This window comes from Arsenophonus endosymbiont of Apis mellifera, assembly GCF_903968575.1.
GTDB lineage: Bacteria > Pseudomonadota > Gammaproteobacteria > Enterobacterales > Enterobacteriaceae > Arsenophonus > Arsenophonus apicola.
Genome location: NZ_CAJCFU010000029.1, coordinates 57,672 through 115,342 on the forward strand (window position 1 = coordinate 57,672; position 57,671 = coordinate 115,342).

At 35.0% G+C, this 57,671-nt stretch carries 43 protein-coding genes, 1 other RNA gene and 3 pseudogenes (2 of these 47 cut by a window edge); 31 read left to right on the plus strand and 16 right to left on the minus strand.

Features of this window, described 5'->3' with window-relative positions; translation table 11 throughout:
* From secM to mutT, 3 genes are all read left to right on the plus strand, one after another.
* A protein-coding gene (gene secM / locus H1X92_RS02735) for a secA translation cis-regulator SecM (protein WP_180558736.1) crosses the window boundary here: on the plus strand, positions 1–351 show its 3' portion. The gene continues 153 nt to the left of window position 1, outside the view; the window shows 351 of its 504 coding nt (coding positions 154–504); the start codon falls outside the window, past its left edge; the stop codon is at positions 349–351.
* Positions 352–484: 133 nt separating this feature from the next.
* Entirely contained in the window at positions 485–3,196 is a 2,712-nt protein-coding gene (gene secA, locus H1X92_RS02740; protein WP_180558737.1) for a preprotein translocase subunit SecA, read from the plus strand.
* 87 nt (positions 3,197–3,283) lie between these two features.
* Complete coding sequence (mutT, locus tag H1X92_RS02745) at positions 3,284–3,685, plus strand: 8-oxo-dGTP diphosphatase MutT (RefSeq protein WP_180558738.1); 402 nt, start codon at positions 3,284–3,286, stop codon at positions 3,683–3,685.
* Positions 3,686–3,791: 106 nt separating this feature from the next.
* On the opposite strand, the gene yacG is transcribed toward mutT, so the two are convergent.
* The 7 genes from yacG to ppdD all read right to left on the minus strand — a co-directional run bounded on the left by yacG (position 3,792) and on the right by ppdD (position 8,570).
* Positions 3,792–4,004, minus strand: coding sequence for a DNA gyrase inhibitor YacG (gene yacG, locus H1X92_RS02750; RefSeq protein ID WP_180558739.1), 213 nt, complete (start codon positions 4,002–4,004; stop codon positions 3,792–3,794).
* Between the two features lie 8 nt (positions 4,005–4,012).
* On the minus strand, positions 4,013–4,765 hold the full coding sequence (gene zapD, locus H1X92_RS02755) for a cell division protein ZapD (RefSeq protein WP_180558740.1): 753 nt from the start codon (positions 4,763–4,765) through the stop codon (positions 4,013–4,015).
* Positions 4,758–5,381, minus strand: coding sequence for a dephospho-CoA kinase (gene coaE, locus H1X92_RS02760; RefSeq protein WP_180558741.1), 624 nt, complete (start codon positions 5,379–5,381; stop codon positions 4,758–4,760). The genes zapD and coaE overlap by 8 nt, the downstream gene beginning before the upstream one ends.
* Before the next feature lie 120 nt (positions 5,382–5,501).
* On the minus strand, positions 5,502–5,945 hold the full coding sequence (locus H1X92_RS02765; RefSeq protein ID WP_180558742.1) for a type II secretion system F family protein: 444 nt from the start codon (positions 5,943–5,945) through the stop codon (positions 5,502–5,504).
* A 49-nt stretch (positions 5,946–5,994) separates the two neighbouring features.
* Positions 5,995–6,693: a type II secretion system F family protein gene (locus H1X92_RS02770; protein ID WP_180558743.1), complete on the minus strand. Its 699-nt coding sequence runs from the start codon at positions 6,691–6,693 to the stop codon at positions 5,995–5,997.
* Complete coding sequence (locus H1X92_RS02775) at positions 6,690–8,129, minus strand: ATPase, T2SS/T4P/T4SS family (RefSeq protein WP_180558744.1); 1,440 nt, start codon at positions 8,127–8,129, stop codon at positions 6,690–6,692. Before H1X92_RS02775 ends, H1X92_RS02770 begins: the two co-directional genes overlap by 4 nt.
* 15 nt (positions 8,130–8,144) lie before the next feature.
* A complete protein-coding gene (ppdD, locus tag H1X92_RS02780; protein ID WP_225505826.1) occupies positions 8,145–8,570 on the minus strand; it encodes a prepilin peptidase-dependent pilin in 426 nt (141 codons plus the stop codon).
* A gap of 491 nt (positions 8,571–9,061) precedes the next feature.
* Here ppdD and nadC point away from each other — a divergent pair.
* The 6 genes and pseudogenes from nadC (at position 9,062) to acnB (ending at position 20,446) form a co-directional block, all read left to right on the plus strand.
* A pseudogene (gene nadC / locus H1X92_RS02785) lies at positions 9,062–9,982 on the plus strand (carboxylating nicotinate-nucleotide diphosphorylase).
* Positions 9,983–10,533: 551 nt separating this feature from the next.
* Positions 10,534–11,307 (plus strand): annotated as a pseudogene (pdhR, locus tag H1X92_RS02790) (pyruvate dehydrogenase complex transcriptional repressor PdhR).
* A gap of 161 nt (positions 11,308–11,468) precedes the next feature.
* Positions 11,469–14,132 carry a pyruvate dehydrogenase (acetyl-transferring), homodimeric type gene (gene aceE, locus H1X92_RS02795; RefSeq protein ID WP_180558745.1) on the plus strand — a complete coding sequence of 888 codons (2,664 nt, stop codon included), beginning with the start codon at positions 11,469–11,471 and terminating at the stop codon, positions 14,130–14,132.
* A 12-nt stretch (positions 14,133–14,144) separates the two neighbouring features.
* Entirely contained in the window at positions 14,145–15,770 is a 1,626-nt protein-coding gene (aceF, locus tag H1X92_RS02800) for a pyruvate dehydrogenase complex dihydrolipoyllysine-residue acetyltransferase (RefSeq protein ID WP_180558746.1), read from the plus strand.
* A 203-nt stretch (positions 15,771–15,973) separates the two neighbouring features.
* Positions 15,974–17,398: a dihydrolipoyl dehydrogenase gene (lpdA, locus tag H1X92_RS02805; protein ID WP_180558840.1), complete on the plus strand. Its 1,425-nt coding sequence runs from the start codon at positions 15,974–15,976 to the stop codon at positions 17,396–17,398.
* Between the two features lie 450 nt (positions 17,399–17,848).
* Complete coding sequence (acnB, locus tag H1X92_RS02810) at positions 17,849–20,446, plus strand: bifunctional aconitate hydratase 2/2-methylisocitrate dehydratase (protein ID WP_180558747.1); 2,598 nt, start codon at positions 17,849–17,851, stop codon at positions 20,444–20,446.
* A 165-nt stretch (positions 20,447–20,611) separates the two neighbouring features.
* Here acnB and H1X92_RS02815 read toward each other — a convergent pair whose 3' ends face one another.
* Positions 20,612–20,962, minus strand: a complete 351-nt coding sequence (locus H1X92_RS02815) for a hypothetical protein (RefSeq protein WP_180558748.1) — start codon at positions 20,960–20,962, stop codon at positions 20,612–20,614.
* Between the two features lie 362 nt (positions 20,963–21,324).
* Between H1X92_RS02815 and H1X92_RS02820 the strand changes: the two are divergent.
* From H1X92_RS02820 to H1X92_RS02845, 6 genes and pseudogenes are all read left to right on the plus strand, one after another.
* Positions 21,325–21,696, plus strand: a pseudogene (locus tag H1X92_RS02820) (YacL family protein).
* 100 nt (positions 21,697–21,796) lie between these two features.
* Positions 21,797–22,648, plus strand: coding sequence for a small-conductance mechanosensitive channel MscS (mscS, locus tag H1X92_RS02825; protein WP_180558749.1), 852 nt, complete (start codon positions 21,797–21,799; stop codon positions 22,646–22,648).
* A 218-nt stretch (positions 22,649–22,866) separates the two neighbouring features.
* Complete coding sequence (locus H1X92_RS02830) at positions 22,867–23,595, plus strand: oxidative stress defense protein (protein ID WP_180558750.1); 729 nt, start codon at positions 22,867–22,869, stop codon at positions 23,593–23,595.
* Between the two features lie 872 nt (positions 23,596–24,467).
* Positions 24,468–29,639, plus strand: coding sequence for a C80 family cysteine peptidase (locus H1X92_RS02835; RefSeq protein ID WP_180558751.1), 5,172 nt, complete (start codon positions 24,468–24,470; stop codon positions 29,637–29,639).
* A 45-nt stretch (positions 29,640–29,684) separates the two neighbouring features.
* Positions 29,685–32,813, plus strand: coding sequence for a calcium-binding protein (locus H1X92_RS02840; RefSeq protein WP_180558752.1), 3,129 nt, complete (start codon positions 29,685–29,687; stop codon positions 32,811–32,813).
* A gap of 394 nt (positions 32,814–33,207) precedes the next feature.
* Positions 33,208–33,426, plus strand: coding sequence for an SIMPL domain-containing protein (locus H1X92_RS02845; protein ID WP_180558753.1), 219 nt, complete (start codon positions 33,208–33,210; stop codon positions 33,424–33,426).
* Here H1X92_RS02845 and H1X92_RS02850 read toward each other — a convergent pair.
* Positions 33,423–34,340, minus strand: a complete 918-nt coding sequence (locus H1X92_RS02850) for a LysR family transcriptional regulator ArgP (RefSeq protein ID WP_180558841.1) — start codon at positions 34,338–34,340, stop codon at positions 33,423–33,425. The genes H1X92_RS02845 and H1X92_RS02850 overlap by 4 nt on opposite strands.
* A gap of 143 nt (positions 34,341–34,483) precedes the next feature.
* Between H1X92_RS02850 and rpiA the strand changes: the two genes are divergently transcribed.
* The 3 genes from rpiA (at position 34,484) to H1X92_RS02865 (ending at position 38,389) form a co-directional block, all read left to right on the plus strand.
* A complete protein-coding gene (gene rpiA / locus H1X92_RS02855; RefSeq protein ID WP_180558754.1) occupies positions 34,484–35,152 on the plus strand; it encodes a ribose-5-phosphate isomerase RpiA in 669 nt (222 codons plus the stop codon).
* Between the two features lie 286 nt (positions 35,153–35,438).
* Positions 35,439–36,680 (plus strand): phosphoglycerate dehydrogenase, encoded by a 1,242-nt coding sequence (serA, locus tag H1X92_RS02860; protein ID WP_180558755.1) that lies wholly within the window; start codon positions 35,439–35,441, stop codon positions 36,678–36,680.
* Between the two features lie 227 nt (positions 36,681–36,907).
* A complete protein-coding gene (locus tag H1X92_RS02865) occupies positions 36,908–38,389 on the plus strand; it encodes a hypothetical protein (protein ID WP_180558756.1) in 1,482 nt (493 codons plus the stop codon).
* 58 nt (positions 38,390–38,447) lie between these two features.
* On the opposite strand, the gene H1X92_RS02870 is transcribed toward H1X92_RS02865, so the two are convergent.
* From H1X92_RS02870 to zapA, 3 genes are all read right to left on the minus strand, one after another.
* Positions 38,448–39,038 carry a 5-formyltetrahydrofolate cyclo-ligase gene (locus H1X92_RS02870; protein WP_180558757.1) on the minus strand — a complete coding sequence of 197 codons (591 nt, stop codon included), beginning with the start codon at positions 39,036–39,038 and terminating at the stop codon, positions 38,448–38,450.
* Positions 39,039–39,167: 129 nt separating this feature from the next.
* A non-coding RNA gene (gene ssrS, locus H1X92_RS02875) (6S RNA) lies at positions 39,168–39,368 on the minus strand.
* Positions 39,369–39,464: 96 nt separating this feature from the next.
* Positions 39,465–39,794, minus strand: coding sequence for a cell division protein ZapA (gene zapA / locus H1X92_RS02880; RefSeq protein ID WP_026821802.1), 330 nt, complete (start codon positions 39,792–39,794; stop codon positions 39,465–39,467).
* 183 nt (positions 39,795–39,977) lie between these two features.
* Here zapA and H1X92_RS02885 point away from each other — a divergent pair, with 183 nt between their 5' ends.
* From H1X92_RS02885 to H1X92_RS02920, 8 genes are all read left to right on the plus strand, one after another.
* Positions 39,978–40,553, plus strand: a complete 576-nt coding sequence (locus H1X92_RS02885; protein ID WP_180558758.1) for a YecA/YgfB family protein — start codon at positions 39,978–39,980, stop codon at positions 40,551–40,553.
* Positions 40,554–40,605: 52 nt separating this feature from the next.
* Positions 40,606–41,916, plus strand: a complete 1,311-nt coding sequence (gene pepP, locus H1X92_RS02890) for a Xaa-Pro aminopeptidase (RefSeq protein WP_180558759.1) — start codon at positions 40,606–40,608, stop codon at positions 41,914–41,916.
* A gap of 18 nt (positions 41,917–41,934) precedes the next feature.
* Positions 41,935–43,113 carry a 2-octaprenyl-6-methoxyphenyl hydroxylase gene (ubiH, locus tag H1X92_RS02895; protein WP_180558760.1) on the plus strand — a complete coding sequence of 393 codons (1,179 nt, stop codon included), beginning with the start codon at positions 41,935–41,937 and terminating at the stop codon, positions 43,111–43,113.
* Between the two features lie 25 nt (positions 43,114–43,138).
* On the plus strand, positions 43,139–44,374 hold the full coding sequence (ubiI, locus tag H1X92_RS02900) for an FAD-dependent 2-octaprenylphenol hydroxylase (RefSeq protein ID WP_180558761.1): 1,236 nt from the start codon (positions 43,139–43,141) through the stop codon (positions 44,372–44,374).
* A 211-nt stretch (positions 44,375–44,585) separates the two neighbouring features.
* Positions 44,586–45,686 (plus strand): glycine cleavage system aminomethyltransferase GcvT, encoded by a 1,101-nt coding sequence (gene gcvT / locus H1X92_RS02905; RefSeq protein WP_180558762.1) that lies wholly within the window; start codon positions 44,586–44,588, stop codon positions 45,684–45,686.
* 388 nt (positions 45,687–46,074) lie between these two features.
* A complete protein-coding gene (locus H1X92_RS02910) occupies positions 46,075–46,932 on the plus strand; it encodes a hypothetical protein (RefSeq protein WP_180558763.1) in 858 nt (285 codons plus the stop codon).
* Positions 46,933–47,024: 92 nt separating this feature from the next.
* On the plus strand, positions 47,025–47,861 hold the full coding sequence (locus H1X92_RS02915) for a hypothetical protein (protein WP_180558764.1): 837 nt from the start codon (positions 47,025–47,027) through the stop codon (positions 47,859–47,861).
* 251 nt (positions 47,862–48,112) lie between these two features.
* Positions 48,113–48,439, plus strand: a complete 327-nt coding sequence (locus H1X92_RS02920) for a hypothetical protein (protein WP_180558765.1) — start codon at positions 48,113–48,115, stop codon at positions 48,437–48,439.
* A gap of 865 nt (positions 48,440–49,304) precedes the next feature.
* On the opposite strand, the gene ygfZ is transcribed toward H1X92_RS02920, so the two are convergent.
* Complete coding sequence (ygfZ, locus tag H1X92_RS02930; RefSeq protein WP_180558767.1) at positions 49,305–50,291, minus strand: tRNA-modifying protein YgfZ; 987 nt, start codon at positions 50,289–50,291, stop codon at positions 49,305–49,307.
* 259 nt (positions 50,292–50,550) lie between these two features.
* Here ygfZ and sdhE point away from each other — a divergent pair, with 259 nt between their 5' ends.
* Positions 50,551–50,817: an FAD assembly factor SdhE gene (gene sdhE, locus H1X92_RS02935; RefSeq protein WP_026821812.1), complete on the plus strand. Its 267-nt coding sequence runs from the start codon at positions 50,551–50,553 to the stop codon at positions 50,815–50,817.
* Positions 50,798–51,205, plus strand: a complete 408-nt coding sequence (locus H1X92_RS02940; protein WP_180558768.1) for a protein YgfX — start codon at positions 50,798–50,800, stop codon at positions 51,203–51,205. The genes sdhE and H1X92_RS02940 overlap by 20 nt, the downstream gene beginning before the upstream one ends.
* 15 nt (positions 51,206–51,220) lie before the next feature.
* Here the strand turns inward: H1X92_RS02940 and fldB are convergent, their stop codons facing one another.
* From fldB to H1X92_RS02955, 3 genes are all read right to left on the minus strand, one after another.
* A complete protein-coding gene (gene fldB / locus H1X92_RS02945) occupies positions 51,221–51,739 on the minus strand; it encodes a flavodoxin FldB (RefSeq protein ID WP_180558769.1) in 519 nt (172 codons plus the stop codon).
* Between the two features lie 471 nt (positions 51,740–52,210).
* Positions 52,211–53,524 (minus strand): S8 family serine peptidase, encoded by a 1,314-nt coding sequence (locus tag H1X92_RS02950; RefSeq protein ID WP_180558770.1) that lies wholly within the window; start codon positions 53,522–53,524, stop codon positions 52,211–52,213.
* A gap of 979 nt (positions 53,525–54,503) precedes the next feature.
* Entirely contained in the window at positions 54,504–54,677 is a 174-nt protein-coding gene (locus tag H1X92_RS02955) for a hypothetical protein (RefSeq protein ID WP_180558771.1), read from the minus strand.
* Between the two features lie 515 nt (positions 54,678–55,192).
* Between H1X92_RS02955 and xerD the strand changes: the two genes are divergently transcribed.
* The 3 genes in view from xerD to recJ are tightly spaced (at most 22 nt apart) and all read left to right on the plus strand, a layout consistent with a single transcriptional unit that may run on beyond the window.
* Positions 55,193–56,080, plus strand: a complete 888-nt coding sequence (gene xerD / locus H1X92_RS02960) for a site-specific tyrosine recombinase XerD (RefSeq protein WP_370520634.1) — start codon at positions 55,193–55,195, stop codon at positions 56,078–56,080.
* Positions 56,081–56,102: 22 nt separating this feature from the next.
* Positions 56,103–56,810 (plus strand): bifunctional protein-disulfide isomerase/oxidoreductase DsbC, encoded by a 708-nt coding sequence (gene dsbC, locus H1X92_RS02965; RefSeq protein WP_180558773.1) that lies wholly within the window; start codon positions 56,103–56,105, stop codon positions 56,808–56,810.
* Positions 56,811–56,823: 13 nt separating this feature from the next.
* Positions 56,824–57,671: the 5' end (the start) of a single-stranded-DNA-specific exonuclease RecJ gene (gene recJ, locus H1X92_RS02970; protein WP_180558842.1), read on the plus strand. 889 nt of this gene lie beyond the right edge of the window; only the first 848 of its 1,737 coding nucleotides appear in the window; the start codon lies at positions 56,824–56,826; its stop codon lies off the right edge, out of view.

The following is a 57,671-nucleotide window of genomic DNA, read 5'->3' on the forward strand; positions in this document are numbered from 1 at the left end:
CAGCAAAATTTAGCATTAGATCATCTACTGGCAGTCAGTAAGTATCGTATTTTTTATAATTGCGGTGCAAATTATTGGCATCAGCATGCTTTACGAAATATGATCCGCCAACTAACTTTTGTTTTCTCAGCTCATGAGACCAAAAAGCAATTGGATGCCAATTTAAGTGCGCGTAACAAACCAATCTCACTTTATAATATGCTCGACACTCTTTATTCTATGGTTAATTTGAGTGTTTTTTATCCTAATGAGCAAAATTTCACCAATTCATTAACACAATCTTCTTATCACATTGCCTACCAAACTGCGCTATGGGTTGCCTGGGGTCAGGGTATTCGGGCTGGACCTTAACACGAATTTCATAGACTTTTGTTGATTTTTATAGCAACCGTTGTTCAACTAAATATATTAATTATATTGGTTGAAACCAAATAATATAGGCGGATTTTAATAAGAGCACCGCCTTAATTGAGAAAAAATATTTATGTTAACTAAGTTACTAACAAAAATTTTTGGTAGTCGTAATGATCGTACTTTACGTCGTTTAGGTAAATTTGTTGATATTATTAATAAGTTAGAGCCTGAATTTGAAAAATTTTCCGACCAAGAACTTAAAGCCAAGACTGATGAATTTCGGCAGCGCCTTAAATCAGGAGCAACATTAGATGATTTGATCCCTGAGGCGTTTGCAACCGTTCGCGAAGCCAGTAAACGTGTGTTTAATATGCGGCATTTTGATGTTCAGTTGCTAGGTGGTATGGTACTTAATGAGCGCTGTATTGCAGAGATGCGTACTGGTGAAGGTAAGACATTAACATCCACATTACCTGCATATTTAAATGCTTTATCGGGTAAGGGTGTTCATATTGTAACTGTAAACGACTATTTGGCTAAGCGTGACGCAGAAAATAATCGACTACTGTTTGAATTTCTTTGTATGACCGTTGGCATTAATTTACCAGGTATGCCTGCGACAATGAAGCGTGAAGCCTACGCCGCGGATATTACCTATGGGACTAACAATGAATATGGTTTTGATTATCTGCGTGACAATATGGCTTTTAGTCCAGAAGAGCGTGTGCAGCGTAAACTGCATTATGCATTAGTCGATGAGGTTGATTCTATTTTAATTGATGAAGCTCGTACCCCATTGATTATCTCAGGACCAGCGGAAGATAGTTCAGATCTTTATAAGAAAGTGGATAAATTAATTCCTCATCTTAAGCAGCAAGAAAAAGAAGATTCAGATACTTTTCAAGGTGAAGGGCATTTTTCTGTTGATGAGAAATCGCGTCAAGTTACCTTGACAGAACGCGGTTTAGAATTAATTGAACAATTATTAGCAAAAGCCAATTTAATGGAAGAGGGCGAGTCACTTTATTCTCCAGCTAATATTATGCTTATGCATCATGTTATGGCAGCCCTTCGTGCTCATGCACTTTTCAGCCGAGACGTAGATTATATTGTTAAAGATGGCCAGATTATTATTGTTGATGAACATACTGGACGCACAATGGAAGGACGTCGTTGGTCAGATGGATTGCATCAAGCCGTTGAGGCAAAAGAAGGTGTTGAAATCCAAAATGAGAATCAGACATTAGCATCAATTACCTTCCAAAATTATTTTCGGCTATATGAAAAACTCGCGGGTATGACCGGTACCGCTGATACCGAAGCTTTTGAATTTAGATCTATCTATAAATTGGATACCATTGTTATTCCAACTAATCGTCCGATGATACGTAATGATTTACCTGATTTAGTTTATATGACTGAAGCGGACAAATTTGCTGCCATTATCGATGATATTCGAGAATGCACTAGCAGAGGCCAACCCGTATTAGTAGGTACTATTTCAATAGAAAAATCAGAGCTAATTTCTCGGGAACTCACTAAAGCTAAAATTGCGCATAATGTTTTAAATGCTAAGTTTCATGAGATGGAAGCAGATATTATTGCTGAAGCAGGGCAGGCAGGTTCAGTGACTATTGCCACTAATATGGCAGGCCGAGGTACAGATATTGTATTAGGAGGCAGTTGGCAGGCAGAAATCAATAAACTTGAGGATGCTAGCCAGGAGCAAATTGATAAAATCAAGACAGCATGGCAAAAGCGTCATGAGGCGGTAATTGCTGCTGGGGGTTTGCATATCATTGGTACTGAACGCCATGAATCTCGCCGTATTGATAACCAATTACGCGGACGCTCTGGACGCCAAGGTGATCCCGGTTCATCCCGTTTTTATCTTTCAATGGAAGATTCGTTGATGCGTATTTTTGCCTCTGATCGAGTGGCAGGCATGATGCGTAAATTGGGTATGAAACCAGGTGAAGCGATTGAACATCCTTGGGTAACAAAAGCCATTGCCAATGCACAGCGTAAGGTTGAAAGCCGTAACTTTGATATTCGAAAACAACTTTTAGAATATGATGATGTTGCTAACGATCAGCGTCGAGCTATCTATTCACAGCGCAATGATCTATTAGACGGTGGTGATGTTAGTGAAACAATTGATAGTATTCGTGAAGATATTATAACCGCAACTATTAATGCTTACATTTCTCCCCAATCTTTGGAAGAAATGTGGGATATTGATGGTCTGCAAAAGCGGTTAAGCAGTGATTTTAGTTTAGAATTACCTATTCAGGAGTGGTTGGATAAAGAACCGGAATTACATGAAGAAACCTTGCGTGAACGTATTCTAGAAAAAACGATTGCAGCTTATAAGGAAAAAGAGGAAATTGTTGGGAGCGAAATGATGCGTAATTTTGAGAAGGGCATCATGCTACAAACTCTTGATACATTATGGAAAGAGCATTTGGCTGCAATGGATTATTTGCGCCAGGGTATTCATTTACGAGGTTATGCCCAAAGAGATCCAAAACAGGAATATAAGCGTGAATCTTTTGGTATGTTTGCAAATATGTTAGAAACTCTAAAATATGAAGTAATTAGTACATTAAGCAAAGTAGAAGTTCGATTACCAGAAGAAGTTGCTTTACTTGATCAGCAAAGACGTGACGAGGCTGAACGTCTTATGAAAAAGCAGCGCCTTAGCCATGAAATTGAAAATGAATCATTGATGTCAAAAACGGAAGCCCAAATGGCGGCTCAAGGCCAAAAAATTGGTCGCAATGAACCTTGTCCATGTGGCTCAGGTAAAAAATATAAGCATTGTCATGGTAGCTTAGGTTAGATTTCAGTTGTTTAAACAATTAAAAATAAGAGCGGAGAATCTATCCGCTCTTTTACTGTACAACTTAAAAAGTAATTAAATTATTTTATGGAAAAAAAACAATTACAGATCGCTGTTGGTATTATTAGAAATGCACAACAAGAAATATTTATTACCCAACGGGCAGCTAATTCACATATGGGTGGTTTTTGGGAATTTCCTGGTGGTAAATTAGAAGTTGGTGAAACACCGGTAGAAGCTTTGTTGCGTGAGCTTAAAGAAGAAATTGGGATAGATGTTATTAACAGTCAATTGTTGCAGGTTGTTGAACATGAATTTCCAGATCGTAAAATAACGTTGCATTTTTTTCTTGTGGATCAATGGGATTGCCAGCCTTATGGAAAAGAAGGCCAATCTTCACGTTGGCTTTTACAAAAATTACTGGTAGCTGAAGAATTTCCACCTGCTAACCAAGTAATTGTTGATATGTTAATCAATAATGTGATTTGAGATGCTTATCTCACAGATAAGTTAAAATAAATAAGTTCATCAAATCATTGTACGTAAGAGTGATGTAATGATGTAGATAAGCGCATAGTGTTTTTAATTTTTAAATTTATTTTTTAATGTGAGGATCATCGGAGATTTCACTCCAATCATCTATTTCAGAAATATTTCGTTGACTTGAGATCCTTTTTTCTTCACCAGCCCATTCACCAAGATCGATTAATCGACAACGTTTACTGCAAAAAGGACGATAAGGACTACTCTCTTGCCAAATAACAATTTTATGACAAGTTGGACATTTTACCGTGAGCTTATCTGGCATAATGGCTCCTAACAACAGGCTAATTTAAATGGTAATTCATCGGGTACAATACCATTTTCACTGTCTTCATGTAAGAAGCGGATTGCAAAACGTGTTTTATGTCCAGAAATCTGAGGATATAACGATAAATTTATCGGTAATTTTATTCGGATCAGATCAGCATTTTCTACACTACCTTGATAGAAGCCATTATAACTTTTTTGATTGGTGAATGTATTAGACTTACGGATCAAATTTAATAGCATATTTAAAGCAGAACGTAATGGAAGGATGCCATCAATCCAAAAGTTAATTCTAGTCTCAATTTCTTTTTTATGAGTATTTAACCATAAATGTAAGGCCGGTAAATCAAAGCTACAACAACCTCCGGGTATACTTAAACGCTGGCGAGCAATACTAATAACTTTATCTTGCCGTAAGTGCTGACCAATACGTGGCGCTTCTCTTAATAATGTGAGATTTTCTTGCAATTCTCTTAGAAGATTTTTAATCAATGTTTTATCTGCATTAGGATCACTGCACCATTGATTAAGTTTATTTTTTTGTTTATCTAATTCTTTAATAATGTCTGCACGTATATCGCTACGATCTAATACTTCGATTAATTCGGAAACGGCACGAAAAAAAGCTAATCCCGTAGCTAATGAGTTGATGTTTTTCAAGTCAATAAGCTGCTGAAGTAAACACTCCATGCGCAGCCAAGAGCGCATTTTCTCATTTAATGGATGTTCATAAATAATGGTAGAAATAGTATTACTCATTATGTGTTTCCTGAGAAGCATTCATAGCTAATTGCAAGTATTTTTGATGTAATTTCGCTATAGTTTCATCAAGTGTTAAGTTGTTATCGTGATTATTAATTATATCATCGGCTTTTTGTAAGCGCCTTGTTCGGCTAACTTGGTTAGATAAAATATTTTTTGCTTCTTGCTGACTAATTCTGTCACGCTTTATTATACGAGCTATCTGTTCTTCTGGTGTTACGTCTATGACTAACACTCGGTTAGCAAGGTGTGCTAAATTATTTTCAATTAATAACGGAACAACCCAAACTACATAAGGGGAGTCAAGTAAAGTTAACTGACGTTGTGTTTCTTGCTGTATTAACGGATGAAGCAAATCATTTAACCAGTTTTTTTCTATCGAATCGCTAAATATTTTTTTTCTTAACTTAGCGCGATTTAAAGAGCCATCGTTATTGAGAAAAGTTGGACCAAAATGTTGTTTTATCATGTTTAAGGCATAAGTATTAGGCATAACAATTTGCCTTGAAATGACGTCTGCATCAATAATAGGCACTCCTAAGGATGCAAATTTATCTGAAACGGTGCTTTTTCCGCTTCCGATCCCGCCCGTCAGAGCAACAATATAGCTCATGCATCCTCTCTTTCAATAAATTTAAAGGGCAAATTCCAAGTAAAGGCCGTTAATTTTTTTAGCTTTATCATAACGGGTTTGAACATAATAATATTTTTATTTTATTGTTACATTGTTTACTTAAGAAATAATATTACCTAAATTAAAAATCGGCAAATACATAGTGAATAATAATCCAGTAATTACAACTGCGAGTATTAGTATTAGCATTGGTTCAATTAATTTTATCTTATTATTAACATAGTTAAGCAGATTATCTTGATACCAGTTAGCTAGTTTTTCTAAAAATAATGTTAAATTGCCTGATAATTCTCCGGCAGTAATAAATTGCAAGCATAGATATGGAAATAGTTTTTCTCTTTTTATACTTTCGCTAAAAGAAATACCTCGCTGAATTTTTTGATATACAGAATGAATAGCATCATGATAAACGGGATGTTTTAGTGTTTTTAATACATACTCGAATCCTTCTAATAATGTTAATCCTGATTTTTGTGTAATATGGAGAGTTTGAAAAAAATAGTAAAGTTGTTGCCAAGCAATAACTTTGTTGAGTAATGGCAAATGTAGGATAAACTTTTGTTCTCGTTTAATTAAATTTGGCGAATGTTGCCTATATATAAAATAACCTAAAAATAAAAACTATGATAACAACGATATACAAAAAATTGTCAGCAATTTTATCAGAAATGGTAATAAGCAATCTAGTTGTTATGGGGAGCTCCGCATCAAATGTTTGATATATTGCTTTAAATTCAGGTAAAACGAAAAAAAACATTAATGAAACCACTACTGAAGCAATAATTAAAATGATACAAGGATACTGTAGTGCTTTAGTTATTTTTTGTTTCAATATTTGTTGTTGTTGAAATTGTTGGTAAATAAGTTGGCAATTTTTTTCGAGATTATTGGTATGCTCACCTATTTCTACTAGGCGATAAATTATTTCTGGAAAAAGTTTAGGATAACGTTTTAAAGTCGAAGAGAATGTTTCTCCTTGTTTAATACGTTTAATGATTTCTGCTAATATACATTTCCAGACGGGCATATTACATTCTTTTTGAATAATATTTAGACTTTGAATTAAAGAAATATTGGATTTAAGTAATACACTAAGTTGATACATAAAATGCAAGCGATAGCTAAGAATTTTTGTGGTATATAGTGCTATTTCTCTGATTTTAATTGAAATAGGTATTAAATTATTTCTAAGAATATATTCAAAAACCTCCTGTTTAGAATGAGATATTTTATAATTTTCTATTAATATTCCCTGTGTGTTAATTGCTCGATATATATAGATAAAATTCACTGAATTATCTCCTGTCCTGTTACTTCATACACTTCTTTTAGTGTTGTTATGCCGGCTTTAACTAGAAGTAACCCAGACGCAAATAAACTAACGAAAGGTATTTTTTCTGTTTTTACTGGTAGCTGATAAAATTGTGTAGCTAGAGTTTCTTCTTTAAGCTCTAAAAATTCATAAATTGCGGTTCGACCTAAATAGCCACCGAAACAATGGTCGCACCCAATAGCCTGCCAGGTAGTAATTTCAGTTTGAATATTATCATATTGAATAGTAATAGGATTTTTTTCATGACGTTTACAACTAGGGCATAATTTTCTAACAAGTCTCTGAGCAATAATCAACTTTACGCAAGAATTTATCAAATGTGGTGATATGCTTAAATTTTCTAGTCGTTCTAATGTGCTTTTGGTTGAATTTGTATGGAGTGTTGATAATACTAAATGCCCAGTTTGAGCGGCTTTTATAGCAATTTCGGCTGTTTTTTGATCTCGTATTTCACCTACCATAATAATATCAGGATCTTGGCGAAGTAATGCTCTTAAGATAGTTGAAAAATTTAAACCTATTTTTTCGTTTACAGGAATTTGATTAACCCCTTTTATCGGGATTTCAACGGGATCTTCAATCGTTGAAATATTTAATTCACTGTGATTAAGGTATTCAAGACAGCTATAAAGTGTTACGGTTTTGCCACTTCCTGTTGGACCGGTAACAAGAATCATTCCTTGTGGCAGAGAAAGTTTTTGTTTTAAAATAGAAAGGAAATTATTTTTTATACCTAATTGTTCTAACGAATAATGGTTTTTAGTATTTAATATCCTTAAAACTATTTTTTCACCATAAAGTGTTGGTAAGGTTGAAATACGGATAGCATAGTGGATATCATGGCTTATCCATTCAAGTTGCCCATCTTGAGGTAGGCGCATTTCTGCAATATTCAATTTTGCTAATATTTTTAATCGAGCAAATATTTCTGCACAATTTTCGACTGGTGGAGAAGGAACATAAAATAATTTACCATCAACTCTAATACGGATTTTAATACCGGTCTTAAATGGCTCTATATGAATATCTGATGCTCGTTTTTCAATGGCAGATGCAATAAGATAATCGACAAAATTTACTGCTGGTGAATTAGGTTTGTCTTCATTATTGATTGCAGGATCATAACGTATAGGTTCTTCTTGTATTTCAACTTCATGATTACAACGATTAAAATAATGCTCAATTTTTTCTTTTGGCCAAATATCATAACAAACAGGAACACTAGAAATAAAACGTAATGCTGTTAATAGTTCGTCATTAGGTTTTTTATAACTGGCAATGGAAAGTTTTTTTGAATTGAATTCGATCATTACAATATCGTGACGATAACAAAGTTTTTTTAATTCATTTTCGATAATATTAAAATCTTTGGGAATAGCTGTTATGTAAGTCATAATAGAGCCCATTATTTAGAATCTGAAAGTGTTTGCACAATGTTTTTTTAATCCGGAATCTGTACTTTCACAAGAAACTTTCCAGCTCACTTGATTTTCTGTTGTAGATAATGTCGGATCTAACGTTATTGTTAAATCTTTCAGTGATTTTGTACCCACAACTTTAATTGTTCCATCTTTCACTTCAATATCACTAACATATTTTCCGGTCTTATTTGTTGGAATTGAAGATACGCCATTGTGGCAACCTGTAAAATGTCCATTTTCAAATCCACACAGTTCGGTATGCATTTTATAAGGCACAATAAATTGCAACATGTCAGTTAGAGAGGCTTTTTGCATATAACTTTTGTAGCTTGGAATACTAATTGCACTAAGAACTGCAATAATTGCAATTGCAACCATTATTTCCATTAGAGAAAATCCTTGTTGTTTCATCATATTTTCCATTATCGATTGAAGGTAATGTGATGATGCGCAATGGTAGGAAAAAATAACAATGAGAAAATGAAATATTAGAATATTGTTCTAAATATTATTTTTTTATGTTGAAAATAAAAAAAATAAATTCGAGCAAATTCACAAATAATTAGTTTGGTTATTTTTTAATGGAATAAATTTTTTAATATTAGTCATCATTTGTAAGTTTGCTTATGACAGGAGTAAATAACAATTCATGCTAGCTAATTTTGAATATATATGTTTGTCATATATTTTGTAAAATATATTATTTGTTTTCTTTTAAGATAAAGAATTTTTATTAGCAAGGTATTTATATTAATTGTACAGTAAAAATCTCTATTTAGATTTTCTATGTTGTAGTAACTTATTAGATTGAAGTAAATTAATCAAAAATTTACTAGAAATATTTATACGATAGTGTGGAGTACAAGTTAGTAATATTTTATTACTGTAAATATTGAGGAGTTGTAATGGTACTTATCAATCATGATATGGAGCGACGTAAGGAACAATTATTAGAACGTTTACATCAAGATATTCCTGCCAATGTTACTTTCGCATTACAGGAGGATTTAGGCGGGAGTATAAATATAGAGAGTGATATTAGTGGACAGCTGCTTGCAAAAAATCAGTTGGCTATTGCTAAAATAATTACTCGGGAAGATGGTATTTTTTGTGGAATGCGTTGGGTAGAGGAAATATTTAAACAACTTGATCAATCTGTTCAGCTTAGATGGCAGGTCAGTGATGGCGATAAAATTAAATCTGGTCAGATGCTTTGTACTATCGAAGGCGATGCCCATATACTGTTAATCGCTGAAAGGGTTGCGCTTAATTTCCTTCAAACTTTATCAGGTGTTGCTAGCAAAACAGCTAGTTATGTTGAGATATTACAAGGCACAGATGTAAAGTTGTTAGATACGCGTAAGACCATTCCTGGTTTAAGGGCTGCGCTCAAATATGCAGTACTTTGTGGCGGTGGTTTTAATCATAGGTTAGGCTTATTTGATGCTTATTTAATTAAAGAAAATCATATTATTGCGGCAGGTAATATTACTTCGGCAATTAAAAAAGCGCGTTTAGCGCATACAAGTGTTCCTATTGAAGTTGAAGTTGAAAATATAAATTAATTGATTGAAGCTGTAGAAGCAAAAGCCGATATCGTTATGTTGGATAACTTTACTATTCCTATGATGAAAGAAGCGGTAATGATTGCTAAGGGAAGGGTGGCTCTCGAAGTATCTGGTAATATCACGCTAAAAACATTAAAAGAGTATGCTAAGACAGGTGTAGATTATATCTCTGTTGGCGCATTAACAAAAAATATAACAGCTATAGATCTTTCTATGAGACTTAATCAGCCATTGGATGATATTGCTAAAATATCTTAGCTATTTATTCAGGCAAAATAATGATATAGCAATGAGTTTTGCTTAAGTCAATATTATGTGGTTAAGTATTTCAATACGTTAACTTGTAAAAATACCAAGATAATATACTGACATTAGTTAAACTTTTTTAATTACTTTATCTATTTTCGAATTAAGTATTCTTTAACATCAATTCGATCAATCATTTTCACTGAAAAACATTAATATCAATTATAAAAATTTGTTGAGTTTTTAGTTGCTATATTAAATTTTTATTCACTTAAATTGATTTATTATTTAATTAAGTGCAAATATTAACGTTTCAGCTGATTAATTATATATATAGGAAATTTAATATTACTGCTTAAAAACAGACTGAAAATATAATTTTTTTGATTTTTTAAAAATCCTTATCAAAAAGTACAAGTTTTTTAAGGTTAAATTTAAGCTTTTATGGACAGCTGGTGAATACTTTGTTACTTTATGTACATCTAGGATAAATTGGTATTACCAATTGACTTTGGTAGTGTTAAATAAATATTTACGCAAAATATAAGTGGCTTATTGTAAATATGGTTTATAGCAAAATTCGCCAACCTAAATTATCTGATGTCATTGAACAGCGACTTGAGCATTTAATTCTTGAAGGAATATTGCGCCCCGGAGAAAAATTGCTACCTGAACGCGAGTTGGCAAAGCAATTTGATGTCTCTCGTCCTTCTTTGCGTGAGGCGATTTAAAAGCTAGAAGCAAAAGGTTTTCTTCTTCGCCGACAAGGTGGCGGTACATTCGTCCAAACAAATCTATGGCAAAGCTTTAGTGATCCGCTTACCCAGTTATTATCTGGGCATATGGAATCACAATTTGATCTTTTGGAAACGCGTCACGCACTTGAAGGTATTGCGGCTTATTATGCTGCTTTAAGAGGAACAGATGAGGATCTGGCCCGAATTAAGATAAGTCATCTACAAATTCAAGATATCCAAGAGCGTGGGGATGTTAATGCTGAAGTCGAGGCTGTTTTGCAATATCAGTTGGTTGTTACTGAAGCGGCGCATAATGTGGTATTACTCCATATACTTCGTTGTATGCTTCCAATGTTAGAGCAGAATATTAGACAAAATTTTGAGTGTTTATATACACGTAAAGAAATGCATGCAGCAGTAAGTAAACATAGAACTCAAATTTTTGAAGCAATTATCGCACGTGAACCTGAAAAAGCACAGGAAGCTTCACATCGTCATTTAGCCTTTATTGAGGAGATTTTGCTGGACATCAGTCGTGAGCATACACGTCGTGAGCGTTCTTTACGTCGAGTACATCAATCCCAAAATTTAATTGAGTAGTGCAGATTTTTGTTGCTGCGTCTGCATTACTGCTCTGATTTTTTAGAGACAAAGTTGCGGCAATAGGAACTATCTTTTGTTCTTCTTTCTGGTTTAGTAAATATGTTCAAAAGATGGCTCAGTAACTATATTAGAAACAGATAATAGATAAGGAATAGACCATGTCAGATATGTCGAAGAATGACGTGGATCCGATCGAAACTCGCGACTGGTTACAGGCGATCGAATCGGTCATCCGTGAAGAAGGTGTTGATCGTGCTCAGTATCTTATTGATCAAGTATTACAACAAGCACGTAAGGGCGGCGTTAATATCGCAGCGGGTTCTGGAAACTGTGATTATATCAACACTATTTCCGTAGAGGATGAGCCTGATTATCCAGGCAACATGGATTTAGAGCGTCGTATTCGCTCTGCGATTCGTTGGAATGCTGTAATGGCGGTTTTACGAGCTTCTAAAAAAGATCTGGAGTTAGGTGGTCATATGGCTTCCTTCCAGTCTTCTGCAACTTTATATGAAGTCTGTTTTAATCACTTCTTCAAGGCAAAAAACAATAAAAATGGTGGAGATTTAGTTTATTGCCAAGGACATATTTCGCCTGGTATCTATGCACGTGCATTTTTGGAAGGCCGTCTCACTGAAGAGCAAATGGACAATTTCCGGCAAGAAATTGGTGGCAAAGGTCTTTCCTCTTACCCTCATCCTAAATTGATGCCAGAGTTTTGGCAATTTCCGACAGTGTCGATGGGATTAGGCCCAATTGGTGCTATTTATCAAGCAAAATTCTTAAAATACTTACAACACCGAGGTTTAAAGGATACTGCAGATCAGACAGTTTATGCTTTCCTTGGTGACGGTGAAATGGATGAGCCTGAATCGAAAGGCGCTATCACAATTGCGACTCGTGAAAAGTTAGATAACCTTGTTTTTGTAATCAACTGTAACTTACAACGCCTTGATGGGCCAGTTACTGGTAATGGTAAGATTGTTAATGAATTAGAAGGTATCTTTAGCGGTGCAGGATGGCAGGTCATTAAAGTCCTGTGGGGTGGCCGCTGGGATGAATTATTGCGCAAAGATACTTCAGGTAAACTTATTCAGTTGATGAATGAAACTTTAGATGGTGACTATCAAACATTTAAATCTAAAGATGGCGCTTATGTTCGTGAACACTTCTTCAATCGTTATCCTGAGACAAGTGCACTCGTCAAGGATATGACCGATGATGAAATATGGTCGTTAAATCGTGGTGGTCATGATCCGAAAAAAGTCTATGCCGCTTTTAAGCAAGCGCAAGACACTAAAGGTAAGCCAACTGTCATTTTAGCTCAAACGGTTAAAGGCTATGGCATGGGCGATACTGCCGAAGGTAAAAATATTGCCCACCAGGTGAAAAAAATGAACCTGGAAGGAGTTCGTTATTTCCGTGATCGCTTTAATGTGCCGGTAGCGGATGATCAAATAGAAAAATTGCCTTTTATTACTTTTAAAGAAGATTCAGATGAATATAAATATCTGCATGAGCGTCGTCAGGCATTAGGCGGATATTTACCAGCCCGAAATCCGACCTTTGATGAAAAATTAGATATTCCTAGTCTAGAAGATTTTAACCAATTATTGGCCGAACAAAATAAAGAAATCTCTACTACGATCGCATTTGTACGTGCTTTGAACGTAATGTTAAAAAATAACTCAATTAAAGATCGTCTAGTGCCAATTATAGCTGATGAAGCACGTACTTTTGGTATGGAAGGTTTATTCCGTCAGATTGGGATCTATAGTCCAAATGGACAACAGTACACTCCTCAGGATCGCGAACAAGTTGCTTATTACAAAGAAGATGAAAAAGGTCAAATTCTTCAAGAAGGTATTAATGAATTGGGTGCTGGTGCCTCTTGGTTAGCTGCGGCTACATCATATAGCACAAATAACCTGCCAATGATCCCATTTTATATTTATTATTCCATGTTTGGCTTCCAGCGTATTGGTGATCTGTTATGGGCTGCGGGAGACCAGCAAGCGCGTGGCTTCCTGATTGGCGGAACTTCGGGGCGTACTACATTGAATGGTGAAGGTTTGCAGCATGAAGATGGCCATAGCCATATCCAGTCACTAACCATACCTAACTGTATCTCTTATGATCCAGCTTATGCTTATGAAGTTGCTGTTATTATGCATGATGGTTTAGTTCGTATGTATGGTGAGAAACAAGAAAATGTTTACTACTATATTACTACCTTGAACGAAAATTATCATATGCCAGCGATGCCTGCTGGTGTTGAGGAAGGTATTCGTAAAGGTATTTATAAATTTGAATCACTAAATGGCAAAAAAGGCAAAGTCCAATTATTGGGATCGGGTTCGATGATGCGTCACGTTCGCGAAGCGGCAAAAATTTTGTCTAGTGAGTACGGTATTGGTTCTGATGTTTATAGTGTAACGTCATTTACCGAATTAGCTCGTGAAGGACAAGATTGTGAACGCTGGAATATGTTACACCCATCTGATAAACCTCGTGAACCTTATGTTGCTCAAATTATGAATGATGCGCCTGCAGTTGCATCAACAGATTATATGAAATTATTTGCAGAACAAATTCGTTCCTACATTCCGGCAAGTGATTATCGTGTTTTGGGTACTGATGGTTTTGGTCGTTCAGATAGCCGTGAAAACCTCCGTCATCATTTTGAGGTTGATACTTCCTATGTAGTAGTAGCGGCGTTGGGTGAATTAGCAAAACGTGGTGAAATAGATGTAAAATTGGTGGATGAAGCCATCAAAAAATACAACATCAACCCAGAAAAAATTAACCCGCGTCTGGCATAAGAGGTAAAATCAATGTCTATTCAAATTAACGTTCCTGATATTGGTGCAGATGAAGTTGAAGTTACCGAAATTATGGTAAAAGTGGGCGATAAAGTTGATGTTGAGCAGTCATTAATTACCGTAGAAGGTGAAAAGGCGTCAATGGAAGTTCCGTCACCACAGGCTGGGGTTGTTAAAGAAATTAAAGTCGCTGTTGGTGACAAAGTGGCAACTGGCAAATTGATCATGGTTTTTGATACAGCGGAAAAAGCGCCGGAAGCTAGTGCTAAAATAGCCACAGATGCAAGCCCAAACTCGGATAAAGCAGATAGCAAAGATGCAGAACGAGTAAAAAGTGAATTAAAGGAAGTTATTGTACCGGATATTGGTAATGATGAAGTTGAAGTTACTGATGTAATGGTTAACGTTGGTGATAAAATTTCCACTGAGCAATCACTCATTACTGTGGAAGGCGAAAAGGCATCGATGGAAGTGCCTGCACCGTTTGCTGGTGAAGTCAAAGAGATCAAAATTGCAAAAGGTGATAAAGTTAAAACTGGTTCACTTATTATGATTTTTGCAGTTGATGCTACCGCAGCTTCGCCAATTGCTAGTGCGGAAACGAGCAGCGCTGAAATAGCAACCAAATCAGCGGCTCCATCTTCTGAGCCATCTCGAGTCTCATCCGCGGCTAAGGTAAGTGATGTTTCTGCGACCAAGAATGAATTTATTGAAAATGATGCGTATGTGCATGCAACGCCGGTTATTCGCCGTTTAGCGCGTGAATTTGGGGTCAATCTGGCTAAGGTAAACGGAACTGGACGTAAAGGCCGTATTTTGCGTGAAGACGTTCAGGCTTATGTGAAAGAAGCGGTAAAACATTCTGAGGCCGGAGCGACAACGGCGGGTGGTTTGCCTGGCATGCTACCATGGCCAAAAGTTGATTTTAGTAAATTTGGTGAAGTTGAAGAAGTTGAACTCGGTCGCATTCAAAAGATATCTAGTGCTAATTTGAGTCGTAACTGGGTAATGATCCCGCATGTGACCGTTATGGAAGATGCTGATATTACAGAAGTAGAAGCTTTCCGTAAGCAGCAGAATAAAGAGATGGAAAAGTTGCAAACGGGGATAAAAATTACACCATTAGTTTTTGTCATGAAAGCGGTTGCTCGAGCATTAGAAGAAATGCCTCGTTTTAATAGTTCCATTTCTGAGGATGCCCAGCGATTAACATTGAAAAAATATGTTCATATTGGTATCGCCGTTGATACACCAAATGGTTTAGTTGTTCCTGTAATTCGCGATGTCAATAAGAAAGGCATTATCGAGCTTTCAAAAGAATTGATGGAAGTATCGAAGAAAGCACGTGCCGGCAAGTTGACTGCGTCTGATATGCAAGGTGGCAGCTTTACCATTTCTAGTTTAGGTGGTATCGGGACGACGAGTTTTACACCCATTATTAATGCGCCAGAAGTGGCTATTATGGGGCTATCTCGCTCATCAATGAAACCAGTATGGAATGGTAGTGAATTTATTTCACGTCTGATATTACCTATGTCACTCTCTTTTGATCATCGTGTTATTGATGGTGCAGACGGCGCGCGTTTCGTCACTCGTATTGCACAGTTAATGAGTGATATTCGCCGTTTGGTTATGTGATTTATAGACCGGCAGAATGTCGGTCTATTTTATTATTAGTAGTTACAGAATTTTTTCTATTTCATCCTATAGGTTGAGAGTTCTGTCACGTTCGAGTGCTTTCAAGAATGTTAACAATTCTGTAAACTGCCTGTAGTACACACGTCTCGGTGGTTATAAATTTTTTCGTCTGACCCGCCGGACAACAAAAGTAAGAGGTCATGATGAGTACTGAAATTAAAACCCAAGTAGTGGTTCTAGGTGCGGGCCCTGCGGGTTATTCAGCAGCTTTTCGCTGTGCAGATCTGGGTTTAGAAACAGTTTTAGTCGAGCGTTATGCAACATTAGGCGGTGTTTGTCTCAATGTTGGTTGTATTCCTTCTAAAGCATTATTACATGTTGCAAAAGTTATTGAAGAAGCCAAGGCCTTGGCGGCACATGGGATCGTATTTGGTGAACCGAAAACCGATATCGATAAAGTAAGGTTGTGGAAAGAAAAAGTGATTGGTCAATTAACAACGGGTCTAGCAGGAATGGCAAAAGGCCGTAAAGTTAAAGTTGTTAATGGCTTAGGTAAATTTACCGGCGCTAATACCTTGGTCGTTGAAGGTGAAAAAGAAGTAACGACAATAAACTTTGACATTGCCATTATTGCAGCAGGTTCACGTCCGATCCAGCTTCCATTTATTCCACATGATGATCCGCGAGTGTGGGACTCTACTGATGCTCTGCAACTAAAAAAAGTGCCCAAACGTATGTTAGTTATGGGCGGCGGTATCATTGGTTTAGAAATGGCTACTGTTTATCATGCATTAGGATCGGAAATTGATGTTGTGGAAATGTTCGATCAGGTTATCCCTGCTGCAGATAAAGATATTGTTAAGCTTTTTACTAAACAGATAAGTAAGAAGTTTAATTTAATGCTTGAGACTAAAGTGACTGCGGTTGAAGCTAAAAAAGATGGTATTTATGTCACAATGGAAGGCAAGAAGGCGCCGGCGAAACCACAACGTTATGATGCTGTTTTAGTGGCAATTGGTCGTGTACCCAATGGCAAATTAATTGATGCGGGTAAAGCGGGAGTAGAAGTGGATGATCGCGGTTTTATCCCCACAGACAAACAGATGCGTACTAATGTGCCCCATATTTATGCGATTGGTGACATTGTTGGCCAACCAATGTTGGCTCATAAAGGTGTCCATGAAGGTCATGTGGCGGCTGAGGTGATCTCTGGTTTGAAACACTATTTTGATCCAAAAGTTATCCCTTCAATTGCTTATACTGAGCCTGAGGTTGCCTGGGTTGGTTTGACGGAAAAAGAAGCTAAAGAAAAAGGTATTAGTTATGAAGTGGCCTCTTTCCCATGGGCTGCTTCTGGTCGTGCTATCGCATCTGATTGTTCAGAGGGTATGACCAAGCTTATTTTTGATAAAGAAACTCACCGTGTTATTGGTGGAGCGGTTGTCGGTGTTAATGGAGGCGAATTACTCGGTGAAATTGGTCTAGCGATTGAAATGGGTTGTGATGCAGAAGATATTGCTTTGACCATTCATGCTCACCCTACATTATATGAGTCAATTGGTATGGCAGCCGAAGTATTTGAAGGAAGTATTACTGATTTACCTAATCCTAAAGCGAAGAAAAAATAATTTATTTTTATTCTAATAAAATAAATTTGTTATAAGGATCCCTCGACTTGTTACTAGCTCCTTTATTTGTTTTAAATACGGGAGCTATTTTTTAATGGAAAAGTAAGAATAATAATTTGTTTAATTGAAATGTCTGTTATTTAATCATTCACTTGTTATTACAAATTACTAAAAAAATAAACTATTTTTGCTATTAATGGATAAATTTTTTTACATAAAATAGTGATAAATTAGGATAAAACGGCATCAATATATTGATCCTGATGAATGTTGGAGTTATGTAAATAAATTAACAGTATAATTAAATTCTGTTATTCTGGATGTTCCATACTGGGCATAATTGATAAAAGTAAAATTATGTTAAGCCAATTCCTCTGACCAGGTACTTCATTTTTTATTTGGAATGTAGATAGCCAGGTATATAAATTAGAATCAATTGAGGAGAACGTCGTGCTAAAAGAGTACCGTGAGCACGTAGCAGAACGTGCGGCACAAGGAATAATACCTAAGCCCCTGAATGCTACCCAAGTCGCTAAATTAGTTGAATTAATAAAAAACCCGCCTGAAACTGAAAAAATTTTTCTATTAGATCTGTTAAGTAATCGTATTCCTCCTGGTGTTGATGAAGCTGCTTATGTTAAAGCTGACTTCTTAACTGCTATCGCCAAAGGAAAAATATATTCCCCCTTACTGACGCCAACAAAAGCGATAGAATTATTAGGTACTATGCAGGGTGGTTATAATATTCACCCATTAATTGATGCATTGGATGATAAACAATTGGCTCCAATAGCAGCCACAGCCTTATCCCATACTTTATTAATGTTTGATAACTTCTATGATGTAGAAGAAAAAGCAAACATGGGCAATCCATATGCGCGTCAAGTTATAGGCTCATGGGCAAATGCCGAATGGTTTCTTGAGCGACCCGCATTAGCAGAGAAATTGACTGTAACTGTTTTTAAGGTAACGGGGGAAACGAATACTGATGATTTATCACCGGCACCTGATGCCTGGTCACGACCAGATATTCCACTACACGCACAAGCCATGCTCAAAAATGCCCGTGAGGGAATTACACCTGATGAGCTTGGCGTCGTTGGGCCTATCAAACAGATTGAAACATTGAGCAAAAAAGGTTTTCCATTAGCTTATGTTGGTGACGTTGTCGGTACAGGATCTTCGCGAAAATCAGCAGCCAACTCAGTAATATGGTTTATGGGCAAAGATATTCCTTTTGTACCTAATAAACGTAATGGCGGCGTTGTTTTGGGAGGAAAAATTGCACCAATATTTTTTAATACCATGCAAGATGCGGGTGCTCTGCCGATTGAAGTTGATGTGACTTCACTAAATATGGGAGATGTAATTGATATTTATCCCTATAAAGGAGAAATTCGCTGTCATACCACTAATGCGTTATTAGCAACCTTTGCGTTAAAAACCGATGTTTTACTTGATGAAGTTCGAGCTGGCGGGCGGATTGCACTAATTATTGGCCGCGGACTGACAGCAAAAGCGCGAGAGTCTTTGGACTTGTCTATTAGCGAAGTATTTCGTCAGGCTAAATCAGTTATACAAAGTGATCGAGGATTTACCCTGGCACAAAAAATGGTTGGTCGTGCTTGTAATAAGCCTGGAATTCGTCCTGGCGAATACTGTGAACCTAAGATGACGTCGGTTGGCTCGCAGGACACTACTGGGCCAATGACACGAGATGAACTTAAAGATTTAGCTTGTTTAGGTTTTTCAGCCGATTTAGTTATGCAGTCATTTTGTCATACTGCTGCTTATCCAAAACCTATCGATGTGACAACGCATGATACTTTACCCGATTTTGTTATGGATCGTGGTGGGGTTTCTTTGCGTCCCGGCGATGGCATTATTCATTCTTGGTTAAATCGCATGTTACTGCCAGATACCGTGGGAACAGGTGGTGATTCACATACGCGTTTTCCTATCGGTATTTCATTTCCTGCAGGTTCTGGATTAGTTGCTTTTGCTGCGGCGACTGGGGTTATGCCTTTAGATATGCCTGAATCGGTATTAGTCCGCTTTAAAGGTCAAATGCAGCCGGGTATCACATTACGCGATTTAGTTCATGCGATCCCTTACTATGCTATTGGGCAAGGATTATTAACAGTCGAAAAGCAAGGTAAAAAAAATATTTTTTCTGGCAGGATCCTGGAATTTGAAGGTTTACCACAATTAAAAGTTGAACAAGCGTTTGAATTAGCAGATGCCTCGGCGGAACGATCAGCAGCGGGCTGTACTATCAAATTAGATAAACAACCGATTATCGAATATTTACAATCTAATATTGTATTATTGAAATGGATGATTGCTGAGGGATATGGTGATCGCCGTACTCTTGAACGTCGCATTAATTCAATGAATAAATGGTTGGCTGATCCGCAATTATTAACCGCAGATGCCGATGCAGATTATGCGGCTATCATTGAAATAAATTTAAATGAAATAATCGAGCCCATTTTATGTGCGCCGAATGATCCTGATGATGCACGTTTATTATCTTCAGTGGCACATGAAAAAATTGATGAGGTTTTCATTGGCTCTTGTATGACTAATATTGGTCATTTTCGTGCTGCAGGTGAGCTTTTGCAACAATATAAAGGGCAAATTCCCACTTGTTTATGGATTGCTCCGCCGACGAAAATGGATGCGGCTAAGCTAGTCGAAGAGGGTTATTATCATATTTTTGGTAAAAGTGGCGCACGAATTGAAATTCCTGGTTGTTCACTCTGTATGGGAAATCAGGCGCGTGTAATGGATGGTGCAACGGTGGTTTCAACCTCTACCCGTAATTTCCCCAATCGATTAGGAGCTGGAGCTAAAGTTTTTCTTGCATCAGCAGAACTTGCTGCAGTGGCTTCATTATTGGGCTATTTGCCAACAGTGGAAGAGTATTTGCAATTTATTAATGGTGTGGGTAATAACAGCCAAAATATTTATCAATATTTAAATTTTGACTTACTACCTCAATATACAGATAAAGCAGACAAGATAATTTTTCAGTCTGCAGTTTAAAACAATGACTTTTGTTATACCCTTATTTCTTGCTGTCAGTAATTAGAAATAGGGTATAAGGTTTAGATTATTCTGTCTGTTATCTAAAGTTTTATACCTGCTTTAAGCTTTATATCTATTATTTATGTAGTTACTTATTTTCCAAGCAACACTGAATTAGATTTGTTAAAGTGAATTAAAAAAGCGATCGAAATTAGCTTTTATATAAGTAAGTTGCGCATTAAATGCAGTTTTAACCAAATCTTTTTGACAGCTGTTAAGATTTTCTTTTTTCAATATGAAAAAAGAATCTTGCATTAATTGAACCGTTACATCACATGATTTCTGGAATGCTGTTATAGCGTTATTTTTACCACTGTTAACTGCTTCAATGATGAGTTTTTCAAAAACAAGATCCGCTATGTCACGAATATTCTGAATCTCTTCATTATTAATTTTACCATCCTTATAGGCCTCGTTTATATATACTTCATTTATAACTTTATATAATCTATCATTAATTTCTTTTGTATCCATAATTTAGATCCTTTTATAAAATGATATATTCCATATAGTAAATGATAGTCATTCAGCCATTTCACGAAGAAACAGTTTTTGCACACTTAATTAAAGCTTACACATTAAGAAGTATAGCTACAACGAAACATGGTTATAAATTCTCTTAAATATCGCACTGTGGTATAGAATAAGCTAAGCCGAGCCTAGTTATTGGTAACAGGTTATTGCTTACTAATCGTCAATTTTTAAGTGAATCTTTCTATAAATAACTTCGTATTTATATTGTCGAAAAAATAAAGTATTTTTATTGTAATGATAATATTTTGAGCGGTTAAATGACGAGTTAAAGTCGCACTAGAGTAAAAGGATGGAGATGCGATATGGATTATGAATTTTAGCAGAATGTCACAGGCAATGTCATTGCTCGATTTTCAATGGATCATGAAGCAATTGGTTATTGGTTAAATGAGGAAATTAACGGTGATTTATATCAGTTAGAACAGATCCAGACGGGTTATCATTCTATAAAAGGTAGTGGTCGGCAATGGAAAAAAATTGGGCGTGAATATACATTGTTTATGGATGATAAGGAAATTATGATCCGAGCTAACCAGTTACATTTTCAAACGGAAGATTTAGAAGATGGAATGTGTTATTACGATAATGAAAGTATTGCTTTTTGTGGTTTAGATGATTTTATTAACATGCTGGAAAACTATCGTAACTTTATCTTATCAAATAGCATCGAATAAGCGATGGCAAAACTGTTATTTATTGTGTTAATTTCATGTCTAAGATAATGCAGTTTTTGATATATGATTAGTGATTGTTTATTTTCTAGAGGGGATTGAGATGAATGAAAATGGTGTGGTTGAAACGATCGATCAGGCAAAGAGTTGGTTTGTTAATCACCAGGATCTATTAATTCAGTATGCGGTAAATATTGTTTTTGCATTAGTTATCTTATTTGCTGGTTTGATTGTTGCTAGATGGATCAGTCATATTACTAATCGATTAATGTCCTTACGCGGTATAGACAAGACGGTCAGAGATTTTTTATCAGCAATTGTTCGTTATGGCATTATAGCATTTACCTTAATCGCAGTATTAAGTAAGTTAGGCGTGCAAACCGCCTCTGTCATTGCTGTTTTAGGTGCTGCCGGTTTAGCGATTGGTTTAGCTTTACAGGGCTCATTATCTAATTTCGCAGCTGGAGTACTATTGGTTATTTTTAGGCCATTACGCGCAGGGGAATATGTCATTTTAGGCTCGGTGGAAGGAACCGTGGAGCATGTACAGATTTTCTCAACTTCATTACGTACTGCCGATGATCGCATTGTTGTCATACCCAATAGCAAAGTAATTAATGACAATATCATTAACACCTCTCGTGAGCCAAATCGGCGTACGCAAATAATGGTAGGTGTCGCTTATAATGCGGATATTGACATTGTTAAAAAAGTGTTAGGCGATGTTATTGCGGCAGATGAACGTATTCAGCATGATAAAGGGGTTACTATTCGTTTACATGAAATGGCACCTTCTTCGCTTAATTTTGTCGTACGTGTTTGGACGACTAACGCTGATGCATGGAATGTTTATTGGGACTTAATGGAGAATTTTAAAAAACAGTTAGATGCACATAATATAGGTATACCTTTTCCACAAATGGATGTTCATTTATATCAAAGCAAAAACGGCTAACCAATCCTATTGGTGCGGATTCGTTTCACACCAATATTTTTATTAGTTAGGAATCTATCGTTCTATTTATTGACCGGCATTAGTTCGCGTTGATTTAAATTATTCATTATGATTAATCTAACCATTATGCTTTTTAATATTCTATTATGTTAAGAATAAACGATTATTGGCTAGCAAATAGTCTATCTAGAGTTGATTAATTATGTGCAGGAGGTCTCGTGAAGCTTAGTTCGATTATATTTTTAGCGATGATGTCAGTGAGTTCATTACCATTACTTGCTCAAGCTAATTCCTTACCTAATGGGCCACACATTGTGACCTCAGGCAATGCAACGATAAAAGCCACACCAGATATGGTAACCTTATTAATTAATGTTGCTGTAACTGAAAAAAATGCTGCATCAGCTAAAGCGGCAGTTGATAAACGTGTCAAAGAATATTTTGATTTTCTCAACAATAAAGGGATAGCGAGTAGCGATATCAATGCGGCAAATATCACCACTCAACCGAAATATGAATATGATAAAGCAGCAGAAAAATCTAAAATAATTGGTTATACTGCAGAACGTTCAGTAGAAGTTAAAGTATATAAACTGGATCAGCTAAATCCGTTATTGGATGGTGCTTTAGCGGCCGGTTTAAATGAAATCAATGCGGTGCAATTTGGCGTTAAGGATCCTAAACATTATCGCGATGAAGCACGTAATAGAGCAATTGATAATGCTAAAGCGCAAGCAGAAGCGTTAGCAACTGGATTTAATGTTAAATTAGGTAAAGTTTATAGTATTAATTACCGGGCACCTGATGCAACCCCTTACCCAATGCCAAGAATGAAGGCGATGACGCAAATGGTGGCTGCCGCTGCCAGTGATAGCAATCAAACTTATGAACAGCAGAGTATTGATTTTACCGATCAAATTGACGTTGTTTTTGAATTGAAACGTTAATTGTTGTTTTCTACAATTATTGTTGTCTTGTTTTAATATCTGGCGTCCGGTTTTTACTCGGGCGTCAGGCTTTCGATAAAAATATGAATGATAAAGATAGTCGTATTTTATTTAGCCAAACTATATTAAGTTCATTATCTCTGATTGCTAAACTGAGCTTATTGTCATAAGGATGAAATTTTTTAAGGCAAGCAGACAGGATATATCAGCTAACAAAAAAATGGATTGTAAAAATTGAGAAGTAGCAATTAGTACTTATATCCTTGAGGTTAAAACTTTAGCTAAAGACTTTAGCTTCATTATTAATATTAAGTATACCTTTTTCTGATTGTTATAGAACAATATGATAACCAGAAGACAAATTCGTTATTAAGCTTTGATGAAATATTAATAATATTATTAAAAAATTATAAGTAAATATTTCAAATATAGCTAGTGTCTAAGATTAATATAATTATATTTTTTATATCATCAATTATCATCAATTATCATCAATTATCATCAATATACTTATAATTAGATAATACATATTTATATCTATTATATATTTACTCTTTTTTATCATTCTTTTTATTAGCCAAAAAAAATTATACTTTTATTATGGTTTGAAATGGGATTTTATTCTGCTATTAATTAATAGAATGAATATATGCTGATATTAAAATAGTTAGATAATATTTATAATGATTATTATTTATATTTTTAAGCAACATAGGTGAATAAACCTTTAATATTTTTTGTAATTTAAGATAAGTTAATTGTTATAAATAATAAAACTTTTTTACTAAAAATATTTAAAATGTTATTTATATATTATTAATATTATGTGTTAATTTAAATCAAAAATGATTATTAACAACAGGTAATTTATTATGCCGGTGAATCAAATAAAACGTGGGGATATTGATTTCAACCAAAAAGAAATAATTCTTAAGTTTGCAAAAAAATGGTTAGATTATAATAGTAATAAATTCTTCCTACGCACTAGTAATGAAAGGAAAAAAATAATATACGATGGTATATGTTTGGGATTAACACGTTATTATATGACACATATTGCTCAAAATGGGCAACAAAACTCAGCGATGTTTTTTATTAAATTTTATCGTTTAATTAAAATGGCCAATAGAGAAATTCCTATTAATGCCGGGATTATTGAACGTTATCAAATAGAAGCGGAAAGGCGATATGCAAACGTTATTTTAGATAAAGTGTTTTTTGATATCCTTAATGAACATACTTATGCTAATAACATAAATTTATTGAGGGGTTATGTTATTCCAGAAGTAAAAAACTATATACGTACTAAAGAGGATCCTGCTGCTGTCAATGCGCATAAAATAATTAAGCGGATTTATAAAGATGAAACAATTAAAAAGCCTGAATTAGTTAAAGAGAGATGGTTTATAGATATTTTCTTAATAGCAAAAAAAAATTTTACGGAATCCGATAAAAAATCTATTGCCGAAATACAATTAGCAATTGAAGAAGCTAAAATTAAAATTTATAAGATTTATGTAGATGATGAAATTAATTATCTGAAAAATCGTGGAATTGTTTATGTAAAGCCAAAAAACTCCACTATTTATCACAGACATTCTATAGATATTGATAGATTATTTTCACGTATTGAAAACGATCATCAAGATGTGTTTTATGAAATATATACGAATAATCATGCTATGGTGTTAACGGTTACCGTAAATCCGAGTAATAATGAGAAAAATATAACGTTCTTTGATTGTAATAAAGGATTATATCTATTTAATGATCTTGCTGAGGCAAAAAATTTTATTATTGAATTTAGTAAATATACTAGCGAAAAGTATCAATGGAATATAGCAAAAATAGATAACCCAAGAATATGTGTAATTCCTTTTGTTAAAGTTAGCGCGTTTAGTGACAAATTAATTGATTTGACACCACCAAAAGATAATATTAGCTTAATGGTTCTCAATAATATAATCAGTCAGAGAAATATTATTCCAACTAATGATGGTGCAGAAATAAAATTTTTACTGTTGAATCAATATAATAATACAGTCACATTTTCAATAGAAAAAAAATCAAATATTGAATATGAAAATAAAAAAATTATTATGAGCACTGACCAAATTGATATAAGAACAATAATTTACTTGGTCAATAAGGAACAAGATAATTTATTTGCATTGTCCCATCGAAATTTATTTACTCGTTTTGATAAAGATAATATTCAGGTTTACCGGTTACCGGATGATTTTGATCTTTCGGCTAATATAAATGATATTTATGACACATTGCCAACGCCTGCTTATAAAGTAGTGCCAGATAGCACTACTCAAAGCTATGAAATACTTAGTCGGGCGCCAAGAATGAATGGCGATAATAATCGGAATATTGATTTTGATAAGTGGGGGCTGCCGATAATACAGTCGGAGTTGATAACTAATAATAGTGAACAGAACAACTTATATTTGGAATATGAACGAACGATTATTATTCAAATTCAATCTGATAATATTCTTGACCAGGTAGTTGCGGGTTTAATTGCTAAACATCCGGAAAAAACCATTTTATGGCAATTTGATATTGCGGCAAAGAAAAGACGACTTGCTTATGGTCACCACGAAAATTTACTGCCAGCAGGTAAGACACGTTGGATAGTTGTTGGTCACGGAAATTATCGAGGCAATGGACAAGTTTCTCAATTTGCTCAACTCTCACCAAAGGCCGTTGTTGATGGATTGCAATGGTTAAAGAATGATTTAGCACTAAAACAAACGCCGGCTAAAATTGTGCTAATGGGTTGTGAATTAGCTGCAGGAACAGCAAAAGAAGACTTTGCTTTTAATATGACCCAATTACTCAATAAAAATGCGCTTGATGCTAATATCATTGCTTATACTAATGATTTATTTATTGATAACCATGGTAAACGGATTGGTTATATCAATAGTGAAAGTAATAAATTTCTGCCTGCCCGAATTTATAAAAAAACCTATCAATATCACCACGCAACAGACAGTATCACAATTAACGGTAAGCCCGCCATTTTATCTTTATTGCATGATTTGCAGGCGGACAAAGTCTCCTTTGAACGATTTATTACTGATAATCAGCCATTATTGACCCCATTATTTTCTGATCTAACTGGAGAATTAAATATTGATCTAATCAAAAAAATTGCCTATGACCAACGAGCTTATGATTTATTTAAAAATGCAATTAATGAGTCAGACTACAATGATTATGAGAATTTTTATAATAAAATAACGAGTGAAATGATTAATAACGGCATTGATGAAGCGCCAATATGGAAGACAGTAAATAAAAATTATATTAATGAAAATAAATTAAATTTTTCTCATCAGCATAATGATAAATTGAATATCATTATTCGTCTAACTAGTGATAAACAGAATCTGACTAAAGCGCAATTATATGCCATATTTAGACCGGAAAATACCATTATTATTCAGTATGATGTTAAAAATAAACAGTCATTTATTGAATATGGCGATTTGTCACGTTTAACATTGATCGGCAATCACAGTTGGACGATTTTAGATGGCAATGAGTTGCCGTTATTGGATCCTGATACTTTATCACAATCATTACTGGCTTTACGGCAAAAATACCCGCTTAAAGTGCCAAGCGAGATCAAACTAGTTAATGATAATGGCAAAAGAGAAAATACTGCTATTTATGATCCTCAGTATGTAGCTGTTCGTTTATGCCAAAAATTGGCGGAAAAAGGGTTAAATTCTTCGGTTTCAATTTACCCACTAAAATCAGAATTTATGTCGTCAGATTCTGAACTTGGTATTTTCCTGGATGATTATCATGATCAGCAAAAAAACACTTTTCAGCTTGATAGCACAACGCAAAAATTGATGATTAATGGGGAACCACCAATTAAGGCAATGTTACTCGATATTGTAACAGGGAAAATAACGCTAGCAGAAATTACTGCTGAAAATCCTGCAATATTACTGTCTAGTTTTGCTGATCGGCAGGGTAAACTTAATATTAAGAAACTTAAGCAAACAATTTATGATCCGTTGTTAAGTATCAAGGTTAACCAGTATTTTGCTCATGGTGATTATCATGCTAATGATGCTCGGTTACGCTGGAAGGCCCTTTTTATTGCGGAAAAAAGTTTATCCTTAAATCAGCAATCGGCAGAATTATCTTTTCTGGTTGGTGAATTACAGGCAAATCCCTATGCTGTTCGCTATTTAAGCGATCATAGTCGCTATCTATTAGGACAATATTTTTCATCCAGTAATAATGAACTGGATACAATTTATTTAATGCAGGCACTAGCAAATCCAGAATATATTGAATTTATCCAAACTCAATTACAGGAGTTTTTTGGTTTAAAAATTGGCAGTGAGTTTGATGGACTTTCATTAAAACAAGCTTTGATGAAGAGTTCTACTTGGCGCCAACGGGTTTTGGATAATATAGTCAGTTTAACTAAATCAGCACAATGTTCGCAGAGTGAGGCAACCCTATCTGCGGTTAGTCATGGATATTATTTGGATAAGATAAATGCTAATAGCCTGGGTATTGAACAAGCCTTGGGTGCTCTTTATGTCATAGCATGTCAGCAAGGGAAGCAAGCACAATTTATTAAAATATTAGCATACCAACAGGCTTTGCTTGAGCTTAGTAGCAAAAGTGAGCTTAGTATTCAAGATCAGCAATTTTTAACCGAGTTTGACGCTGCGATCAGCCACCTGCAAAAGATTAATTATATTGCACGGATTGAAAATCAATCACTAAAAAACTGGTTAATGCAAGCATTGGATGGCGCTTACTATTTGCAGTCAGGTGAGCATGCTTTTACTGTTGTGATTAAGCGGCAAGATAATATTTTTCAATATCAGCTTTATGATCCGAAAGCTGGTGAGCTTGTTATTAGTAGTGGTAAACGCAAACAAGCCCAAAAGGATTTTTTCCTTGTATTTCAAACGTATTTAGATAAAGAGACCCGATACCTTAATGAGAACAAAGAGCGGAAAGCTGATTTGATGATTGAAAACATTAATGGTGATTATCTCTTTGACATCTATGAATTAACACTTGATCATCAGGCAGTTGAAAAAACACAAGTTTTTTGGCAATTCACTCCCCCCAAGCTAGATACTAACACTTATTTGGTTAAAATAAATAATATTGAGATTAGCTTGCCATTATTAATACGGGCTGGAGCACAAATTGATGGCCAATCTCTATCAGTCAGACATATTCAATCATTGCCAGACTGGCCTGAGCGATTGACGTTTGACGCCGCTATGTTAAGCCATCACTTGATGCTACTTGATGGTAGTCATGATGATCTGCAATTTATTAAATTAATTAAATCACTAATCAATCAAAAAGGGCAAGATAACCTGCTCACAACGCGAGCGCAGTTGGCTGATGTAGGGATGGTAAAACAGCAATTAGGCTATGTTGATCGCTATGTTAAAGGTGAAGTAATTGATGCTGCAATGTGGCATGAAATGAATAATACCAGCTTTAAGTTGCCTCGTTATGCACGAATAATGAGTAAAGTGGGCTATGGTTCACAAGCTATAGGGATTGCTCAACTTTGGATTTTAACTAACCGGGCGGCAGATCAATTACAGGATCCGCGTTTATCCGATGAGCAAAAAGTGGAAATTAGGCGGCAACTTGCGTTGGCATATGGAGCTGCAGCGGCCAATTTTGGTACCGATATCTTGCAACCTATCATCTTTAAATCAGTAACTAAAATAACTGATTCAACAGAGATTGCGGCCAAATTTGCCGGCCGCGCAACATCAGTATTAAATGCTTTGTCGGCCGGATTTGATATTTACAGTGCTTATCAGTCATTACACCAATTATCGACCGAAACTGATCCAGAGGTGCGACAAGATTTGATCGTTAATGGAGCACTTGCGGTCGTAAGTGCAGCGGTCAGTATCACTGTTTCGGTTGCTCTTTTAGCCGGTTCTTCTGCTGCCGGGCCAATAGGCATTGCTGTAGGAGCTGGATTAATGGTTGGTGGCATGATTTATAATGGCATTTGAGCTGTTGAACGTATTGAAGAAAAGGTCAAGCTTACAGGATGGGAAGTGTTTGCGACAGGAATTAGCACCGCTTTTGGTGAACAACCACCCGCCAGTGTTCTTAACAAGTTACAAGCCTATAATGAAGAAGAAGGTTACCAGGAGTCACTATTACAACGCATTAAGAACCAAATTAGCATTTTTCGTACAGAAGGATATGGCCGAGCTCTGTATGTAAAAGAGCGTTATCAAATGGCAGAAGTGCCGCTGTTTAATATACGGGATATTGAATCAGGTTTGTGTTTGACAACTAAGGAGCAAGCAAAAGTATTAACCCTTGAAAAATTAAATGGTTCTAAAATACAAGTTTCTGCCCATGAACAAGCAACAGAAAATTACAATTACCTTGATATGTCCTTTTTGGCGGGCATTATAGACTATAAATCTTTAGATAATTCTTTCTTTACTTATCCAAAATACCGATTTACCGAAGATCAAGCTAGTAGAATTACCACGGCATATCCTGATAAATATTTAGCTGAATCTGTTGTAATAAAAAATTATGCCCCAGTAATGAGTTCAACAAGCAATGAAACTTTTATATTTGATCCAGAAAGAAAGGATTTAGATTTTTATCTGGCAGGAAAAAAAATAGAATCAATTTATTCTTATATTGAAAAAAATACGCAATTTATTTATTTAACCGATCATGAAGAAGTTAAATCCATTCCAGTTGATAGAAATCAGCTACTATATCAGTTGTCAGTGCCAGGAGAGAATGGGGGTATTATTTTTAACACGGCCAATGGTAATGATACCATTGTTGGTTTTAAACAGTATAAAAATAGATTTGAGATCTATAACGGTAATAAAATCTTTATCGGTGGCGAAAAAAATGACACTTTCATATTAAAGTTTGATGCACATTATCCGAATGAGACTCGTTATTTAGATGGACATGCAGGTAGTAATTCTATAATTATTAATCAATTACCTGTAATTAAATCTAATTCTAATGTTGATACAGAAAAAAATAGTACTAATTTACAGGGGGTTGATAAGGATAGATTTACCAGACAGGATGGTGTATTGATCAATTTAGAACAAGAAAAGATCTGGATAATTGATGATCACCAGTATGCTGTTAATAGTTATGATAATGAAAAATCCTCTTCATTTATGCAATCGCAGTTGCTTGCTACCATCAAAAACATGGAAAATGTAACCGTAGTAGCTAATAGTGCCGATATTATTGTTGGTGATGCGCGGGATAATGTTTTAGATGGTAACCTGGGTAATGATAGATTGTATGGCGGTAAAGGTAATGATACTTTAATTTTAACTCAAGGTATTGCTGATGGTGGTGAAGGTCATGATGTTTATCGCATTAAGCGCTATAACTGGCAAGATCATATTGAGATATTTGCTGATGATAATTTGAAATATCAGCATTGGGATCCAATAAAAGGCGCTTTTGTTTTTGCTGATACGAGCAGTAGTGAACAAATTGCATCTGCATCTGCGACCAATTCAACGTTTCGTTTTAACAATGGCTATTCTTATAATGCACATATTGTCATTGATGACAGTTATCGAAATACTAATCAACAGAGTGTGGTTTACCTGGATTATGATATTAATGAAATAAAATCAGTTTCCAGATCGGGCAACGATATTGTTATTGAAATTGAGATTATCAATAACGCCAAATTTATTAAAAATAACATAATAAGCCATATCGCAATAAGATTAAAAAACGTTTATGCGCAGGATGAAAAAGGCAACTATTTTACTAATCATGAATATAATGTGAAATGTCAAAATAGCTTTTTACTATCACCTATATTAGTTTCAAAAAAAGATAAAAATAAAAATCCAACTGAATATTTTAAAGCTGCATATGTCAGACCAAAATATCCCAATGAAGGAAATGTCTATACCAATGATGTTGAAGTTAATTTTGCGCACAATAGTTTTAAGGTTTTTAGCAAAGATATCTATAAAATGCCTACTGGTATTAAAGTCATGGCAAAATTTTTAACATCAAATGGGATGACTATTATTGGGGATAACGATGATCAGATTATTGCTTTGGCTCCACAGTATTATATTTATGTTTCAAAAGGTAATGACTTCTATCTTATTAAGAGCATGACATTAAAAAATTTGCCTGACGTTGATACTACTTTTACTCTTAATGAAGATATCATTTTTGATTTTAGCAAAGTAAAAAATAGTTTGGATAGTAAAGATAAGATTATTATTACAATACTAGAATATAGTGGCTATGATTTTGAGTTTGAGGGTAATTGTCTTATTCATAAAGATAAAGTTGGCAAAATTGCTAATATTGTTTTTAAGGATATGCCTGACAATGAAATTATAAATATCCTGCTACAGGATAAAAATCAGCAACGTTTTATGATGTCATTAAAAAAGGGCGAAAATAAAATTGTTCCAATGACTGTAATTAAAGAACCTACGTCGGGTCATGATATAATTGAGTTGCCAGTTGGTTATCGCTTGAATGAAAATCGATTAGATACTATGGCAGGTGATGATATTATTACTGATTTAAGTGGACGCGATAATATAATTAAAGCTGGCCCTGGAGATGATATGGTGACAGTGATAAATGGCAATAATATTATTGATACTGGAATAGGGGATGATATTGTTGCTACCGCAAAGGATAATAATATTATTTTACCAGGTGAAGGGAATGATATTGTTAATAGTGGTATAGGTGATGATACTATTATTACTACTAATGGATATGATGAGATTAATGGTGGTAAAGGGAACAATGCAATATTTAATAATCATCAAGTTGGGCATGTAACTATTAATCATGCTGGTGGTACAGATACGATTTACATTCAAAATTTTGATCACTATTTTTCTGATGATAATATACGATTATATATAACAGATAACCAACAAGATTATTTTATTAAATCAAGAGATAACAAATCTAGTATTACTATTAAAAATGCAGTGGCAAATGATGATAAAATAAAAGTTTATGGAGGAATAAATAATGGTAAATATCTGGATAGTGATAGCATAAATATCTTGATCGATAAGCTATCAGCTTTTAATAAAGGAAAAGACAGAGCATCATTAAATTTGATTGATTTTATTAACAATGGCGATGAGCAAAATATTTTTGTGACATCGCAGTATAATTATTAAATAAAATTAACTCTTTTTATAATATGATTAAAGCAAAGAAATACTTTCTTTGCTTTTTACTATTTTTTGATTAATTATAATAAAATATAAATTAATTTTTTTGTACAGTATGATTAAATATTTTTTACTAATATTAAACATAATAATTTATTATTTAAATTAAGTATATTTATTATATTACAATAATTTTTAATTAATTTTAATTTTTTTATTGAAATAATTTACTAGCTAGTTTAACAATAAATAAAAATAGCTCATATAATAAATAAAAGAAAAACTATTAAAATTTAAGTTTTTCATTGAAATAGAATTTAACTGATGCTCTATCTCTGAAATATTTAACTCAAAGTAGGTGTTCAAATTAGTATAAAGTATGTAATTAGGCATTGACAATGTGCAAACGAAGGCGTTAGCAGCAGGATTTAATGTTAAATTAGGTAAAGATTATAGTATTAATTACCGGACACGTGATGCAACCCCTCACCCAATGCCAAAAATGAAGGCGATGACGCAAATGGAGGCTGCCGCTGCCAGTGATAGCAATCAAACTTATGAACGACAGAGTATTGACTTTACCGATCAAATTGACGTTGTTTTTGAATTGAAACGTTAATTATTGTTTTCTACATTATTATCTTCTTGTTTTAATATCTGGCGTCCGGTTATTACTAGGGCGTCAGTCACTTTCTTCATTGTCCTGCTTTCGGGTGAAAAGCGGTGCCAGTATAGCATTCTACGCTGACATAGACCGGGAGTAAGATCGACTAGTTGACCTGAGTTCAATTCATTAATAATTTGTAAATGCGGGATCATACAACAAGTTGAACCTTGCTTAGCAAGTTGAACAAAGGCCTCTGATGAGTTAACAATATGGCAAGGAACACTACCCGGCGATAGGTTAAAATTCTGTTGAACAAAAGCTTGATGCATATCATCCAGATGATCAAAGGCAACAGCCGGCGCTCTTAAAAGTGCGCTTTTTGTCACGCCGGTAGGGAAATAACGCTCCGCAAATGTGGGCGACGCAACAAATAAATAATCTAGTGCACCCAGTTTATCTACCAGACAGCCAGGCAAAGGTTCTGATTGAATACTAATCGCGCCAACGACTTCTCCTCTACGTAACAGCTCCTGCGTCCGGGTTTCATCTTCGACTTGAATATTAAGGCGGATAGGCGTGTCATGTAGTACTGGATTGAGCGCGGGCAGAAACCAGGTTGCTAAACTATCAGCATTTACTGCCACTGATAGCAACAACGGAGTAGCTCCACTGCTTTCGTCACCAAGCCATTGCTCTTCCAATAATTCAACTTGATGTAACAGAGCAAGTAGTTTTTGTCCTTGCTCAGTCGGTTGAGGAGGGAGCGTTCTTACCAATAATGGCTGACCAAATAGATTTTCAAGCTGCTTAATTCTTTGAGAAACGGCAGATTGAGTGATACATAGCTTTTGCGCTGCGCGCTCAAAGCCACGTTCACGGATCACGGTATCCAATGCTTGTAGTGCTCGATAGTCAGGACGTTTAATCACGAAAAAATCTCTTTAAAATTCAATTCAGATGTTATTCTATATCTTACTATGCAATATTTTTCCAATCGAAAGCCGGGGAAATTTCGTTATACTAATTAATTAGTAGGTTTTAGCAATAAAAAATAATAAGGCAACTAATTATGACACAGGATGAATTAAAAAAAATGGTTGGCTGGGCCGCTGTGGAATATATCAAAGCCGATATGGTGGTTGGTGTTGGTACAGGCTCTACCGTTGCACATTTCATTGATAGCTTAGCGACACAAAAGCATTTAATCAAAGGTGCAGTCTCTAGTTCAGTTGCTTCTACAGACAAATTAAGCGCGTTAGATATTCCCATTCTTGATAGTAATGATGTGGATGGTGTTGATATTTATATTGATGGCGCTGATGAATTTAATCCAGATTTAATGATGATCAAAGGTGGTGGAGCGGCTTTAACGCGTGAAAAAGTTATTGCTGCAATGGCTAAGCAATTTATCGCTATCGCGGATAAATCTAAGCAGGTTGATATTTTAGGTGAATTTCCATTACCCGTTGAAGTAATTCCGATGGCACGTGCTTACGTCGCTCGTCAATTAGTAAAATTAGGTGGTCTGCCAGAATATCGGCAAAATGTGGTTACGGATAATGGTAATGTTATTCTTGATGTTCACAATCTAAAGATCCTCGATCCAATTGAGCTAGAAAATAAAATTAATGCAATTGCCGGTGTTGTTACGGTAGGCTTATTTGCTAATCGCGCGGCGGATATTGTTTTGCTGGCAACGCCAACTGGAGTAGAAAAATTGACGGCTAAAAACCTATAGTTTGCTGGTTTTTAAAACCCTGAACGGTTATTGAGGCAGTATTTATTGCCTCGATTAAATTTAAATTTTTTTACTATCAAATTTAGTGAGTTATATCATTATAATTGTTTTAATATGATGAAAATCTTACTTTTGCCTGGTTAGTTTCCTCTTTGTTCGTTATAGCGTTTTTATTGAGATGAGTTTTGTTGTTTGCATAAACGATAGTGTTGCTACTGAAAAAATTTTTGTTATGGCGGTATGAAAAATCGGTGATAGCCGCAATCTTAATGATAGGATGGGGTAGATGGTTAATGTATCTTTACAAAAACAGAAAATTAAATTTTTGCTTTTAGAGGGAGTGCATCAAAGTGCAATTAATAATCTGCGGGCAGCAGGTTATGAAAATATTGAATACCATGAAGGTGCATTATCAACAGAAGAATTAATCGCAGTGATGCCTGATGTCCATTTTATCGGTATTCGCTCTCGCACTTATCTTAGCGAAAAAGTTTTGGCCGCAGCGGAAAAATTAATTGCAATCGGTTGCTTTTGCATTGGTACCAATCAAGTTGATATTCAAGCTGCGGCTAAGCGGGGCATCCCGGTTTTTAATGCTCCTTTTTCCAACACTCGCTCAGTGGCAGAAATGGTACTTGGCGAATTATTATTACTTTTGCGTCGTATTCCAGAAGCGAGTATGAAAGCGCATCGTGGAATATGGAATAAACAAGCCAAAGGAAGCTACGAAGCACGAGGTAAGAAATTAGGTATCATTGGTTATGGTCATATTGGTACTCAATTAGGTATCTTAGCTGAAAATATAGGAATGCATGTTTATTTCTATGATATTGAAAATAAGTTACCGCTAGGTAACGCTTGCCAAGTTCCTACTATGACCGAATTACTCAATATGAGTGATGTAATTAGCTTACATGTTCCTGAAACAGCAACTACTAAGAATATGTTTGCCAAAGAACAACTGACGTTGATGAAACCCGGCGCGATTTTGATCAATGCTTCACGTGGTAGCGTAGTTGATATTCCGGCATTAAGTGAGGCATTGAAAAGTCAGCATATTTCTGGTGCGGCAATTGATGTCTTTCCTAAAGAACCAGCCAGTAATGGTGATCCTTTTAGCTCGCCGTTAATTGGATTTGATAATGTAATTTTAACGCCTCATATTGGTGGTTCTACCCAAGAAGCACAGGAGAATATTGGTCATGAAGTGGCTAGTAAGTTAGCAAAATATTCTGATAATGGCTCTACTTTATCGGCGGTCAATTTTCCTGAGGTTTCATTACCTATCCATACAGAAGAGACTAATCGTTTATTACATATTCATGAAAATCGTCCAGGAATGTTAAATCGTATTAATCAGATCTTTATGGAAGACGAAATTAATATAGCGGCACAATATTTGCAAACTAGGGGGAATATTGGTTATGTTGTGATTGATATTACAAGTCAACCGGAAAAAATAGCAAAAGCCTTATTACAAAAATTAAAATCTTTACCTGGTACTATTCGCACACGTCTGCTTTATTAATAAATTATACTTATTTATTTTTCTAATAGACGGCCCGTTAAAGCGGGCTGGTTTTATTTGTTTTTATTAATATATTTAATTTAACTTATTTAATTTAGCAATATGAAATATAACTAATTAGTACTATTTTATAATAAAAAAGTATTTATTATTGGTTTAATTCGAATTTGAATTTATTTAAAATTTCATCTAATTAACTTGGAAGGATATATTTTAAGGAAGCTATTATGTCAATTAATGGAATTAAAAATCCAGATGTTATTTTTTCTCAAAATAAACATATTTTTGAAGATTTTAATCAAAAAATAGCACTATTGAAAAAGAAGTATTTTAGATTAGATTTAACTGATAAGCGGTTTCAAATTGATGAAGGAATATGTTATGGCTTGTCTTTAATGTATATGTGCCAGTTTGCACAGGGTGGCTATGTGCAAGGTGATAAATTCTTGGAATCAATTAAAGAATTAAATCAGCTAAGTAATTTAGCCATTACACATGATATGGATGATTATGACAAAATCATTATTGAAGCTAAAAAACTACATGCTAATGCAAAAATTAATGATTTACTTAACGAAGCAATTTATTTGCATAATTTCATTAATAAATATGCATTACTTTATGCAACAAAATTGGTTAATTTAAGGCAAGTCATTAATCAAAATAATAAAGATATTATGGAGATTTGTATAGGTAGTAAGCATTTTACCAATAGAAACGATGTTAATTGTTTTATTGATAAATTTTATGCAGAAAGTATTAATCAAAATAATGAATTGGTTCAATTTAAATGGCATAGAGACATTTATGTAGAATGGCAGCGTATTTGTACAGCAGAAAATATTTTATCTATACAAGATATTCTTTTCAAATTTAAACAGGCAAAAGCAAATGTTATTAATTCATATTCTAAGGATATTGAATTTTTTCTGTCTAACTATAATATCGGATACGATAATATAACTGGAATAGAACGCTATTGTTTGCTAGAAGCTTCTTCACAATCTTTTGCTGATATATTGGATAGATTCCATGCTAATTCTGATGGTATTTATTTGAATATTGGCTTAAAAGCGCATTCAGTGATGCTAACAATTGAGAATGATGAGAATTATAAACCCATTTTTACTCTATTTGATTCAAATGCAGGGGTTTATCATTTTACCGATAAACAAAAATTAACTGAGTTTTTTAATCAGCTTGCTTCTATCTATGCAGTGGAAAAACAAGCCGATGGAAATTTCACTTTTGCCATGGGAAGTTTTGTTAAAAAGAGTCACCTAGCTCATCAACAAGATCATCAAAAAGAAAGACAGTTAAATCGTTTTTTGGTTAACAATAATGAAATCTCAATTATTGCTTTAGCTAAACTTATTGATAATCAAAACAAAATAAAAATTGATGAAAAAATATCATTAAAATTTATTGCGATAGATGAAAAAACGCAAACAACCCAGTTGGAAATTATTAACCATAAAAAAATTTTTAATAAAAAAATAAAATTAACTATCGATTGCCAGTCTGTGGATGAAATAAAGCATTTTATCCAACAGCATAAACAAGATTTGGATAAATATCAGGGTAAACGAATATATTTAAATAAAAGTAACGGCCATTATGATGTTTATCGTAATTCTTATGAAAAAAATATTGCTATTTTGCAACAGAATATTATCAAGGGAAAAAAACAGCCGATAAAAACCATTTAATCATAAAAAAACATATTATGATCTTGATATAATATGAGGATAATTCCTGTTAAATTATTTACCAGCACCATCTTTTTGATGGTGTGATAATTTCAGGTAATTGAATATCCCATGGTGCAGTGGGAATTTTATCAACCAATTGGCAATCATGAGCTAATCCAATTGGGAAAAAATTTTTTTTGCGCCAATTGAATAGCAACCTATCGTAAAATCCACCTCCCATACCTAACCGCTGGCCTTGTTTATCAAATGCCACTAATGGCACAAACAGAACATCTAATTGCGCTATTGGTATAACATCCATAACATTAAGGGTTGGCTCTGCAATATTAAAGCGGTTTTTTATCAGTAAAGTGTCAGGACGATATTGTAGAAACAGTAACTGATAGCGATTAAAGGGATGTAAAACCGGTAGGTAAACTTTTTTGTTTTGGGCCCAGAGATTTTTAATTAATGGAGCAGTATTGATTTCGCCATCATATGAAAGAAATAACCCCAGATGGGAGGCAGATCGTATAAGTTCGTGCGCTAACGCAAGCTGAGTTATTTTATCTGCCGCACTATGTTGTTGTTCGCATGTTAATTGTCGACGATATTGTCGTACTGTTTGCCGGATAATTTTCTGCCGTTTTTGTAAGTTATTAGACATAAAATTGGGGATTATCTATCTAGCCGAATAAAATAATAGGATCATTTATTGTCGTATCATTCAGGTTTTGTATACGGAAGTTTAGTATATTTGGATGGTAAAATTATGAGTATAGTAGTATAACAATTGAGGACCTCCAAGATGCCGTTGCGGGCTGTAACCCTTGAACCCGGGGTTCAAGGTGAACGTAGCATCGTTAACTTTAGGCTTCCTGGTGGCTAGGTTCTCCCTAGCTGACCAGGCATGCACACCATAAACAGATATCCACATTCGAAGTGTTTGAAATATCGGCTCAGGGGACTCACCCGCTGACGAGCATCTCAGAGAATTCTAAACTATATCTTAGTCTCTATTGTATTAAAGTAAATACAGAAAGCAACCTATTCTTACTCTATTTTGGTACTAATGTTGTTTTGTTCACCTTTTTTATTCTAACGGAGTAATTGTTCGTCCAGTAATGCGCGCTTGCTCTTGTAATGCCTGTTCAATTGTATGTTGCAATACGCGGATTTTTTGTTCCATATTATCAGTGTAGTCCTGTGTTTTGATTTTTTCTTGCGCAAGTTCATGGCAAATGTTCAAAGCGACGATAAAAATAAGTTGTTCGGTATTTGTAACGCCAGTTCGATTTTTGAGATCTTTTAGCCGTTGCTCAAGCTCAGCCGCCGACGATTTTAAGGCATCTTGTTGTTCTTTTGGGCAATTAACCCTTAATGTTCGTCCTAAAATTTGAATATCAACAGGTTGTGCAGACATTATACCTTCCTGATTATGTGGGGAGACGAAATATGGTGGTAGCATTTCGCTGCCCATAATTCTATTGATGCTATTAAAATAATTATGATTAATATATGTGCAATTTGTGCACTTATCTAGTATAGCGACCGTCCTTGATGGTAGCATATTACATATCAATATTATTAACGTAACTGAGCAGACATGCCAATACAGAAATCTTTACCTAATTATCAAACTCTTGAGCTACTATTGCAACAACAGAATGTTGCTTTAACAGCCGCAGAAATGCACGGCTTAATTACAGGCCTAATTTGTGGAGGTAATCACGATTATAACTGGAAAAAGTCGATTTATGAACTAACCAATGATGGATTAGCTTTTTCACAGATATTGACTAACCCACTACGTGAACTTTATGACTTTACACTTACCTCTTTAGATAAAAATGATTTTATTTTTAATTTGTTGTTACCTGAAGATGGTAAGGTGTTTGAGCAGGCTGATGCTTTAGCCGGTTGGGTTAACCATTTTTTATTAGGCTTGGGTGTTACGCAACCAAAGTTAATGGAAAAAAAAGAACTAAAAGAACTTGTTACGGATTTACGTAATATTGGTATGTTGGGTTATGACAAAAATGACGATCAAAATGAGTTAGAACAGGCTTTGGAAGAGATCATTGAGTATGTTAAGGTCGCAGTTCAGCTCTGTTTTATTGCCTTTATGGAGGTAAAAGTTCGGCGAATGAAAGCAAAAAAAAATAAACCAACATTACATTGATAAGCATAATATTCTAACCTATTTCATTGCTTAATCATTTGCAGGAGAAGGCATGATTCAACAACCATTTATTTCTCGTCGCCACAGGCTATTAAAAAAAATGGCACCTGCCAGTGCAGCGATTTTTTTTGCCGCTCCGTCTGTTTTGCGCAATGCAGATTGTGAATATCCTTATCGGCAACACAGTGATTTTCTCTATTTAACTGGTTTTAGTGAACCTGAAGCTGTATTGGTTATCATTAAATATAATAAAACCTCTAGTGAGAGCATACTTTTTAATCGTGTGCGCGATCAAGCGATGGAAACCTGGTTTGGTCGTCGTTTAGGACAGCAAGCTGCGATGACAGAACTGGGCGTAGATCAGGCATTACCTTTCGCTGAAATTGATCAACAACTTTATCAATTATTAAACGGTTTAGCTGTTGTTTATCATGCTCAGGGTGAATTTGCCTATGCAGATCGGATTGTTGCTGCTGCACTTAATCGGTTAAGGCAAGGTAGTCGGCAAAAATTAAAAGCCCCATCTACGCAAATTGACTGGCGGCCAATGTTGCACGAAATGCGATTATTTAAATCCCCTGAAGAGCTTGCTTTAATGCGTAAAGCTAGCAAAATTTCTGCTGATGCACACCTTAAAGCGATGCAAACCTGCCAGCCTGATATATATGAATATCAGTTAGCTGCAGAAATCGAATATCAGTTTGCCAGTCAAGGAGCAAAATCGCCTGCTTATACTACCATTGTAGGCAGCGGGGAAAATGCCTGTATTTTGCATTACACCGAAAATGATACAGTGATGAAAGCGGGCGATTTAGTCCTGGTTGATGCCGGCGCCGAATATCAAGGTTATTCCAGTGATATTACTCGTACCTATCCAGTCAATGGTAAATTTAGTCAACCCCAGCGTGAAATTTATGACATTGTCTTAATGGCACTAAACACTGCTTTAGCCTTATATCGACCAGGGATCACAATTCATCAAGTGATGACGGCGGTGATAAAAATAAAGATCGCAGGCTTAATTAAGTTGGGTCTTTTGCAAGGTGAGGTAGACAAACTCATCGAAAGTAAAGCGCACCTGCATTTTTTTATGCATGGTTTAAGTCATTGGTTAGGGCTTGATGTCCATGATGTTGGTGATTATGGTAGCAATCGCAATCGCCCGTTAGAGCCGGGTATGGTATTGACCGTTGAACCTGGGCTTTATATTGCACCGGATGCTAATGTACCCGAAGCTTATCGAGGAATTGGTATCCGCATTGAAGACGATATTGTGATCACTGAAGAGGGGAATGAAAACCTGACAGCGGCTGTTATTAAGGATCCTGATGAGATAGAGGCACTGATGGCTGGAGCAAAGTAGGTTGGGAGATATGAAACGATGAAAGTGATTATTGTTGGCGGAGGTATGACCGGCGCATCCTTAGCACTTGCTATTTCGGCTTTCAGTCAGGGAAAAGTTCAAGTTGCATTAATTGAAGCAAGCTTACCGAATAAATCACATCCTGGTTTTGATGCTAGAACAATTGCATTGGCTTATGACACTTGTCGTCAGTTTGAGCAAATTGGTATTTGGCACGGGTTAAAAAAGTATGTAACGCCAATTACCCATATTCATGTTTCAGAATATGGCCATGCTGGAGCAGTGAATATGTATGCCAAAGACTATTCTCTGTCTGCACTTGGTTATGTGGTTGAATTACATGATGCGGGAAATCACTTATTTGAGCAGCTGGAAAAAGCGCCAAATATTGAGTTATATTGCCCTGATGAAGTCATCTCTGTTGAGCGCACGATTGAGCAGGTATCAGTTAAATTAAAGACGGGTAAAGTTTTAACCGGACAGTTATTAGTTGCGGCTGATGGCAGCGATTCAATGATTGGTAAAGCCAGTCAAATTGAATGGCAGCGAGACTCATACCAACAGTGTGCAATTATTGCTAATGTTTTGACTAGCGAAGCGCCACACGGCCGAGCTTTTGAGCGTTTTACCCAATATGGCCCGCTGGCAATGTTACCTATGACTAAAGGGCGTAGTTCATTGGTTTGGTGTCATCCGTTGGAAAACCAGCAGCATATTATGCAATGGAGTAATGACCAATTTATGGCCGAATTACAAAAATGGTTTGGCTGGCGGTTAGGTGAAATTAAGGCTGTTAGCGAGCGTTACTGTTTTCCATTGACACTTTCTCAAGCAAAAAGAGTTATAAGTCATCGATTAGTCTTGGTTGGCAATGCGGCACAAACTTTACATCCTATTGCCGGTCAGGGGTTTAATCTGGCTATGCGCGATGTCATGCTCCTTGCCACTATAATTAGTGGAGTAGGCAATTATGGTGGTGATATGGGGGCTTATTCAGTTCTTAGTCAGTATCAAAAGCATCGTTGTAATGATAGACATTGCACCATAAAGTTAACTGATAATCTGGTTCATTTATTTTCAAATAATCATTTGATTTTTGCTATCGGCCGTAATGTTGGATTAATGGCAATGGAGACTCTACCACTTATGCGTGACATTTTAGCCCACCAAGCAATGGGGCGATCGTTTCATCTCTAGCTATTTAACAAGGAATATTTTAACTATGCAATCGTTTGATGTGGTTATTGTGGGTGGTGGTATGGTTGGCCTCGCTCTAGCTTGTGGATTACGGGGTTGTGGTATGAGAATTGCCATTATTGAAAATTCTCCCCCACAACATCAATTTGATGCGCAACAGGCGCCTTCACTTAGAGTGTCTGCTATTAATGCAGCGAGTCAGAAATTACTCGAACATTTAGGTGTTTGGCAGGCAATTGTGCAAAAACGAGTTGGTCGTTATCAGCACATGGAGGTTTGGCAGCAGGATAGCTTTGGTCATATTCAATTTGATGCCAAGGAGCATTATTTAACCGGTCTCGGACATATCATTGAAAATTCGATTATTCGTGGAACTTTATGGCAACAGGCTCAATCAAGCACAGATATTACCTTATTAACAGAAAATAGGTTGAAAAAAATTGTTTGGGGTGAGAATGAAGTATTTATGACTGTTGATAATGAGCAGATGCTGACTGCAAGGTTAGTTGTTGGTGCGGATGGTGCTAAATCATGGCTAAGGGAACAAGCGGATATTCCACTTAGCTTTTGGGACTATGAACATACGGCATTAGTCGCCACCATTCGAACTGAGCTGCCCCATATGCATACTGCTCGTCAATCTTTTCATAGCGATAGCATTTTAGCTTTTTTACCGTTATACGATCCTCATCTTTGCTCAATCGTTTGGTCTTTGCCGGCAATGCAAGCGCATAGACGCCTGGATTTAGAAGTGTCTACCTTTGAAAAAGAGTTAAGCGTAGCTTTAGATATGCGCCTCGGTTTTTGTCAGTTAATCAGTGAACGTCAAATTTTTCCACTTATAGGCCAGTATGCACGAAATTTTGCCGGTCAACGTATCGCTTTAATAGGTGATGCAGCCCACACCATCCACCCTTTAGCAGGGCAAGGAGTAAATTTAGGCTTGATGGATGTTGCTGAATTGATTGGGCAATTACGACGTTTGAATACCGCAGGTAAAGATATCGGCCAGTATCTTTATTTACAAAGTTATGAACGTAAACGTAAATATAGTGCCGTATTGATGTTGGCTAGTATGCAGGGGTTGCGCCAATTATTTGATGGCAATAACCCAATCAAAAAAATGGTTCGTGATGTTGGATTACTGTTGACTAATACAGTGCCAGGCATAAAACCAAAGTTGCTAAGTTATGCGTTAGGATCACATGATATGCCTGAATGGTTAGCAAAGGTCACAACCAACTCCGCAGAAATAGTGTAACTTATCACTGCATTGCGCTTAATCTATCGTTTTACAGGAAATAACGCTGTCGGCTTGAAATAGTTGTTTCAATTAATTTGATTTAGCAACTTTGCTTATTTTTTTGCCATGTCGCAACTCTGTTTTTAAAATTAATATGTTACATCTATGCATAGGTATTTTGATTTAACAACTTAGTTTGCCTATACCTATTAATGAGGTATATAGAACAATGACGGTAAAACAGACTTCATTATATGATCAGCATTTGGCCTGCAATGCAACTATGATTGATTTTCATGGTTGGAGGATGCCATTGCATTATGGTTCACAAATCGCTGAACACCATGCTGTTCGTACCGCTGCTGGCATGTTTGATATTTCTTACCAGACAATTATTGATCTACATGGTGAACAGTGCCGAGATTTTCTACGTTATTTATTAGCCAATGATGTAGCAAAACTGAAGCAGACTGGTGAAGCGCTTTATACTGGTATGTTAAATGCTTCTGGCGGCGTGATCGATGATTTAGTTGTCTACTATTTTGATGATGACTACTATCGCTTAATTGCCAATTCTGCCACCCGGCAAAAAGACTTAGCTTGGATCAATGAGCATATTAAAAATTATTTAATTGATGTGCAGGTACGTGATGATCTGGCATTTATTGCTATTCAAGGGCCAGATGCGCAACTGAAAGTGCAATCTCTGCTTAATGAACAACAGAAAAGCGCAGTTATTAATATGCCACTCTTTTATGGTAAACAAATCGATGATTGGTTTATTACTACCGGAGGTTATACCGGTGAATTAGGTTATGAGATAGCACTGCCGAAAGAGCAAGCTGTCAATTTTTGGCAAAAATTACTTGATTTAGATATTAAACCGGCAGGATTGGCAACGCGTGATACTCTTCGTCTAGAAGCTGGAATGAATTTTTATGGACAAGAAATGAGTGAATTGGTATCACCACTGGCTGCTAATATGGAATGGACAATTGCTTGGCAGCCGGAAGAGCGCTATTTTATCGGCCGAGAGGCATTAGAAAGGCAACGTCAGGTAGGCACAGAAAAATTGGTTGGTTTAGTAATGCGTGATAGAGGGACATTACAAGCCGATTTACCCGTTCGTTTTACAGATCCAGCAGGCAAGTTGTGTGAAGGGATCATTACCAGTGGCACTTTTTCGCCAACTTTGGGCTTAAGTATTGCTTTAGCACGAGTACCATTGAATATTGGCATGCAAGCGGTTGTGCAAATAAAAAAACATGAGAAGTCAGTGCAGGTTGTAAAACCTAGCTTTGTTCGTTATGGAAAAGCATTAATTAACTAAAGTTATTTAATTATATTTTTTACGTTTATTTTATTAAAAAATTAGTGGGTTAATAATAAAACGACAATGAACATAATTAAATAGATACTACTTTAATCAGTTATTTTTATTTAATAAAACCATATATCATTAATGACAATTGTTATTGATTACAATGTTATTATTCGTGATAAAATGCAAATTAAAATAAACAGCAAAATAAAATATGATGTTGGGGTGAACAGCGTATTGAGTTTTTATAGCAACTGTATGGTAATTGTTTTATTTATTTATTTATTTATTTATTTATTTATTTATTTAAATTTAAATGGTTGTATTAGGTTATTTTTACCAGTTTAAAATAAATATTATTTATATTAAATTTTTTATTATTAAATATGGAGTGTTTATGAATGAAATAAATATGGAAGAGCAATATGAAAAACTAATTGATTGGATCAAATCGTTAAGACCAGTATCCGCATCATTAAACCAAGACTATTATAGTGACTCAAAAATTACAGTATCTACAGGGGATGTTATTGGCGCTCATCAAGATAAAGATTTGATAATTGCTCAACAGCTTAATGAAATGAATCGAGATGGAAAATCAAAGGATATTACTGCCGAAAAATTGGCGGAATCGCCAGCTAATGGTCTGGCTATTATAAGTACCATTGCAATGGGTGGCGTTGGTTATGAACCACAAAAAGCTATTATGTTGGGTAATTCCGAAGCATATATAACATATGCCGAAGAAATGAAAAAAAATGTGCTAATGATGGTAGAAGAAGATAAATTACTTGATCTTAATTATCGAGAAGAGAATTATGATGATCTCATTGATAAGATTGTGGATATATATGATAGTATTACTGGTGCTGATAAGCAGAAAATTAAAAATTCTGTTACTCAGTTAGCTAAAGCTGCATTATCTTATTCTGAACAAAAAAATAACAGTGTATTATTTACCCAAGGTGTTATCGCATCGGCAAATAAAGATGATGTGAAATTTTATATAAATTCTTCGCATATTCTATTTGAAAGACAGACAGGCAAAACTAAAAGTGAACCTACGGATAAATATGTTTCTCGTATACAAATAAAAAATCTGGTGCTAAAAATGCATACTTTTATTTATGACAAAAAAATTGCGGAAATTTTACTGGATACGACTAGAAGTGATTTAGATGAATGGATAAGAAAAATGAAAACAAAAGCAAAGGATAATAAAAAAGCAATGAACTATTGTTTTGGAAATAAATAATAACTATTACCTTTTCTTATTTTTATTTACTGTTTAAGCATAAAAGTTAACTATTTTTGACCATATTACATCCTAATATAAAAGGATATTTTATGAAGCTATTTAAAGATAAAAATTTATATTCAATTCTGAGTGGAGCATATAATTCTATTCTTAATAACTATATAATTAAAAACGAAAATTCAAAATCAGATTTAGTTACTAGTGGAGCAATTGCCATTGGTAATGATATAGAAAGGGTATTAGCAGAAGAAGATTTATTAAAAGAGATGCATAGTAATAATGAAGTAGAAAAATTATTATCAAAACTTACTGATAATCCACAACACTTTGTAACATCTTATCTCTCTTTTATTAAAGAAATCTGTGATTGGGATCCGCTGGATCCAGATAAAAAAAATAATGATGAAAATTATCATAAGTATCTTTCCATACTCTTATCTAGTAGCATGTTTCTAGTCGAAACTTCATCTAATTATAAAATTTATTATGATAATAATAATTATAAAGATATATTAGAAAAATTATTACAGCAATATCAAAATATATCAGAGCAAGAAAAACAATATATTAATTCATCATTAAAGACCCTGCTCAATCATTCTATTGCCAATACTACTGACAAAAATAACGGTATTTTGTTTACCCATACCGTATTAAGCTCAGAATCTAATGTTATCAGGTTATATTTATATTCAGCTGAAATAAAAATATGTTATGACGAAGAGGACAAAAAATATAAGCCTGTTGAGGAGTCAGAGCGGAAAATTGAGATAGCAAAAATAGAACTTAAATTTTTAAATTCTACCTTATCTCATGACGATCTAAAGCTAATTATTGGTTTTAGATTTATTGTTCTTTCTGATTGGTTGACACAGAATAATATGCTGCCTAAAAAAACAAATTATAAATCTTGTATTGATTGGTAATAGTGATGAAAAAATAATTAATATATTTATGATATAAAAAATAATTATCAATAAATCGGATGCTTATTATTAGGTAATTAATATAAATAATACTGGATATCAGGTTAAAGATATCTTTATAAGTAATTGATTGTTATTTACATTGTTAGATAATGTATCATTAGAACAAGTTTCATTGTTATATTTTTTTATTATAACACTATTTAATATGTAGGATTTATACTGTTATTTAATCAAGGAAAGGATAAAAAATGGAAAGTACAATCACTTCTCAAACTAATAATAATGGCAAATCATCAGAACAATCCCTAGAGGAATATTATCAATCATATTCTAACCCATTATTAATAGATGGTGTTTTTGGTGATAAACTTGATATATTGTTAGTAAAAGCGATAACCGAATCAACACTACAAATGGCAGATAGTATAGATGAAATAGCTGAGATTTTGACTGATGCTACAGTTACTTTTGCTGCTGCTAATGAAAGTGTGGCAGTAATAATGAATAATATTATTCAGACAGAGGCTATGATTTCCCTTGTAGCAGCTATTACTCCTACATTAAGAATGAATTAACCGCGATAACGAATATTTTTCTAGTAATAACAATAGCGCTAGAGTTATATTTTGGCGCTATTTTTATTTGGTTCTTGCCTATTTGATTCCAGTTTAATTAAAGTCAGAATGATGTGACGAAGGTTTAGCTGTGAATATTATGCCATTATGCTGCCAGTTATTATTAAGCGTTATTCTGCCGATAACCATTTATGACTTTATGCAAGTATCAGGTTGTTTTAATCTAAAAATATATATTTTTATAATTATTAAATTTATTCAACAAAATAAGTTATATTGCATTTATATGGGTTTAATATTACTAGTCACGTTGCCAGGTTTGATTGGTAAATAGCTGCATAAAATAACATTAATGCAATTTGCTGTAGTTGCGAATAAATTTTTGTGTATTTTATGGTCAGGGAAAGGGATTAACAACAGAGAAAACGTGTTGCATGGTCGTAGGTAATGGTGATTACCTCAAGGATGATGAAGTTGTTGCTAAATTGACGGGTTCTTATTCTCAACCATAAGCAATTGGTAAGTGTAAGATAAAAAAGATCCAAAACTTTTATAGAATATAATTAAAGGTTCGCCATTGAAGCGAATAATATTTAAGTAAAATATATCCATCCACCCAAACTCTCTAATATCAACCAACTGATTAATTAATTGGCAAATCTACCCATTCATCAGAGTCATTCTGAATCTTTAAACTATAATTGTATAGGCGATAATTGATATGCTGCTTTGGTTTTTACCAATGAAATTAATAAGATGACTTAATTAGAGATTAATTTTATAACAGGGCTATTTTCAAGATCCCTGTTTTGCCATAGGAAAAATGCTTAACGGAATAAATTTTTATTAGCAATCAATGCATATGCTATTCCTCTTCCGTCAATAAATAAGGCAAGGGTTGAATAGTAAGTTGGCTTTGTTCTTCTCCTGCCACACGGAAAACACTCTCTTTAGCCATATCATTATTCATAACAACTTGAATACTAATAAAACCCTTTACCAAGTTAACGGCCGCCAATACTATTCCAGTACGCCGCCAGTTATCACCAATTTTCCATTCGATAGCTTCTCCGGCTTTTGGCAGCGTGTTTGCTGACCCTGCTAACCAAAACATGGCGCGTTTATTGGCACCGCGATATTTTGCTCGAGCGACCGTTTCCTGTCCGCTGTAGCAGCCTTTGTGAAAACTGATACTGGCCGGTAATGCTTGTAGATTAACGGCTTGTGGAATAAATTGTTCACTATTTTCAATATCAATATTAGCAATACCGGCAGCAATATCTAAAGCTAGCCATTGCTGACTATCACCATGTTGGGGGAAATGTTTTGTCAGTTTAGCTGCAGTCGCGCTATCGGTAACAATTAAAAAACGTTCGGATGGTACATTAAAGTGGAGTAAAGTCGTTTGCTCAAGATGTATAACTGGTTTTTCCTGATTAGGCAATTGAGCAAAGTGATTGCTCAAGGTAGCGCGAGCCCCTTGGCCAGCAACTCCTAACAACATAATATTAGGTTGCTGACTGAGGGTTATTTGCGAGAAAACCGCGTATTTTTTCAGTTCACTTAGTTGTTTTACTGCCACATTGGAGCGTAAAATATAGCCAAAGCCTTCGTTATAGTGAAATAAACGTAGCGTGCTCCACATTTTCCCTTTGGCATCACAGTGGGCGGTGAATATATGTTGTTGTGGCGTTAACGTGGTAATATCCGCGGTTAATTGACCCTGTAAATATTTTTCGGCATCAATCCCTGTTGCTGTGATAAAACTCCAGTCGTTAAGTGACATTAATGTTAATGGTAATTGGTGCTCTGTTTTGCCAGTCTCTGGTGTAAATTTATTTAGGCTTATCATGTGATCATCCGTTAGTAACCTGGATAAGAGTTGTCATAATGGTAAAATAGCTAGCTGACAAAGCAAGTAATATTATCAAAATTAACTAACAAAATTTATGTCGAATAATTTTTCTATATAAAGTTTTTAGTTAGTGACTAGTTGTGGTTTTTACAAAAATGTTACTTAAATCATTTCGATATTGATTAGAATTTGCTACGCTAAATTATGATATGGAAGCAAAAATTATTCACAAAAGTATTTAAGGTTATTTTATTTTATGGATATCAATCATAAACCCAGGATCCACTGGGCATGTCGCAGGGGAATGCGTGAGTTGGACATCGCCATTATGCCTTTTTTTGAGTATGAATATGATTCACTCACAGAGGATGAGAAATGTCTGTTTGTTCGTTTACTAGAGTGTGCAGATCCTGATTTGTTCAACTGGTTGATGAATCATGGACGTCCTGATGATGATGGTCTTTATCATATGATTCAATTGATACAGAGTAGAAATAAACAACGTGGTTCTTTGGAAATTTAATATCAATGTTTCGTGGCTGACGCAGCTTTTTTCAACGGGTGTTCATGTGGGAATTGGCTTGTTAGTTTTCTTTTCATCTTGGCCGCCAAATAATCTGGTCACTTGGTTGATAGCGACCTTATTGATTGTGGCAAGTTGGGTAAGGAGTCAAAAAAATATAAGTCGTTGTAAAGGTAGCTTAGTTTTACTTAATGGTAATAAGATACAGTGGAAGAAAAGCGAATGGCTGATTGTTAAAAAACCTTGGTTTTGTTTTTTTGGTGTAAAACTTACTCTTCGCTCATGGCAATGTAATAAGCGGATTCGGTTATGGATTGCTTCAGATAGTATGCCAGAAGAGGAGTGGCGGAATTTAAATCAATTGCTGTTGCAGTACCCTGATATTTGATATGAAATAGAAGCCTTATAATAAGGCTTCTATTTCATTTAATATTTGCATACACCACTGTTCTATTCGTTCGTCTGTTTGTTCGAATTGGTTAGTTTCATCGAGCGCTAGTCCAACAAACTGACTACCATCCGTTGTTAAGGGTTTAAGACTGCTAAAGGTATACCCTGATGTGGGCCAAAAACCGACAAATTTAACTTGCATCAGTAATAATTGATGATAAAGCATACCAAGTGCATCAAGAAACCAATCGCCATAATCAATTTGATCACCTAAACCATAAAGGCATACAATTTTGCCGGCGAGATTTAACGAACAGAGTTCATCCCAAATGGTTTGCCAATCTTCCTGTAGTTCGCCAAAATCCCAGGTAGGAATACCTAAAATCAGGATTTGGTAATTTTCCATTAATTGCGGCGAAATATCTTTAATATTATGTAAATCAACTAACTCTTCACCTAAATTATATTGGATTTTCTCTGCTACCATTTCGGTGTAGCAGGTACTAGAACCATAAAAAAGACCTATTTTCATTTTGCAACTGGTTGTCATTTTGCAATTAATAATAAAGTATTGTAGCAAAAAATATTATAATTCAGTAAATTAAGTTTGATTTGCAGATCAAATTATCAGTTATATTATTTCATTAATGTTAATAGATATGGTTGTTTTTTTGATATGCCTCATATTATCATCAATAAAGATAGAAAATAATTATTTTTAACCTATTCTCTAATTAGTCCTTGCAATTTCTACGCCTTATTTGTTCATTTCATTCTTGTTAGATAGAGACTTTCCCTGGTGTTGTGTTTGATATGTTTGCCAGTTTAAACTGGCTTTTTTTTATGCTATTTTCTGTTTTTTATAATATTTAATATTGCAATTTCTCGATAATACGTTTAAAAAACCAGATCTTTATCTGTTAAAAAATTTGCGATCTGGTTTTAAAGTTAGATTGCTAAATGGCAATCTCTTTTATTATTAGTAACGCATAGTTAACACTTTTTATTGGAAACGCCTCTGTAAGGTATTAATTGCTCGACGTACATTAGATAATGGGCCAATATTTATCCATTTATTGCTCGTTTGATGGAATCCTTGTGGTGTACCTGTTTCGATTAAAAGTGCACGCATGTCCTTAGGTTTAATAACATCACCAATATGCTGTTTATACCATGATTGGATTGCCACGACAGCGGAAGCAACAATCGGTGTTGCAGATGATGTCCCCGAGAAAGTATGGGTATAATTATTATGCTCACCGCTATCATATAGATCGTTATAACCGGTTGTGACGACATTTAAACCCCATCCTTGCACATGTACCATGCTGCCATAAGTGGTGAAATCTGTTGGTATCAGGTATTTTTTATCGCCCGCACCAACACGAATTGCACCGTTATCGCCATCATCATTACGGTTTCTATATTCATTATATAATTTATGATCTAAATCCTCAGCGCCATTGCCCGCTGCCATAATGACAATTATGCCTGCATCAGTGGCTTCTTTTGTGATATCCCAGACCGCTTTTTGATAATCGGCTGGAACATATTTAATACGTGGTCCCATTGATTGTAATTCGTAGATGAATATATCTCCTGGCCTTAAGTATTTTAATGCTTTAGCAATTCCATTAACGCGCCCAGCCGGTGCTTCTGAAACGCCATAAAAAGAATCTGCGCCATGCACTAATCCTTTTATCCCCAATCCCATATCTTTGGCATACATTATTCCAGCAACTGCTGTGCCATGTTCATTTTTAAACGGATATTCTGGTGACAGATTAATAAAACTTTTTCTTTGTAAATTAACATGGTTAAAATCAAATCCACCTTCTATATCTGCACAGCGGATCCCTTGTCCTGTGATACCAAGTGACCAGGCATACTCAATATCAATACCAATATGATCTACAGTTGTCCCACCTTGATAGCCCTGAAGGGGATTAAAATTAGGTGTATTATGAATTTGCCCTGTCTTATGATCTGATAACTGCCTAAATGGTGGTGGTGTGTCGGTATGTTCTATATAGGCGTATTCAACAAAATCATAACTATTTATTTTATCTGCTAAACTTTGTAGTTCATCCAATGGCATATTGTCCGCTTCTGCAACATAGCAAATACCAGTAAGGTTTTGGCAATTAATTAACTGGTTTTTTATTGTGAGTAAATCATCATCAACAATAGAATAGTAATTAAAGTCATTCAGAAAGCTATCTTTTAAAACAGCAGGTTTTAAAATTAATTTATTATTATCTTTTCTTTCTTGGATAACAGATTTATTGAATTTTATAATAAATTTATGTTTTTTCATTGTTAAGCTCCATATTATTAAAGCTGATTTATCATTATTATTTCGCTTAGTTAGCGAAGAAAAAATTTAACATAATAATTTTTATTTAAGATAATTAAAATTGATGAAGATTATTTTATCGGTTTAAGTAATCAAATTTAATTTATTTTCATTCTATGAATAGTTTCACAAAATTAATGGAAGAGGTTTTTTTATAACTAAAATATGTTAAATAAGGCGTTTAATAATTAAATAAATTAATGTTAATAGGGCGGCGAGAAATAATTTTTTTAATTTGTTATTTTGATATACTTAAAGTGTATAAGATAGTTTTTATTTTTATAAGAATAAGTTTTTACTTTATTACTATTTAAATGATTTTTTATCATTATCTAAGTAATGAAATTTATTAAAAAATAAATCTATTATTTAAATTAATCGTGATATCTGACCAGTAAAAATATTATTTAGTTGTCGATTAATAACAATCTATTATTATTTATAATAGGTTTGAAATTTCCCCCAATGACGAAAACAACATGGAAGTTAGCCAAATTCGCTCATTATTAAAGCAAATTGATTATATAACTAAAATGCTTGGGCGGCATAACTAGCGTAACTGTGGTTATTGAATAAACCAAATTTTACTCCGTCAACCCGATATAGACAGGCTTTATCTACGCCCGCCTGTTCTGCGTGAATCAAAAATAGAGTAAATAGGCGGCAGCAACACGACTTTGGTTCTTCTTAGTATTATTAATTTTACTGGCATAAGCGGTTAACGCCCATTTAGTGATATAGCGTTTATCTGCTGAAAGCCACGTTTAGCGAGTCTATTATGCACATGATCTTGGATTTCATTAAATGTTTTTCGGATTGGCGGTATCAATTGCGTAATAATGATATGAGTAAAAATCAAAAAGGAACATGACTGTTTTTTATATAGACAAGAAAGTTATCGACAAAATTTTCATTTTTAAAAACAAAAGTAGTTCCGCAACTACCAATTTTTTACCCAAGGTGTGCTTGCTCGGATCGTATTGATAACGGCACGATAAAAATCATAAAACTCGACAACTGGGCGCTGATTATTTTTGGCAGTTGTCCACAAGAAAGCAAGATCGGGTTCATTCCAGATTTCATATTCAGAAATCGAATCAGCAAGACCTATCAAATAATTAATACTATATCTTTCTACTGTTAGTCATTGGTTTATCCCATTAAATTATTTTTAGTTTTATTTGGTATAGTGTTTTTCTGGTAATATCTTATTGGAATATCAATTTATAAAATATCAATTGGTTATAGCAAAATTAATTAAATAATAGCGTGGTTGATTTATTTTTATATTTTTGATTAGAATATTTATAATAACATCTCAAATTTTTATTTTTTACCAATTTAAATAATGATTATTGTAGATAATCGTTATTAGTTGATAAAAACTAAGAGGAATAGAGCGTTGCTTATGCCTAGTTCACAATATTTAATACTATAATTAATCAGTGAATTTTGATTTAGCTTATTAATTTTAATTAGGTATATAAATTATTATTCTAATTTAATTAATAAAGAAACAACCTGCATAAATGTTAGTGTGGCATTGTGGCAGAAAGTATTTTTTGAGGCATAATATGGTGCAATTAATTTACTAGGAGTGCTGTTGTGTCAACAGAAAAAAACAGAGACATTCATCCGTTGATAGAACAATTTCTCGATACTATTTGGCTTGAGCACGATTTAGCCGCTAATACGCTTTCTTCTTATCGTACTGATTTACAAACATTAGTTGGTTGGTTGTCGCGCCATGGTTATGATCTGCTTACGGTAGAGGTCACGGATTTACAATCTTTTCTGGCTGAACGCGTAGAGGGCGGTTATAAAGCAACGAGTTCTGCTCGTTTACTTAGTGCTATGCGGCGCTTATTCCAGTATTTCTATCGAGAGAAACTCCGTAGCGATGATCCAACGGCACAATTGTCGGCACCTAAATTGCCAAGACGGCTACCTAAAGATCTTAATGAGAAGCAAGTTGAAGATTTATTGCATGCGCCTACCATCCATGATCCGATTGAATTAAGAGATAAAACAATGCTTGAGGTGCTTTATGCATGTGGGCTACGTGTTTCTGAACTGGTTGGGCTAACATTAACAGATATTAGTTTGCGTCAGGGTGTTATTCGGGTAGTGGGAAAAGGGAATAAAGAACGGTTGGTACCTTTAGGTGAAGAGGCTATTTATTGGTTGGAAACTTATTTAACGGAAAGTCGTCCAATCTTACTTAATGGACTGACCAATGATGTGTTATTTCCGAGTAAAAGAGGTACGCAAATGACGCGTCAGACTTTTTGGCATCGGATTAAATATTATGCAGCAATTGCTGGAATTGATAGTGAAAAACTTTCTCCTCACGTATTAAGACATGCATTTGCCACCCATTTGCTAAATCATGGCGCAGATCTGCGTGTAGTACAAATGTTGCTAGGACACAGTGATCTTTCTACTACACAGATCTATACCCATGTTGCCACAGAGCGGTTAAGGCAATTGCATCAACAACATCATCCTCGAGGTTGATTGTGGTTCAAGGAAATTTTAAATGAAAAAAAATATTGTATGGGTAATTAGTCTTCTGGCCGCAATGTCACATTCTGCTTTGGCTGATGATGTCGCTATTAAAAGAACATTGAATAAAATGGGCATAGAAACTGAGAATATCCATCCGTCACCTATTGTCGGTCTGAGTACAGTGATCACTAACCAAGGCCTGGTTTATGTAACCGAAGACGGTAAGTATTTATTAGAAGGGCCTATTTATGATTTAAGTGGTCAAATGCCGGTTAATGTCACAAATCAGATCTTAGCAAAAAAAATAGAAGCGATGAGTGATCAGATGATCATATTTAAGGCACCAGAGGAAAAATATATTGTTACCGTGTTTACTGATGTTACCTGCGGTTATTGCAAAAAATTTCATCAAGACATAGCAGAATATAATAAAAAGGGGGTCACTGTACGTTATTTAGCATTTCCTAGCAATGGTCTTCACCATGAATCAGCTAAAACAATGACATCTATCTGGTGTAGCGCTGATCGACAAAAAGTATTAACAGAAGCTTTTAAAGGTGAAACGATTTCTCCAATTGAAAAATGCAAAACAGTCGATATTAAGGCTCAGTTTAATATTGGTCACATGCTTGGTATCAATGGAACACCCGCTTTGGTGTTAGAAGATGGCACAGTAATACCTGGTTATATGACAGCCGATGATTTAGTTAAAGGGTTAGCAAAACTTAAGAAAAAATAATAATGAGTTAACAATAAATATGAAAATACAGCTTCGTCGCCGACCAAAAGCAGATGATAGCCACCTTCCAGCTCATTTATCTCCGCTATTACGCCGTTTGTATGCTATGAGAGGTGTGTTGTCAGAAAATGAGTTAGAAACAGGAGCTAAAGGATTACTTAATTACCAATCACTGAATGGGATTGAAACTGCGGTTCAACTATTAATCACTGCCCTACATGAACATTGGCGGATTATTGTGGTCGGTGATTTCGATGCCGATGGTGCAACGAGTACCGCATTGACACTGCGAGCGCTGAGCGCGATGGGATATCGTCATTTTGATTATTTGGTGCCTAACCGATTTGAAGATGGATATGGGCTTAGCCCGCAGGTTGTTAATGAAGTTATTAAAAGAAAAGCGCAACTTATTATTACCGTTGATAATGGCATATCCTCCCATGAAGGCGTTGCTGTTGCTCATCGACACGGTATAAAAGTGATCATTACCGACCACCATTTGCCAGGAGAAAAACTGCCTTGTGCAGAAGCAATTATTAATCCTAATTTAGCTGATTGTCACTTTCCATCAAAAGCATTAGCCGGGGTTGGTGTCAGTTTTTATTTGATGTCAGCATTACGTGCAGCGTTGCGCCAGACCGGTTGGTTTGAGCAACAGTCACGTAAGATGCCTAATCTGGCTGAATTACTAGATTTGGTGGCATTAGGGACGGTGGCGGATGTTGTTCCCTTGGATAGTAATAATCGTATTTTAGTTTATCAAGGTTTAAATCGTATTCGGGCGGGCCGCAGCTGTGTCGGGATCAAAGCTTTGATTGAAGTTTCCAAACGTGATGTTAGTCGTCTGGTTGCTAATGATTT

Bases quoted from the DNA above. Each gene is read 5' to 3' on its own strand.
- H1X92_RS02835 (WP_180558751.1), top strand. From the start codon at position 24,468: ATGCCGGTGAATCAAATAAAACGTGGGGATATTGATTTCAACCAAAAA.
- gcvT (WP_180558762.1), top strand. From the start codon at position 44,586: ATGACGGTAAAACAGACTTCATTATATGATCAGCATTTGGCCTGCAAT.
- sdhE (WP_026821812.1), top strand. From the start codon at position 50,551: ATGGATATCAATCATAAACCCAGGATCCACTGGGCATGTCGCAGGGGA.
- H1X92_RS02815 (WP_180558748.1), bottom strand. From the start codon at position 20,962: ATGGATACAAAAGAAATTAATGATAGATTATATAAAGTTATAAATGAA.
- lpdA (WP_180558840.1), top strand. From the start codon at position 15,974: ATGAGTACTGAAATTAAAACCCAAGTAGTGGTTCTAGGTGCGGGCCCT.
- aceE (WP_180558745.1), top strand. From the start codon at position 11,469: ATGTCAGATATGTCGAAGAATGACGTGGATCCGATCGAAACTCGCGAC.
- H1X92_RS02915 (WP_180558764.1), top strand. From the start codon at position 47,025: ATGAAGCTATTTAAAGATAAAAATTTATATTCAATTCTGAGTGGAGCA.
- mutT (WP_180558738.1), top strand. From the start codon at position 3,284: ATGGAAAAAAAACAATTACAGATCGCTGTTGGTATTATTAGAAATGCA.
- ubiI (WP_180558761.1), top strand. From the start codon at position 43,139: ATGCAATCGTTTGATGTGGTTATTGTGGGTGGTGGTATGGTTGGCCTC.
- H1X92_RS02920 (WP_180558765.1), top strand. From the start codon at position 48,113: ATGGAAAGTACAATCACTTCTCAAACTAATAATAATGGCAAATCATCA.
- zapD (WP_180558740.1), bottom strand. From the start codon at position 4,765: ATGAGTAATACTATTTCTACCATTATTTATGAACATCCATTAAATGAG.
- H1X92_RS02775 (WP_180558744.1), bottom strand. From the start codon at position 8,129: ATGACTTACATAACAGCTATTCCCAAAGATTTTAATATTATCGAAAAT.
- ubiH (WP_180558760.1), top strand. From the start codon at position 41,935: ATGAAAGTGATTATTGTTGGCGGAGGTATGACCGGCGCATCCTTAGCA.
- pepP (WP_180558759.1), top strand. From the start codon at position 40,606: ATGATTCAACAACCATTTATTTCTCGTCGCCACAGGCTATTAAAAAAA.
- secA (WP_180558737.1), top strand. From the start codon at position 485: ATGTTAACTAAGTTACTAACAAAAATTTTTGGTAGTCGTAATGATCGT.
- aceF (WP_180558746.1), top strand. From the start codon at position 14,145: ATGTCTATTCAAATTAACGTTCCTGATATTGGTGCAGATGAAGTTGAA.
- ygfZ (WP_180558767.1), bottom strand. From the start codon at position 50,291: ATGATAAGCCTAAATAAATTTACACCAGAGACTGGCAAAACAGAGCAC.
- fldB (WP_180558769.1), bottom strand. From the start codon at position 51,739: ATGAAAATAGGTCTTTTTTATGGTTCTAGTACCTGCTACACCGAAATG.
- H1X92_RS02910 (WP_180558763.1), top strand. From the start codon at position 46,075: ATGAATGAAATAAATATGGAAGAGCAATATGAAAAACTAATTGATTGG.
- zapA (WP_026821802.1), bottom strand. From the start codon at position 39,794: ATGTCTGCACAACCTGTTGATATTCAAATTTTAGGACGAACATTAAGG.
- serA (WP_180558755.1), top strand. From the start codon at position 35,439: ATGGTTAATGTATCTTTACAAAAACAGAAAATTAAATTTTTGCTTTTA.
- H1X92_RS02950 (WP_180558770.1), bottom strand. From the start codon at position 53,524: ATGAAAAAACATAAATTTATTATAAAATTCAATAAATCTGTTATCCAA.
- dsbC (WP_180558773.1), top strand. From the start codon at position 56,103: ATGAAAAAAAATATTGTATGGGTAATTAGTCTTCTGGCCGCAATGTCA.
- mscS (WP_180558749.1), top strand. From the start codon at position 21,797: ATGAATGAAAATGGTGTGGTTGAAACGATCGATCAGGCAAAGAGTTGG.
- H1X92_RS02870 (WP_180558757.1), bottom strand. From the start codon at position 39,038: ATGTCTAATAACTTACAAAAACGGCAGAAAATTATCCGGCAAACAGTA.
- yacG (WP_180558739.1), bottom strand. From the start codon at position 4,004: ATGCCAGATAAGCTCACGGTAAAATGTCCAACTTGTCATAAAATTGTT.
- H1X92_RS02885 (WP_180558758.1), top strand. From the start codon at position 39,978: ATGCCAATACAGAAATCTTTACCTAATTATCAAACTCTTGAGCTACTA.
- coaE (WP_180558741.1), bottom strand. From the start codon at position 5,381: ATGAGCTATATTGTTGCTCTGACGGGCGGGATCGGAAGCGGAAAAAGC.
- H1X92_RS02865 (WP_180558756.1), top strand. From the start codon at position 36,908: ATGTCAATTAATGGAATTAAAAATCCAGATGTTATTTTTTCTCAAAAT.
- ppdD (WP_225505826.1), bottom strand. From the start codon at position 8,570: ATGATGAAACAACAAGGATTTTCTCTAATGGAAATAATGGTTGCAATT.
- rpiA (WP_180558754.1), top strand. From the start codon at position 34,484: ATGACACAGGATGAATTAAAAAAAATGGTTGGCTGGGCCGCTGTGGAA.